At 44.5% G+C, this 57,671-nt stretch carries 54 protein-coding genes, 1 tRNA gene and 3 rRNA genes (2 of these 58 cut by a window edge); 47 read left to right on the top strand and 11 right to left on the bottom strand.

Going from position 1 to position 57,671, the window contains the following annotated elements; genetic code table 11:
- From rpsG to oxyR, 5 genes are all read left to right on the top strand, one after another.
- Positions 1-425 carry the 3' portion of a 30S ribosomal protein S7 gene (gene rpsG, locus OAG1_RS18705; RefSeq protein ID WP_016404064.1) on the top strand. 46 nt of this gene lie to the left of the window's left edge, so 425 of the gene's 471 nt are visible here — the last part of the coding sequence; the start codon falls outside the window, past its left edge; it ends in the stop codon at positions 423-425.
- Positions 426-501: 76 nt separating this feature from the next.
- On the top strand, positions 502-2,595 hold the full coding sequence (gene fusA / locus OAG1_RS18700; protein WP_016404063.1) for an elongation factor G: 2,094 nt from the start codon (positions 502-504) through the stop codon (positions 2,593-2,595).
- A 66-nt stretch (positions 2,596-2,661) separates the two neighbouring features.
- The gene (gene tuf, locus OAG1_RS18695; protein WP_221077417.1) at positions 2,662-3,846 is read left to right on the top strand and encodes an elongation factor Tu; all 1,185 of its coding nucleotides are present in this window, start codon (positions 2,662-2,664) and stop codon (positions 3,844-3,846) included.
- 245 nt (positions 3,847-4,091) lie between these two features.
- Positions 4,092-4,940, top strand: coding sequence for a hypothetical protein (locus tag OAG1_RS18690; RefSeq protein ID WP_338622331.1), 849 nt, complete (start codon positions 4,092-4,094; stop codon positions 4,938-4,940).
- Positions 4,941-5,140: 200 nt separating this feature from the next.
- A complete protein-coding gene (gene oxyR / locus OAG1_RS18685; protein WP_338622330.1) occupies positions 5,141-6,031 on the top strand; it encodes a DNA-binding transcriptional regulator OxyR in 891 nt (296 codons plus the stop codon).
- Here oxyR and OAG1_RS18680 read toward each other — a convergent pair.
- Positions 6,028-8,604 (bottom strand): PBP1A family penicillin-binding protein, encoded by a 2,577-nt coding sequence (locus OAG1_RS18680; RefSeq protein WP_338622329.1) that lies wholly within the window; start codon positions 8,602-8,604, stop codon positions 6,028-6,030. The two genes, oxyR and OAG1_RS18680, sit on opposite strands and share 4 nt — an antisense overlap.
- A gap of 160 nt (positions 8,605-8,764) precedes the next feature.
- On the opposite strand from OAG1_RS18680, the gene pilM reads away from it, so the two are divergent.
- From pilM to OAG1_RS18635, 9 genes are all read left to right on the top strand, one after another.
- Positions 8,765-9,841, top strand: a complete 1,077-nt coding sequence (gene pilM, locus OAG1_RS18675) for a type IV pilus assembly protein PilM (protein WP_016403789.1) — start codon at positions 8,765-8,767, stop codon at positions 9,839-9,841.
- On the top strand, positions 9,834-10,409 hold the full coding sequence (locus tag OAG1_RS18670; protein WP_338622328.1) for a PilN domain-containing protein: 576 nt from the start codon (positions 9,834-9,836) through the stop codon (positions 10,407-10,409). The genes pilM and OAG1_RS18670 overlap by 8 nt, the downstream gene beginning before the upstream one ends.
- Positions 10,409-11,005, top strand: coding sequence for a type 4a pilus biogenesis protein PilO (locus OAG1_RS18665; RefSeq protein WP_016403787.1), 597 nt, complete (start codon positions 10,409-10,411; stop codon positions 11,003-11,005). Before OAG1_RS18670 ends, OAG1_RS18665 begins: the two co-directional genes overlap by 1 nt.
- Positions 11,005-11,529, top strand: coding sequence for a pilus assembly protein PilP (locus OAG1_RS18660; RefSeq protein WP_338622327.1), 525 nt, complete (start codon positions 11,005-11,007; stop codon positions 11,527-11,529). The genes OAG1_RS18665 and OAG1_RS18660 overlap by 1 nt, the downstream gene beginning before the upstream one ends.
- A gap of 10 nt (positions 11,530-11,539) precedes the next feature.
- Positions 11,540-13,612, top strand: a complete 2,073-nt coding sequence (locus tag OAG1_RS18655) for a type IV pilus secretin PilQ family protein (RefSeq protein WP_016403785.1) — start codon at positions 11,540-11,542, stop codon at positions 13,610-13,612.
- A gap of 170 nt (positions 13,613-13,782) precedes the next feature.
- Positions 13,783-14,298, top strand: coding sequence for a shikimate kinase AroK (gene aroK / locus OAG1_RS18650; RefSeq protein WP_040307650.1), 516 nt, complete (start codon positions 13,783-13,785; stop codon positions 14,296-14,298).
- A 7-nt stretch (positions 14,299-14,305) separates the two neighbouring features.
- Positions 14,306-15,382: a 3-dehydroquinate synthase gene (gene aroB / locus OAG1_RS18645; RefSeq protein WP_338622326.1), complete on the top strand. Its 1,077-nt coding sequence runs from the start codon at positions 14,306-14,308 to the stop codon at positions 15,380-15,382.
- Positions 15,383-15,393: 11 nt separating this feature from the next.
- Positions 15,394-16,872, top strand: coding sequence for an AAA family ATPase (locus OAG1_RS18640; protein ID WP_338622325.1), 1,479 nt, complete (start codon positions 15,394-15,396; stop codon positions 16,870-16,872).
- A 2-nt stretch (positions 16,873-16,874) separates the two neighbouring features.
- The gene (locus OAG1_RS18635) at positions 16,875-17,690 is read left to right on the top strand and encodes a Dam family site-specific DNA-(adenine-N6)-methyltransferase (protein ID WP_016403781.1); all 816 of its coding nucleotides are present in this window, start codon (positions 16,875-16,877) and stop codon (positions 17,688-17,690) included.
- 6 nt (positions 17,691-17,696) lie between these two features.
- On the opposite strand, the gene OAG1_RS18630 is transcribed toward OAG1_RS18635, so the two are convergent.
- The gene (locus OAG1_RS18630) at positions 17,697-17,864 is read right to left on the bottom strand and encodes a DUF2970 domain-containing protein (RefSeq protein ID WP_016403780.1); all 168 of its coding nucleotides are present in this window, start codon (positions 17,862-17,864) and stop codon (positions 17,697-17,699) included.
- Positions 17,865-17,996: 132 nt separating this feature from the next.
- On the opposite strand from OAG1_RS18630, the gene rpe reads away from it, so the two are divergent.
- From rpe to OAG1_RS18585, 9 genes are all read left to right on the top strand, one after another.
- Positions 17,997-18,674: a ribulose-phosphate 3-epimerase gene (rpe, locus tag OAG1_RS18625; protein ID WP_338622324.1), complete on the top strand. Its 678-nt coding sequence runs from the start codon at positions 17,997-17,999 to the stop codon at positions 18,672-18,674.
- 10 nt (positions 18,675-18,684) lie between these two features.
- Positions 18,685-19,380, top strand: a complete 696-nt coding sequence (locus OAG1_RS18620) for a phosphoglycolate phosphatase (protein WP_152783470.1) — start codon at positions 18,685-18,687, stop codon at positions 19,378-19,380.
- Between the two features lie 30 nt (positions 19,381-19,410).
- A complete protein-coding gene (gene trpS, locus OAG1_RS18615; RefSeq protein ID WP_152783472.1) occupies positions 19,411-20,415 on the top strand; it encodes a tryptophan--tRNA ligase in 1,005 nt (334 codons plus the stop codon).
- 134 nt (positions 20,416-20,549) lie between these two features.
- Complete coding sequence (locus OAG1_RS18610; RefSeq protein ID WP_338622323.1) at positions 20,550-21,458, top strand: cation transporter; 909 nt, start codon at positions 20,550-20,552, stop codon at positions 21,456-21,458.
- A gap of 101 nt (positions 21,459-21,559) precedes the next feature.
- Entirely contained in the window at positions 21,560-22,144 is a 585-nt protein-coding gene (locus tag OAG1_RS18605; RefSeq protein ID WP_338626447.1) for an aminodeoxychorismate/anthranilate synthase component II, read from the top strand.
- Positions 22,145-22,434: 290 nt separating this feature from the next.
- A complete protein-coding gene (locus OAG1_RS18600) occupies positions 22,435-23,646 on the top strand; it encodes an aspartate aminotransferase family protein (protein ID WP_338622322.1) in 1,212 nt (403 codons plus the stop codon).
- Between the two features lie 115 nt (positions 23,647-23,761).
- Positions 23,762-24,793 (top strand): arginine N-succinyltransferase, encoded by a 1,032-nt coding sequence (gene astA, locus OAG1_RS18595; protein ID WP_338622321.1) that lies wholly within the window; start codon positions 23,762-23,764, stop codon positions 24,791-24,793.
- Between the two features lie 39 nt (positions 24,794-24,832).
- Entirely contained in the window at positions 24,833-26,302 is a 1,470-nt protein-coding gene (astD, locus tag OAG1_RS18590) for a succinylglutamate-semialdehyde dehydrogenase (protein ID WP_338622320.1), read from the top strand.
- Between the two features lie 10 nt (positions 26,303-26,312).
- Entirely contained in the window at positions 26,313-27,107 is a 795-nt protein-coding gene (locus OAG1_RS18585) for a DUF1338 domain-containing protein (protein ID WP_338622319.1), read from the top strand.
- 52 nt (positions 27,108-27,159) lie between these two features.
- Here the strand turns inward: OAG1_RS18585 and crp are convergent, their stop codons facing one another.
- The gene (gene crp, locus OAG1_RS18580; protein WP_016403770.1) at positions 27,160-27,798 is read right to left on the bottom strand and encodes a cAMP-activated global transcriptional regulator CRP; all 639 of its coding nucleotides are present in this window, start codon (positions 27,796-27,798) and stop codon (positions 27,160-27,162) included.
- Between the two features lie 211 nt (positions 27,799-28,009).
- On the opposite strand from crp, the gene OAG1_RS18575 reads away from it, so the two are divergent.
- Complete coding sequence (locus tag OAG1_RS18575) at positions 28,010-28,414, top strand: OsmC family protein (RefSeq protein ID WP_152783484.1); 405 nt, start codon at positions 28,010-28,012, stop codon at positions 28,412-28,414.
- Position 28,415: 1 nt separating this feature from the next.
- Here the strand turns inward: OAG1_RS18575 and OAG1_RS18570 are convergent, their stop codons facing one another.
- Genes OAG1_RS18570 through OAG1_RS18560 form a run of 3 tightly spaced genes read right to left on the bottom strand, consistent with a single transcriptional unit; the run spans position 28,416 to position 30,572 of the window.
- Positions 28,416-29,285 carry a phosphoribulokinase gene (locus OAG1_RS18570; protein WP_016403768.1) on the bottom strand — a complete coding sequence of 290 codons (870 nt, stop codon included), beginning with the start codon at positions 29,283-29,285 and terminating at the stop codon, positions 28,416-28,418.
- Positions 29,286-29,322: 37 nt separating this feature from the next.
- Positions 29,323-29,571 (bottom strand): YheU family protein, encoded by a 249-nt coding sequence (locus OAG1_RS18565; RefSeq protein WP_221074932.1) that lies wholly within the window; start codon positions 29,569-29,571, stop codon positions 29,323-29,325.
- Positions 29,568-30,572, bottom strand: coding sequence for a hydrolase (locus tag OAG1_RS18560; protein WP_338622318.1), 1,005 nt, complete (start codon positions 30,570-30,572; stop codon positions 29,568-29,570). The genes OAG1_RS18565 and OAG1_RS18560 overlap by 4 nt, the downstream gene beginning before the upstream one ends.
- Positions 30,573-30,688: 116 nt before the next feature.
- On the opposite strand from OAG1_RS18560, the gene OAG1_RS18555 reads away from it, so the two are divergent.
- Positions 30,689-32,083, top strand: coding sequence for a coniferyl aldehyde dehydrogenase (locus OAG1_RS18555; RefSeq protein WP_338622317.1), 1,395 nt, complete (start codon positions 30,689-30,691; stop codon positions 32,081-32,083).
- Positions 32,084-32,115: 32 nt separating this feature from the next.
- Positions 32,116-32,361 carry a DUF3624 family protein gene (locus OAG1_RS18550; RefSeq protein ID WP_338622316.1) on the top strand — a complete coding sequence of 82 codons (246 nt, stop codon included), beginning with the start codon at positions 32,116-32,118 and terminating at the stop codon, positions 32,359-32,361.
- A 5-nt stretch (positions 32,362-32,366) separates the two neighbouring features.
- Here OAG1_RS18550 and miaA read toward each other — a convergent pair whose 3' ends face one another.
- Positions 32,367-33,305, bottom strand: a complete 939-nt coding sequence (miaA, locus tag OAG1_RS18545) for a tRNA (adenosine(37)-N6)-dimethylallyltransferase MiaA (protein ID WP_338622315.1) — start codon at positions 33,303-33,305, stop codon at positions 32,367-32,369.
- A gap of 125 nt (positions 33,306-33,430) precedes the next feature.
- Positions 33,431-33,640: a DUF1127 domain-containing protein gene (locus OAG1_RS18540; protein WP_016403762.1), complete on the bottom strand. Its 210-nt coding sequence runs from the start codon at positions 33,638-33,640 to the stop codon at positions 33,431-33,433.
- Positions 33,641-34,404: 764 nt separating this feature from the next.
- Between OAG1_RS18540 and OAG1_RS18535 the strand changes: the two genes are divergently transcribed.
- The 7 genes from OAG1_RS18535 (at position 34,405) to rrf (ending at position 42,242) form a co-directional block, all read left to right on the top strand.
- Positions 34,405-35,529, top strand: a complete 1,125-nt coding sequence (locus OAG1_RS18535) for an alanine--glyoxylate aminotransferase family protein (protein WP_338622314.1) — start codon at positions 34,405-34,407, stop codon at positions 35,527-35,529.
- Positions 35,530-35,616: 87 nt separating this feature from the next.
- Complete coding sequence (locus OAG1_RS18530; protein ID WP_338622313.1) at positions 35,617-36,231, top strand: flavin reductase family protein; 615 nt, start codon at positions 35,617-35,619, stop codon at positions 36,229-36,231.
- A gap of 152 nt (positions 36,232-36,383) precedes the next feature.
- Positions 36,384-36,731 carry an NlpC/P60 family protein gene (locus OAG1_RS18525; RefSeq protein WP_338622312.1) on the top strand — a complete coding sequence of 116 codons (348 nt, stop codon included), beginning with the start codon at positions 36,384-36,386 and terminating at the stop codon, positions 36,729-36,731.
- A 428-nt stretch (positions 36,732-37,159) separates the two neighbouring features.
- Positions 37,160-38,702 (top strand): 16S ribosomal RNA (locus OAG1_RS18520).
- A gap of 105 nt (positions 38,703-38,807) precedes the next feature.
- Positions 38,808-38,883, top strand: a tRNA-Glu gene (locus OAG1_RS18515).
- Positions 38,884-39,125: 242 nt separating this feature from the next.
- Positions 39,126-42,015, top strand: a 23S ribosomal RNA gene (locus OAG1_RS18510).
- A gap of 111 nt (positions 42,016-42,126) precedes the next feature.
- A 5S ribosomal RNA gene (gene rrf, locus OAG1_RS18505) occupies positions 42,127-42,242 on the top strand.
- The 16S, 23S and 5S rRNA genes sit together here with 1 tRNA gene alongside, the layout of an rRNA operon.
- Before the next feature lie 239 nt (positions 42,243-42,481).
- Here rrf and OAG1_RS18500 read toward each other — a convergent pair.
- The gene (locus tag OAG1_RS18500; RefSeq protein WP_338622311.1) at positions 42,482-42,976 is read right to left on the bottom strand and encodes a hypothetical protein; all 495 of its coding nucleotides are present in this window, start codon (positions 42,974-42,976) and stop codon (positions 42,482-42,484) included.
- A gap of 222 nt (positions 42,977-43,198) precedes the next feature.
- Between OAG1_RS18500 and OAG1_RS18495 the strand changes: the two genes are divergently transcribed.
- Positions 43,199-44,584: a PhoH family protein gene (locus OAG1_RS18495; protein WP_338622310.1), complete on the top strand. Its 1,386-nt coding sequence runs from the start codon at positions 43,199-43,201 to the stop codon at positions 44,582-44,584.
- Positions 44,585-44,594: 10 nt separating this feature from the next.
- On the top strand, positions 44,595-44,873 hold the full coding sequence (locus OAG1_RS18490) for a PilZ domain-containing protein (RefSeq protein ID WP_152780694.1): 279 nt from the start codon (positions 44,595-44,597) through the stop codon (positions 44,871-44,873).
- Here the strand turns inward: OAG1_RS18490 and OAG1_RS18485 are convergent.
- Complete coding sequence (locus OAG1_RS18485) at positions 44,857-45,819, bottom strand: hypothetical protein (protein ID WP_338622309.1); 963 nt, start codon at positions 45,817-45,819, stop codon at positions 44,857-44,859. The genes OAG1_RS18490 and OAG1_RS18485 overlap by 17 nt on opposite strands.
- A gap of 22 nt (positions 45,820-45,841) precedes the next feature.
- The gene (gene leuA, locus OAG1_RS18480; protein ID WP_152780690.1) at positions 45,842-47,416 is read right to left on the bottom strand and encodes a 2-isopropylmalate synthase; all 1,575 of its coding nucleotides are present in this window, start codon (positions 47,414-47,416) and stop codon (positions 45,842-45,844) included.
- A 177-nt stretch (positions 47,417-47,593) separates the two neighbouring features.
- Here leuA and OAG1_RS18475 point away from each other — a divergent pair, with 177 nt between their 5' ends.
- From OAG1_RS18475 to mshL, 12 genes are all read left to right on the top strand, one after another.
- Complete coding sequence (locus OAG1_RS18475) at positions 47,594-48,250, top strand: NAD(P)H-binding protein (RefSeq protein ID WP_338622308.1); 657 nt, start codon at positions 47,594-47,596, stop codon at positions 48,248-48,250.
- Positions 48,251-48,437: 187 nt separating this feature from the next.
- Complete coding sequence (locus OAG1_RS18470; RefSeq protein WP_016400705.1) at positions 48,438-48,926, top strand: phosphatase PAP2 family protein; 489 nt, start codon at positions 48,438-48,440, stop codon at positions 48,924-48,926.
- Between the two features lie 12 nt (positions 48,927-48,938).
- On the top strand, positions 48,939-50,045 hold the full coding sequence (locus OAG1_RS18465; RefSeq protein ID WP_338622307.1) for an MJ1255/VC2487 family glycosyltransferase: 1,107 nt from the start codon (positions 48,939-48,941) through the stop codon (positions 50,043-50,045).
- A 16-nt stretch (positions 50,046-50,061) separates the two neighbouring features.
- Positions 50,062-50,217, top strand: a complete 156-nt coding sequence (locus OAG1_RS18460; protein WP_194164074.1) for a hypothetical protein — start codon at positions 50,062-50,064, stop codon at positions 50,215-50,217.
- Positions 50,218-50,500: 283 nt separating this feature from the next.
- Complete coding sequence (locus OAG1_RS18455) at positions 50,501-52,219, top strand: acetolactate synthase 3 large subunit (RefSeq protein WP_152780684.1); 1,719 nt, start codon at positions 50,501-50,503, stop codon at positions 52,217-52,219.
- Positions 52,219-52,713, top strand: coding sequence for an acetolactate synthase small subunit (ilvN, locus tag OAG1_RS18450; protein ID WP_016400709.1), 495 nt, complete (start codon positions 52,219-52,221; stop codon positions 52,711-52,713). Before OAG1_RS18455 ends, ilvN begins: the two co-directional genes overlap by 1 nt.
- 147 nt (positions 52,714-52,860) lie before the next feature.
- The gene (locus tag OAG1_RS18445) at positions 52,861-54,753 is read left to right on the top strand and encodes an EAL domain-containing protein (RefSeq protein ID WP_338622306.1); all 1,893 of its coding nucleotides are present in this window, start codon (positions 52,861-52,863) and stop codon (positions 54,751-54,753) included.
- Between the two features lie 191 nt (positions 54,754-54,944).
- Positions 54,945-55,826, top strand: a complete 882-nt coding sequence (locus OAG1_RS18440; protein WP_338622305.1) for a hypothetical protein — start codon at positions 54,945-54,947, stop codon at positions 55,824-55,826.
- Positions 55,823-56,434 carry a PilN domain-containing protein gene (locus OAG1_RS18435; protein ID WP_338622304.1) on the top strand — a complete coding sequence of 204 codons (612 nt, stop codon included), beginning with the start codon at positions 55,823-55,825 and terminating at the stop codon, positions 56,432-56,434. The genes OAG1_RS18440 and OAG1_RS18435 overlap by 4 nt, the downstream gene beginning before the upstream one ends.
- Positions 56,427-57,080, top strand: coding sequence for a type II secretion system protein GspM (gspM, locus tag OAG1_RS18430; protein ID WP_338622303.1), 654 nt, complete (start codon positions 56,427-56,429; stop codon positions 57,078-57,080). The genes OAG1_RS18435 and gspM overlap by 8 nt, the downstream gene beginning before the upstream one ends.
- A complete protein-coding gene (locus OAG1_RS18425; RefSeq protein ID WP_338622302.1) occupies positions 57,073-57,411 on the top strand; it encodes a hypothetical protein in 339 nt (112 codons plus the stop codon). Before gspM ends, OAG1_RS18425 begins: the two co-directional genes overlap by 8 nt.
- A 3-nt stretch (positions 57,412-57,414) precedes the next feature.
- A protein-coding gene (gene mshL / locus OAG1_RS18420; RefSeq protein ID WP_040306926.1) for a pilus (MSHA type) biogenesis protein MshL crosses the window boundary here: on the top strand, positions 57,415-57,671 show its 5' portion. Its footprint extends 1,459 nt past the window's final position; only the first 257 of its 1,716 coding nucleotides appear in the window; it begins with the start codon at positions 57,415-57,417; the stop codon falls past the right edge of the window.

Raw genomic sequence — 57,671 nt, 5'->3', positions numbered from 1 at the left:
CTAAGTTCGGATCAGAACTACTGGCTAAGTTCATCAACGTAGTAATGGTTGATGGTAAAAAATCAATTTCAGAAAAGATTGTATATGGTGCATTAGACGCTGCTGCTGATAAATCAGGCAAGTCTCACCAAGAAATTTTTGAAGTTGCTCTTGAAAACGTGCGCCCATCGGTAGAGGTTAAATCTCGCCGTGTAGGTGGTTCTACTTACCAAGTACCTGTTGAAGTACGTCCAGTACGTCGTAACACTCTAGGTATGCGTTGGATGGTAGATGCAGCACGTAAACGTGGTGAAAAATCTATGGCTTTACGTCTAGCGGGTGAAATCCTAGACGCAGCTGAAAACAAAGGTTCTGCGGTTAAGAAACGTGAAGACGTTCACCGTATGGCCGACGCAAACAAAGCGTTTGCACATTACCGCTGGTAATTGGTTGCGCAGCTGCTTAGCAGCTGCGCTACTTTCTATGTGAGACTAAGGATTACTCCTTAGCAAGAGGATAACAATGGCTCGTACAACTCCAATTGAGCGCTACCGTAACATTGGTATTGTTGCTCATGTTGACGCTGGCAAAACAACAACTACAGAACGTGTCCTTTTCTACACCGGTCTATCTCACAAAATAGGTGAGGTGCATGATGGCGCAGCCACCATGGACTGGATGGAGCAAGAACAAGAACGCGGTATTACCATCACCTCTGCGGCTACTACCACCTTTTGGCGTGGTATGAACGCCCAGTACGACGAACACCGTATTAATATCATCGATACCCCTGGACACGTTGACTTTACTATTGAAGTTGAACGTTCATTGCGTGTATTAGATGGTGCAGTTGTTGTATTTTGTGGTTCATCTGGTGTTGAACCTCAATCAGAAACAGTGTGGCGCCAAGCTGACAAATATTCTGTTCCGCGAATGGTATTCGTGAACAAAATGGATAGAGCTGGTGCAGACTTTGAACGAGTAATTGATCAAATCCGTGATCGCTTAGGTGCCAACTGTGTACCTATTCAGTTGAACATAGGGGCTGAGGACGAATTTGTTGGTGTTATTGACCTGATCAAGATGAAGGCCATTAACTGGAACGAAGCAGACCAAGGTACCACCTTCAATTACGAAGATATTCCTGCTCATTTGGTAGAGCGTGCAGAGGCTTTACACGAAGAACTCGTTGAAGCTGCTGCAGAAGCTACTGATGAGTTAATGGACAAATATCTTGAAGAAGGCGAGTTGACTGAAGCCGAGATTAAGTTTGGTTTGCGTAAGCGCACCCTAAACAATGAGATCGTGCTAGCGACTTGTGGTAGTGCATTTAAAAACAAAGGTGTTCAAGCAGTGCTTGACGCGGTTGTAGAATACTTGCCTGCTCCAAACCACGTTGAAGCAATTAAAGGTACAGACGAAAAGGACAACGAAGTTGCTTGTCCGGCAGATGACGACGCGCCGTTTGCGGCACTTGCGTTTAAAATTGCCACCGACCCATTTGTGGGTACACTTACCTTTATGCGTGTTTATTCGGGGACGGTTGAAACCGGCACTGCGGTGTATAACTCGGTTAAACAAAAACGTGAACGTTTAGGTCGTATGGTGCAAATGCACTCAAACGATCGTAAAGAGATCAAAGAAGTTCGTGCTGGTGATATCGCCGCTGCGATTGGTCTTAAAGACGTAACCACGGGTGACACTTTATGTGATATGAATCGTAAAGTGATTCTTGAGCGTATGGAATTCCCTGAGCCGGTAATTCAGATTGCCGTAGAGCCTCGAACCAAAGCTGACCAAGAAAAAATGGGCGTAGCTTTAGGTAAGTTGGCTGCTGAGGACCCATCGTTCCGCGTAGAAACTAACGAAGAATCTGGACAAACCCTTATCTCTGGTATGGGTGAGTTACACTTAGATATCATCGTAGATCGCATGAAGCGCGAATTTAGCGTTGATTGTAATGTAGGTAAACCTCAAGTTGCTTATCGCGAAGCAATTCGCAAGCAAGTTGAAGTGGAAGGAAAGTTTGTACGTCAATCGGGTGGTCGTGGTCAATACGGTCATGTTTGGTTGCGTATGGAACCTCTAGAGCCAGGTGCTGGTTACGAATTTGTCAACGAAATCGTTGGTGGTGTTGTTCCAAAAGAATACATCCCAGCTGTTGATAAAGGCTGTAAAGAGCAGATGGATCAGGGTGTATTGGCTGGCTATCCGCTACTTGATGTTAAGGTCACCTTATTCGATGGATCATTCCACGATGTTGACTCTAACGAAATGGCGTTTAAAATTGCCGGTGCAATGGGCTTTAAGAAAGGTGCATTGGACGCTGATCCAGTACTGCTCGAGCCGATGATGAAAGTAGAAGTTACAACCCCTGAAGATTGGATGGGTGATGTAGTGGGTGACTTGAATCGTCGTCGTGGCATAATTGAAGGCATGGACGATGGGGCTGCGGGCTTAAAGATTGTTAAGTCTAAAGTGCCGCTGTCTGCAATGTTCGGCTATGCTACAGATCTACGTTCGGCAACTCAGGGGCGAGCCTCTTACTCTATGGAATTCCTAGAGTACAACGAAGCGCCGAAAAATGTTGCTGATGCTATTGTTGAAGCAAAGTAAACTAATTCAACTATGATTGGTCTGTCTCGGGTGAGGCAGATTGGAATGGAAAAGAAGGTACATATCGTGTCTAAAGAAAAATTTGAACGTTCAAAACCGCACGTAAACGTTGGTACAATTGGCCACGTTGACCACGGTAAAACAACTCTAACAGCAGCTATTACCAACGTACTTGCAAAAGTATACGGTGGTGAAGCTAAAGATTTCGCGGCAATCGATAACGCTCCAGAAGAGCGCGAGCGCGGTATCACTATTTCTACTTCACACGTAGAGTACGACACTCCAACTCGTCACTACGCACACGTAGACTGTCCTGGACACGCTGATTACGTTAAAAACATGATCACTGGTGCAGCACAAATGGACGGCGCTATCCTAGTAGTAGCATCTACAGATGGCCCAATGCCACAAACACGTGAGCACATCCTACTTTCTCGTCAGGTTGGTGTACCTTACATCATCGTATTCATGAACAAATGTGACATGGTAGACGACGAAGAGCTTCTAGAATTAGTAGAAATGGAAGTACGTGAACTTCTATCTGAATACGAATTCCCAGGTGATGACATTCCAGTAATCCAAGGTTCAGCGCTTAAAGCCCTAGAAGGCGAAGAAGCGTGGGAAGCAAAAATTGTAGAACTAGCAGAAGCGCTAGATACTTACATCCCAGAGCCAGAGCGTGACATCGACAAGCCATTCCTACTACCAATTGAAGATGTATTCTCAATTTCAGGTCGTGGTACGGTAGTAACAGGTCGTGTAGAGCGCGGTATCATCAAGGTTTCAGAAGAAATTGAAATCGTAGGTGTTAAAGAGACTACTAAGACAACTTGTACTGGTGTAGAAATGTTCCGCAAGCTTCTAGACGAAGGTCGTGCTGGTGAGAACTGTGGTATTCTTCTACGTGGTACTAAGCGTGACGAAGTACAGCGTGGTCAAGTATTGGCAGCGCCTGGTTCAATCACTCCACACACCAAGTTCGAAGCTGAAGTATACGTACTAAGCAAAGACGAAGGTGGTCGTCACACGCCATTCTTCAAAGGCTACCGTCCACAGTTCTACTTCCGTACAACTGACGTAACTGGTTCTGTAGAGTTACCAGAAGGCGTAGAAATGGTAATGCCAGGCGACAACTTGAAATTTGTTGTAGAGCTAATTTGCCCAATCGCGATGGACGAAGGTTTACGCTTCGCAATCCGTGAAGGTGGCCGTACAGTAGGTGCGGGTGTTGTAGCTAAAATCTTCGAATAAGAAGAGTAGCACAGCAAGAAAAAGGTCGCGTAAGCGGCCTTTTTTGTTTTAGTGCACCAAGCCTTACCGTTGACTCCGCGTATATTAGCGATTCAAGCTAGAAAAATTGACCACCTTCAACATTAACAAAAATAATCTCTCTATAACTAATGACTTTCTACTTAAAAGTATTAAGGTCACTTAATTAAATGATATTATTGGTGAATATGTCATTTTTATTGAATTTTTGCTGACAAGGAAGCGGTATGTTTAAAGGACGTAAGATAAAACTTGCTATGGCATTTTTAGTGTCATTTAGTTTATTTGGGTGTGGAGGTGATGGTAGCGTTGCTTTAGATGGAAGTAATACAACAGCAGATGAAAACAATGTATCGACGATACCTACTAGTGCGGCATTTCTGAATCTATACATTAACCCTTATGATGCAGAGTACTCTCTTCCTCTTGACCTTTATTATAGTTACGTTAACACCCCCAGTAATTTAATTGGTGAAGGCGTTGCCTACGCAAATCATAATGGTGAGTTTGTTAATTTTGATAGCTGGGAAGAAGATATATCCTCTAAAAGTGTTGTGTTTACTGCTTATGACTCAAACGCTGGGACGATTGTTGGTCAAGCTGGTTCAACTTTTACGATTAGCTCAAATAGTCGAAACTGGATATACGCATACGGTTATATAGGTAGTAATAAAGGTCTCCGTTTAGCGAAGGTACCTTTTCAAGGCTCTAGACCTTCTAACGTGAGCGTTAATGTACGTCTACTTAACGTTTATAGTTATGCTGATTATGAAGGCCCTCTCGACTTCTATATGACCAAAGAAGATGGTGGGGAACTGGTTTTGGTAGCTAGCAGTGTGGCTGTTGGGGAATATAGTAGTGCTATCAATGTACCTGCTCACCCTTATAGCAACCAATTTGCTGTAGTGCCGGCAGGAGACAGCTTACCAGCAGACCCAGAAACAGCTTTATTTTATACAGACTTTAATGATGGTGTTGGCTTAAATGGTGGCAATAACTACATAATGCTGCCAGTGTTGCAGCCAACAGGTAAGCAACTGCTTCCTCAATTAGAGTTTGTTATCGAAAAAACCTAAGTTTTATTTCTCTAAAGCTCTAAAGCTCTAAAGCTCTAAAGCTCTAAAGCTCTAGGGCATTAGAGCTTTCTATTTTTCTCCTGAAGCTGTCCTCGACATTTCCACGTTTAATTAATCTCTTTTCAATAATTGTTACACTAGTGAAGTTATTGATTTAGGATCTATAAATAGAGAGTTTAATAAAACCCTGGGGATATCTTTTGAATTTAAGAGATTTGGAGTATTTAGTCGCTTTGCAAGAGCAGAAGCATTTTCGCAAAGCGGCTGAAAAATGTTTTGTTAGTCAACCTACCTTGAGTGGGCAAATAGCTAAGTTAGAAGAAGAGCTTGGTTTATTGCTTATTGAACGTACTTCGCGCAAAGTGATATTCACTCATGCTGGTGATGAGTTAGCAGCCAAAGCTAGAGTCATCTTGCTCGAAGTAAAGGGCCTCAAAGACATGGCTAAGAGCTTCCAGGCTCCGATGGCTGGGCCACTTCATGTTGGCCTAATTCCTACCGTAGCTCCTTATCTGTTACCCAAGATTGTTCCGCATATTCGTTCAGAGTTTAGCGAAATGGAACTTTTTCTTTATGAAGAACAGACCAATGTATTGTTGCAGAGGTTAGAAGAAGGAGAGCTAGACTGCCTTCTGCTTGCTTATCTTCCAGAAATGGATCGCTTTGGAGCCATCGATCTGTTTGATGAGCCGCTAATGCTTGCTATGCCCTCAAACCATAAGTGGCAGCAGCAAAAAGAGGTGGAGCTTTCAGAGCTCAGTGGTGAGCAGGTACTAATGCTAGAGGATGGTCACTGTTTACGCGACCAAGCAATGGGCTACTGTTTTGCTGCTGGCGCAAAAGAAGATACTAGCTTTAAGGCGACCAGTTTGGAGACTTTGCGTCATATGGTGGCTGCGGGTATGGGAATTACCTTGCTACCGCAGTTAGCTATTCCTGATACTGAAGAACAAAGCGGTATCTGCTATCGAAGATTTAGTTCGCCTGAGCCGAGCCGCCGAATAAGTTTGCTATATCGCAATAACTCTGTTCGGCGCCCCTGCTTTAACCAGTTAGCTAAGTTGATTCAACAGCATTCTGCGCTGTCTTAAAATAGCTCTTCTTCACTATCGAACACTGAGTTAACAGATTGTTTTACATATTCCGTTGGCTCGGTGCCTTCCTCAAAAAATTCAAAGCGGGTGGTGTGATCACTAGATTTAGTGAGTAGGCCCGTTGTGCGATCAATACGCACCGTCGAGACATTTCGTGGAGCTTGCCAAGTTTGTTCTGGCACCCCTGCTAAACCTACTTCCATAAAATCTATCCAAGCAGGTAGAGCTGTTCGTGCGCCGAATTCCTTTCCAGTAACTTGGTTTTTGTCTAAATTGGCATTATAAGACGCTTCACCAAGCTCACGGTTAAAGTCATCAAAGCCTATCCAAGACGTAACCACCAAGTCGGGACCAAAGCCAGAGAACCAAGCATCCTTAGCATCATTGGTGGTACCGGTTTTGCCGGCAATATCTCGGCGTTTTAAAGCTCTTGCTGCACGCCAACCGGTGCCGTTCCAACCGGTTTTATGTGCCCAACTTCCGCCGCCCCAAACCGCGCTATTCATAGCTTGAGACACCAAAAAGGCGTTTTCGGCACTGATGATTCTTGGTGCTAAATCGCTTTCATCAGCAAAAGAGATATCACATTGCTTCAACGGGTCGCCGGCTTGGTTCAATAGCTCTTCAAGATTTGGCGCTTTATCAATGATCTCAAAACAACTATCACAGGCTACCTTAGGTACCTGTTGAAATATTATGTTGCCTTCACCGTCTTCAATTCGGTCAATAAAGTAAGGGCTTACTAGATAGCCCCCATTAGCAAATGAACCATAGGCGCTAGCCACTTGCATCGGAGTTAGCGATGCTGAACCTAGCGATAGTGATTCGTTTCGCGGTAATTCGTTTTTTGGAAACCCAAACTTTGCTAGATGCTCAATAATGGTATCCACACCTAGGTCTCGCATTAAGCGCACTGATACCACGTTTTTAGATTGGGCCAACGCAACTCTTAGGCGAATTGGTCCGTCGTATACAGGCGGCGAGTTTTTGGGTCTCCATGCTACTCCCATTGCCTTATCCCAGCGGTTAATAGGGGCATCATTCTCTAAACTCGCTAAGGTCATGCCTTGCTCAAATGCTGCAGAATAAAGAAACGGCTTTATATTTGAGCCCACTTGGCGGCTAGCCTGAGTAACCCGGTTAAATTTACTTTGGTTAAAGCTAAAGCCGCCCACTAATGCTTCAATCGCGCCATCTAAAGGTGATATGGCAACTAATGCCGCGCCAGCGTCGGGCAATTGAGAGAGTGAGTAGTTACTAATGTTTTGTTGTTCTGCATCGTCATTAAAGGCTACATCGCTTACTTCAACAGTACTATTTACTTGAGTTGCTAGTGGTTCAACCCAAATCACGTCACCTACGTTAAGAATTTCTTGAGCAGACTTTGGTGCCGGACCTTGGCGAGTATCAGTTATAAAACGCCGAGCCCATTTCATATCATCCCAAGCAATTACGCCAAAAGAACCACCTTTTACAATCACCTTTGCTTGTTTATCTTCAATACTGGTCACTGCAGCAGCCCGCAGCTCTCCATAGTTCGGTAGAGAGCTAAGCTGCTTAACTATCTCGTCAGCACTTAATTGGGCTTGTTCGACGGTCCATAACTGTTTAACAGCTCCTCGAAAACCGTGGCGTTGGTCATAACTTTTTAAGTTAGCTCTTAGTGCTAGAGTCGCTGCATTTTGACGTTTGGCACTGATTGTGGTGTAAACATCCATCCCAGTGGTATAAGCGTCTTCGCCAAATTGCTGCAGTATTTGCTGACGAACCATTTCTGCTAAGTAAGGGGCTGCTAGAGTAATCTCAGCCCCATGGTAAGTCGCTGTCATTGGCGCTTGGCTGGCTTCATCAAACGTTGCCTGATCAATGTAACCTGTCTCTAACATGCGCCCTAATACAACGCGGCGGCGGTCTTTGGCCCGTTCTGGTGAGCGAATAGGGTTCAATGCTGAAGGGGCTTTAGGTAAGCCTGCAATTACCGCAATTTGTGGCAGGGTAAGCTGGTCTACGGTTTTTCCATAGTAAACCTGTGCTGCTGCGCCAACACCAAAAGAGCGATAACCTAAGGGGATTTTGTTCAAATAAAGCGCCAAGATTTCATCTTTTGATAGTTCTTGTTCGATTTTTATTGCTAGAAAGATCTCTTTGATCTTTCGGATGTAGGTTTTTTCTCGGGTTAAAAAGAAATTTCGCGCGACCTGTTGAGTAATGGTACTCGCACCTTGGCTTTTCTCTCCCGTAGCAATTAGGTTAACCGCTGCGCGAGTAATACCGATCGGATCGATACCTGGATGAGAATAGAATCGAGCATCTTCGGTAGCGAGAAATGCTTGTAACATTTGTTCAGGCACTTCTTCAATTTGTAGAGGGATCCGTCTTTTTTCACCAAATTGGGAAATTAATTCTCCGTCAGCGCTAAACACTCGCATTGGAGTTTGCAATTGCACGTCGCGCAAGGTTGAGACGTCTGGTAGTTGTGGCGCAAAATAAAAATATAGTGCGGTGATGGCTGCTAAGCCTAAGCTTGTTCCCAAGAAAACTAAAAATAACAGTCTTTTAAGCCATTTCATTCCGAATTTTGCACTCTGTATCTAAAGAATCGCCGATTATATCGTCAAATTGTGACCTGTTTCGACAACTTTCTTAATAACTATTAGCACCTAAATCAATAACCCGTTATTCTGCAACAACAGGTAACTGTTTAAATTTAAAAAAGATAGTTGGCGAGTCATGGTACTAGGGATAGGTAAAAAAACATCGACTGCTCTACTAGGGATCGACTTTGGTTCTTCCACCATTAAAGGACTTTTACTTTCTAAATCCTCAAAAGGTTTAAAAGTTGAGTCTGTGGCCGAAGTCGAAACACCGGTAGGCGCATTAGTTGATAACCAAGTTGTTTCTCCGGAAGAGATTACTGAATCTTTGCGTGAATTAAGGCGAAAGCTCCCTTCACGCAACCGTCAGGTTGCGACCGCAGTCGCAGGTAGTCATGTAATTACTAAAGTAATTTACATGGACAGTAGTTTGTCTGAATTAGAGTTAGAGACTCAAGTTGAACTTGAAGCTGAAAACTCAATTCCATTTCCTATTGATGAAATTAGTCTTGATTTTGAAGTGTTAGGTATAAACGAAAGTGAGCCTAACCGTAATAATGTATTGCTTAGTGCTGCGCGCACTGAGGCAGTAAGTATTCGTGCCGAAGTATTGGCAAATGCAGATTTTGACGCAAAAATTGTCGACGTAGAGTCGCATGCTCTAGGGCGAGCTTGGAATTTTGTATTAAACCAACAAGACGAAGAACTCGATGAAAACAAAATCATTGGTCTGGTCGACATTGGTGAAACCACACTAAACTTCGCTATTTTAGATAAGGGTGAGGTGGTATATAACCGAGCGCAAAACTTTGGTGGGGCGCAATATACCCAACAAATTGCTAGCTTCTATAGTTTGAGTATAGAAGAAGCCAAAGAAATGAAGGTGAGTGGCCGCTTACCTGAAAACTATGAGATAGATGTTTTCGCTCAGTTTGTTAGCGGTGTTATTCAGAATGTACGCCGTCAGGTGTCATTGTTTTTAAGTTCAAGTGGTTATAAGTCGTTGGATGCGATTGCGGTAAGTGGAGGTAGTGCCTTATCGGATGAGCTAGTGTTTCAAATGCAAACTGACTTAGAAATGCCGGTCATAAAGGCGCAGCCATTTAACGATTGCTTATTTGATCGTTCTGTTGATCGAGAACGGCTTCGCCAGGAAGGCGGAAAATATATGGTAGCCTTAGGCTTAGCGTTAAGGAGTTTTGATAATGTCTAACATTAACTTACTGCCTTGGCGTGAAGAGGTTAAAAGCAAACAAAAACGCGATTTTTGGGTAGCTCTAGCTTCATCTGCGGGTATCACAGTATTAGCACTGTTGTTGGTGCAAAACTATTACACAGGCTTGCAAGATAAACAAAGCGCTCGAAATCAGTTCTTAGAAAAAGAAATCGCTATTTTGGATCATCAGATTGGCGAAATTCGTAAAATTAAAGAGCAGAAAAAGAGCCTTAAAGAACGTATTGCTCTTATTCAAACGCTTCAAGAAAGTCGAAATATTCCAACTAAGATTTTCAATAACCTGCCCTTGATTGCACCCACTGGCGTATATCTAGATAGTTTAGCCTTTAAGGACTCTGCAATTAATTTAGATGGTAAAAGTGAAGCGAATTACCGCGTAGCAAGCCTAATGCGTAATATTGAACAGCGCGTGTGGTTAGGAACGCCAAGTATCCGTTCTATTGTTGCTTTACCGGGTAAACAAGCGGATATGGAACTAAGTAAGTTCCAACTAAACTTTGCGGTTAATCTCGGCCTTCCTAATGATAAAAAGGAGGCTAAGTAATGGATTTACAAGAGCTTAACGAACTCGACTTAGAAAGCATTGGCACTTGGCCGAAACTCGCTAAAATCGTTTTTGTTGTCGTAGTCTGTGGTTTAATCACCGCCGGGTACTATTACTATCAAATCGCCGATGAAAAAACCAAGCTGGTTCAGCTTGAGGCGAAAGAGCAAGAGTTGCGACAAAAATTTGAAGTTAAAGCAGCTTTAGCGGGCAACCTACCCGAGTACCAGAAGCAAGTAGAGGAAATGAAAAAGGCCTTTGCTTCTTTGCTTAAACAGCTTCCTGAAAAGCACGAAATTCCAGGTTTGTTAGACGAGCTTAGCTTTATTGGCATTGATAATGGTCTAGAGTTCCGCCGGATTAACTGGGAGCCAGAAGTAGAGCATGAATTTTCCACGGAACTGCCAATTAAGTTGGAAGTGAGTGGTAGCTATCACCAGCTAGGCGCTTTTGTTAGTGCTGTGGCAGCATTACCACGGATCGTGATTTTGGATAACATCACCATGAAAAAACAAGGTGATGGCGGGACATTAAGTATGGCCATGTTAGCCAAAACCTACCGCTATAAAGAAAAACCGGCGGCGAAGGGGAAATGATGAGAGCACTAGCAATTGGATTAACCATGCTTGCATTGTTTGGCTGTGAAGGTTCGAAAGACGATCTACAGCAATACGTAATGGAAGTGAAGGCGCGTAAAGTTCCGGTCAAAGAAGATGTACCTGAAATTAAACCTTTTGAGCATCTTGCTTATCAGGCGAGTGAACGGAGAAATCCATTTACTAGCCCTGCTCCTGAAGCGGCTAATACCGCTTTAAGCACTGAGAAAGAATGTTCCTTAGCGCCAAACGCCGAGCGCACTAAGCAAGCTTTAGAACAGTTTTCGCTGTCTAGTTTGACCATGCGAGGCATATTAGGTGATGGGCCCAGTCTTTGGGCGCTTGTTGAAGCGCCAGGTGGCGAGCTGTATCGCGTGAAGGAAGGCTACTACTTAGGGTTACATCATGGCGTAATCACTAAAGTAAGTGACTTAGGTTTAGATATTCAAGAAGTTGTTTCAGATGGCGAAGGCTGCTGGAACGAAAGAACTACTCAGCTTTCGCTCTCGAAAGCTGATCAATAGGGAAATAGGCATGAAGGGAAAGATGCTGCAAGGAGTATACAAAAGCGGCTTGGTGTTGGCTGGTGTGTTTTGTTGCATAACGCAGGCTTGGGCAAATGCTCAACTTATTCAATTAAATACCAACCCGATGGTTAAGGGGGCGGTGGAAATCGAACTGTTGTTTGATGGACCCGTGGAAAATGTCAGTGACCATCTCGAGTACTCTCCAAATCAACTTGTGATAGATGTGGCCAACGCAAGCTCGGCACTAAAAATTAACCCGTTACCCATTGATGGTGGCGGCGTTAAGCAAGTGCAGAGTTTACAAACTGAGTCTGGCTTACAGTTGGTACTGGCACTAGAGCGCTTGGTTCCATACCAAGTAAGCAAAGAGTCACAGCGCATTTTAGTTAAGCTTGGCGCTTTGCCTGTGGCCGCGGCTGCAGCACAAAGCACAGTTGATGATGCTTTCGAAAATGCTAGTCGCGTAGAGCATGCGACTATCAATACGGTGCAAGGCATAGACTTTAGACGCGGTAAAGGCGGTTCTGGTCAGATTATGGTGGATCTCAACAATAGCTCTATAGCGGCTGATATTAAACGCCGGGATAACAGCTTAATTGTTGATTTTTATAATACTGATATCGCAGAAGAAAACGTTTATGTCATGGACGTAAATGACTTTGCTACTCCAGTCGAGAGTGTTGAAGTATTTAAGCATGATGCGAAGGTTCAGCTTAAAATTGCTATCGACGGCGAATTTGATTATCGCTATGACCAATCGGGCGAATTGTTCCTAGTTGAAGTTAAAAAGCTTGAAGCAGAAGAAGGCAGCATAGTTGAGTATCAAGGAAAACCTATTTCCCTGAACTTCCAAGATATTCCAGTGCGTACGGTATTGCAGTTAATCGCCGACTTTAACAAACTGAACTTGGTTACTACCGATTCTGTGCGCGGCAACATTACCCTACGTATGGATGATGTGCCTTGGGAGCAGGCGCTTGATATTATTCTTAAAGTCAAAGGCCTAGATAAACGCTTAGATAACAACGTATTGCTAATTGCCCCTGCTGCGGAGCTAGCAGAGCAAGAGCGACAGCAACTAGAAAGTGCCCAGCAAGTGGCTGACTTAGCGCCACTCTACTCTGAATACATTGAGGTAAATTATGCTAAAGCATCAGACTTGTCTGCACTGCTTAAGAGTGAGCAAACCTCTATGTTGTCTGAGAGAGGCTCTGTAGCGGTTGATGAGCGTACCAATACTTTGCTTATTAAAGACACTGAAGAGTCACTGGCCAATATTAAAACCATGGTTAAGAAACTCGATATTGCGGTTAAGCAAGTTGTTATCGAAGCGCGTATGGTTACCGTAACAGATGATGTAAGTGAAGAATTAGGTATTCGTTGGGGCGTGACTAACTCGGGTTCAGTAGGCAGTAGCACTGGTATTACATCGGGTACACTTGAGGGCGCGGATGATGTACTAGCAGGCAATATTCCTGATTTAGATGACCGCTTAAACGTTAACTTACCAGTGGCTGATCCAGCCGGTTCGATTGCGTTCCAGGTTGCTAAACTAGCCAATGGTCAGATTCTGGACTTAGAGCTCTCAGCACTAGAGCAAGAGAACAAAGGTGAAGTGATCGCCAGTCCGCGCATCACAACGGCCAACCAAAAAGCAGCATACATTGAGCAAGGTCGTGAGATCCCTTATGTAGAAAATGCCTCAAGTGGTGCTACGTCGGTTACCTTCAAAAAAGCGGTGCTAAGTTTACGGGTGACCCCGCAAATTACCCCCGACGGCAATGTGATTCTTGATTTAGTTATTACCCAAGATTCTGAAGGTGAAGCGGTGCTTACACCTACGGGCCCTGCGGTTGCGATTAACAAACAAGAAATTGGTACTCAGGTATTAGTTAAGAACGGTGAAACCATTGTGCTTGGTGGTATTTACCAACAGCAAAATGTTGACCGTGTGAAGAAGGTGCCAATTTTAGGTGACGTACCTGGCTTGGGTTACTTCTTTAGAACAACCTCTGAAAGTGTTAAAAAGAACGAGTTGTTAATCTTTGTAACGCCTCGAATCTTACTCGACGCACTATAAACACCCACCTCTTATCACTCCTATGCCGAGTCATTCGGTATAGGAGTGATTTTGCTGTTGCCAAACTCCCGCTCAAACGAGATAATCGCGCCCTGATCTTTTTACTAAGGTTGGTACATCAGGTGCCCGCATTGCGGGGAGAAAATAGACAAAGACAAATTTGAAGAAGCATGGCTGAGAAACGAAATATCTTCCTTGTAGGACCAATGGGTGCTGGGAAAAGCACAATTGGTCGTCATTTAGCACAGCAGTTACATTTGCAATTTTACGATACCGATCAAGAGATTGAGCGCCGCACTGGTGCCGATATCGCTTGGGTATTTGACGTAGAAGGTGAAGCCGGATTTAGGGTTCGTGAAGAAGGTGTCATTGATGACCTTTCACAACTTCAGGGCATTGTATTAGCAACAGGTGGTGGCTCTGTAATTAGTAAAGAGAACCGCAATCATCTTTCTGCTCGTGGTATTGTTGTGTACCTTGAAACCACAATCGACAAACAGTTTGCTCGCACGCAACGCGATAAGCGTCGCCCACTGCTACAAACCGATGAGCCTCGCGAAGTATTAGAGAACTTGGCAGAAGAGCGTAATCCAATGTACTCAGACGTCGCTGACTACACAGTGAAAACTGATGACCAAAGCGCAAAAGCAGTGGCAAACCAAATCATCGAATTATTAGGATTCTAAAATAACAATGGAATGTTTGACCGTTGCTCTAGGCGAGCGCAGCTACCCAATTAGTATTGGCCAAGGGTTACTAAACCAAGTTGACTTATTTAGTTCTGCGATTACTAGTAAAAAGGTAATGGTGGTTACAAATACTAAGGTTGCGCCGTTATATTTGGAGCAATTGTTGGCTTGTTTAAGTCAGTACCAAGTGGATGTAGTAACCTTACCTGATGGTGAGCAATACAAAAACTTAGATACCTTAAACCAAATATTTTCTGAGTTATTAGCCCAGCAACATAGCCGTGATACCACTATTGTTGCCCTGGGCGGCGGCGTTATAGGTGACATGGCCGGCTTTGCTGCTGCTTGTTATCAACGTGCAGTGCCTTTTGTGCAAGTGCCTACTACATTGTTATCGCAGGTTGATTCATCGGTGGGCGGTAAAACAGCAGTTAATCATCCTTTAGGTAAAAACATGATAGGCGCGTTCTATCAGCCTAAAGCGGTGGTGATAGACATAAACTGTTTAGCTACATTGGACAAGCGAGAACTTGCTGCAGGCATGGCGGAAGTGATTAAGTATGGCATTATCTACGATGCAGAGTTTTTTGCATGGTTAGAGACCCATCTTGATCAACTTATGGCGCTCGACCCAGAGTTAATGACACGAGCAATTGCGCGTTGTTGTGAAATTAAGGCTGAAGTGGTGGCTAAAGACGAAACCGAGCAAGGTATTCGTGCTTTACTAAACCTTGGTCATACTTTTGGCCACGCTATTGAAGCTGAGCAAGGTTATGGCGTTTGGTTACACGGTGAAGCCGTTGGCGCGGGTATGGTTATGGCCGCTGAAACTGCTGAGCTAGCGGGTATGATCGGTCAAAGTGAAGTAACACGTATGCGGACTTTGATTGAACGTGCTGGGCTACCCATTGTTCCACCACAAGGTATGGGCTTAGCTGAATTTATTCCGCACATGATGCGTGATAAGAAAGTATTGGATGGAAAACTCCGTTTAGTTCTACCTAGCTCTATTGGTACAGCAGAAGTAGTTGATACAATTACTGAAAGTGATATAAAAACAGTTATCAATCGATTTCAATAAGGCAAATTTGAATGGTGGGAGTGCGGCGTGATGCCGAGTTTGCACAATTGCAAAGTCAATTGCGCTTACGCGATAGGCTGATCACTCAAATTCGCTTTAGCGCAAAGCTCATTTGCGTTAACGGAGAGGCGGGGTCTGGCAAGTCGTCAATGGCCAACTTCGTACTTGAAAGTGCTGCTTTTGCTAATCATGCCTTGGTAAGCGCTGCCAATGAGCAAGACGGTCGCTTACGCCGAGATTTATTGCAGCAATTATTGAAAGACCCGCTGTTTAATCAAGACGACCCATTATTCGACAGCTTTCAACGCAATGTAAAAGAAACTTCAGCGCCGCTCATAATCATCATAGATGCAGCGCATAATGTGAGTGTAGAGCTGCTAAACGAGTTGGTGGAGTTTTACCAGCATTACAATCAGTTGTATCAGCATGATTTATCATTAATACTGTTTGCCGAATCTAGCAGTAGTTTTAATGCGCAACTGGATGCGCTAAGCAACCAGGTTCTCTATTTTGATGTCCCGCCTTTAAATAATACTGAATCTTTCGAATTGGCTTCACTACTATTTAATCGTGCTGAGTACGTGGCGGAATTTGAGAACCAACAAGCAATTGAGCAACACATCGCCTCGGCGAAAGGAAATCCTCGTTTAATTTATCAGTTTGTCGATCAAATCGTTACCGGAGATATTCCCATGGCGGAAGCAAGTGCCCCAAATAGAAGTAAGTTATATATCGTTATTGCGGTGGTGTTATGTGCAGCGGTAGCCGGTTTACTGGTGCAAGTTATCAACGACTGGGGCGGTAATGAACAAAGCGATGACAGCCGGATTGCCTTAGCCTTAATGGAAGAACCTACCTTAGCCAATGGTAGCTCTCCAAGCCAAAGTGCTGCTAATGAATCACAACAGAATAATTCAGAGTTCGCTGGTTCAAATAGTGAAGCAGACACGGCAGAGCTGCCGTCTCAAGATCTACCTAAAGAGTTAGATTTAACCAGCCAAAGCTCAGAGTCAGAGTTGCGGGTAGTGGTTGAAGATGACGTGGTTAATAAGCTCCTGGCTGAACAAAGCCAGCCCAATGAAGACGCTGAGCTAGTCGCTCAAATTCAGGATAGTGGTAATCTGTTGGCAGAGTCAGCAGAAGAGCTAGCTGTTGAGCAAGTGCCTAGCGAAGTAACTCAAGAAGAAGTACCTATCAAGGTTACTAACGTAAAAGCGCTGTTGGATGCTAAGCCAAGCAAGCGTTATACCCTGCAGTTAATGGCGCTAAATAATCGCGAAAAAGCGCAACAGTTTGTGTCGGCTCGACAGTGGGCACATGAGGTGTGGGTATATCGTTCAAGCGCCAATCCAAATGTTCCTTATAAAATTATTTATGGTGACTTTGCCACACGCGAAGAAGCCCAAGCCGCTCGTAATAGTTTAAAACAGCAAAATCTTGATTCTTTGATTAAGCAATTTAAACAGGTTCAGTTTGAATTGACTCAATAGTAATGAAGAAAACACGTGCTTTTTTAAAATGGGCTGGCGGAAAATACGGCTTAATTGAAGACATCCAGCAACAACTACCTGAAGGTGATTTGCTGGTAGAGCCCTTTGTGGGTGCCGCTTCGGTGTTTTTAAATACCGATTATCCGCGCTACTTATTGAGTGACATCAATCCCGATTTGATCAACATGTATCAAATATTGCAGCAACGCCCGCAGCAGTTCATTGATGATGCTAAGCACTATTTCACGCAAGAATGTAATCAAAGCGAATATTACTACCAGGTGCGTAAACGTTTTAATGCCACCAAAGACAGCTACCAACGCTCCTTAATGTTTTTATATATGAATCGTCACGGTTATAACGGCTTATGTCGCTATAACCGTGGTGGTGGCTTTAATGTGCCCTTTGGTTCTTATAAGCGCCCTTACTTCCCTGAACAAGAGCTGGAGTTTTTTGCAGAGAAGTCACAAAAGGCCGAATTTCGTTGCTGCTCTTACGTGGAAACCTTTGCCGAGGTAAAGGCGGGCGATATAGTTTATTGCGATCCGCCTTATGCTCCGCTTAGCCCAACAGCCAGTTTTACCAACTACGCAAGTAAAGGCTTTAATCGAAGTGACCAAGAACGTTTAGGCGATTTAGCCATAGAGGCCCAGCAGCGGGGCGCTTCTGTATTGATTAGCAATCATGATTTACCGCTCACTCGCAGCATTTATCAGCATAGTGAATTGAGCCAACTAAGTGTGCGCCGAACCATTAGTCGTAAAGGGCAGCAACGAATGAAAGTTGCTGAGCTATTGGCTTATTATCAGGCCAATTAATCACCCTTAGGTAATTGCCGACACTAGCGCTGCTATCGCTAATACAAAAAGCGTAACCATAATGATGCCAACTAGGATGAATTTCCACGCTTTGCCTTGGCTAAAGTCATGTTGGCGTTGCTTATCCGATTGAACACCAAACAATGCACCCAGAACACTTTTCAACACAGACATGATATTTCTGCCATTTGTTGCCCCTTTTTCTGAATAACTTCAGCATGACATAAAAACAATCTTTGTACAGAGATTGGATCACAGCACAAGCTGCGCTAAAATTGCGCACTTTCAAATCCAATGGTTAACCCAATGAGCAAACCTTTTTTAATTGCCCCTTCAATTTTAGCCGCAGATTTTGCCCGTTTGGGTGAAGAAGTGGATAATGTACTGGCTGCTGGTGCAGATGTAGTCCACTTTGATGTAATGGACAATCACTACGTACCTAATCTAACCGTTGGTCCAATGGTGTGTAAGGCACTGCGAGACTACGGTATAACTGCACCAATTGATGTGCATTTAATGGTTAAGCCGGTAGATGCCATCATTCCTGAGTTTGCTAAAGCCGGGGCCAGCATGATTACATTTCATGCTGAAGCTTCAGAGCACATCGACCGCAGTTTACAGCTAATTAAAGAACATGGCTGTAAAGCAGGTTTAGTATTAAACCCTGCTACACCTCTGCACTGTCTTGATTACGTAATGGATAAGCTGGACATGATATTGTTAATGTCGGTAAACCCAGGTTTTGGCGGTCAAAAGTTTATTCCAAATACCCTAGATAAACTGCGAGCTGTGCGTAAAAAGATTGACGAGAGTGGCTACGACATTCGTTTAGAAATTGATGGTGGTGTGACGCCAGACAATATTGCTGAAGTAGCAGAAGCTGGTGCCGATATGTTTGTGGCGGGTTCTGCCATCTTCAATCAACCTGATTACAAAGCGGTAATCGATAAAATGCGTGCCGAACTGGCGAAAGTTGCAAATTAAGGTTAAACAAATGAGCCAATTACAAGCGGTAAAGTTAATTGCTTTTGATTTAGACGGTACCTTAGTAGACAGCGCGCCTGATTTAGCCTTGGCTATTAATGCGATGCTGCTGGACTTGGGGCGCGAGCAATTTCCAGAACAAACCGTTCGCCACTGGGTAGGCAATGGTGCCGAAGTGTTAATAAAACGCGCTTTATCTGGTTCATCTACTATTTCTAGCGATATTGATGAGAGCCTGTACTTAAAAGCGAAAGATTTGTTCGTTCAGCATTATTCAGAAAAACTGTGTGTCGCCAGCAAGCTGTATGATGGCGTTGCAGAGAGTTTAGAACAGCTTTCTAAGTTAAATGTGCCAATGGCTATTGTCACCAATAAACCTGGCGTATTCACTCAACCGTTATTAGAAGCTTTAAATTTGGCACAATACTTTGACGTAGTATTATCGGGTGATTCTCTGCTACGTAAAAAGCCCGATCCACTGCCGCTGCAGCACTTAGTTGAGCGCTGCCAAGTTGAGATGGCAGATTTATTGATGGTGGGTGACTCAAAAAATGATATTCAAGCTGCAAAAGCAGCGGGTTGTCGCTCGCTAGGCTTGACCTATGGTTATAACTACGGTGAAGATATCGCTCTTAGTGGCCCCGATTTTGTGGCAGACAGCCTAGTAACGTTGCTTGAGTTAATTAAAGGCTCGGTAACGGCTTAAGCCCATAGTATTAGTTTTTATAGGAAGAACATGAGTAAACCGATTGTATTAAGTGGCATTCAGCCTTCTGGTTCATTAACCATTGGTAACTATGTTGGGGCGATAAATCAGTGGATTGACATGCAAAATGACTATGACTGTTATTTTATGTTGGTTGATCTTCACGCCATTACAGTACGCCAAAAGCCCGAAGAACTTAAAGCGCGAGTATTAGATGGTTTAGCCACTTACTTAGCGTGTGGCTTAGATCCAGATAAAAGTACCATTTTTGTTCAGTCGCAAGTACCAGAGCATGCTCAGCTAGCCTGGGTATTAAACTGTTACACGCAAATGGGCGAGCTGAGCCGTATGACTCAGTTTAAGGATAAATCAGCCTCGCATGCCAATAACATCAACGCTGGCTTATTTACTTACCCAGCTTTAATGGCTGCAGATATATTGTTGTATCAGGCTAATGCTGTACCTGTAGGCGATGACCAAAAGCAGCACCTTGAATTAACGCGAGATGTGGCAAATCGCTTTAACGCACTATATGGCGACATATTCAAAGTGCCTGAGCCGTATATTCCTGAGTTTGGTGCGCGGGTAATGTCTCTTCAAGAGCCAACCAAAAAAATGTCGAAGTCAGATGCTAACCCTAAGGCTTTCATTTTACTAAACGATACGCCTAAGCAAATCGCCAAAAAGATTAAAGCTTCGGTGACTGACTCTGATGAGCAGGCGCGTATCTACTTTGATCGTAATGAAAAGCCAGGTGTATCTAACCTACTAACTTTGCAGTCGGTGGCAACTGGTAAGTCAATTGATGACTTAGTAGCAAGCTATGAAGGTAAAATGTACGGACACCTGAAAGTAGACACCGCTGACGCTGTGGTTGCGATGATGGAGCCTATTCAAGCGCGCTATCAAGCGCTACGAGAAGATGAGGCCGCTCTGCAGGCTATTATGGCTAAAGGCGCAGAACGTGCCAGTGAGCAAGCCAGTAAAACTCTACGCGCAGTTTATGATGTACTAGGTTTTATTAGTTTGAAGTAACAGCGACTTAATAACGCTAAGCCCAGCTAATAGCTGGGCTTTTTTATGTCTAGTTAATACTAGTGGCATAGCTAAGTGCTTGCTAGTATCTATTTGTATATCAATGTGTTGATAACTGGCTCTGTGAGGAATAGATGGATCTTGAACGTAAAACCTTAGTTGTGTCGGCAATAATTGCTTTGCTGCTCTCTATGTGGGGCATAGCCATGGGGGTCTACACCGAATCTGGCGCAATTATGCTAGATGGCGTATTCAATCTATTATCCTCAGTTATGGCATTCATAGGTATCCGTATCGCCTACCTAACCAGTCAAAACTATAATGAACGTTTTCCCATGGGTTATTTTGCCTTCGAGCCCTTAATGGTCATGGTGAAAGGCATCTCGATTTTAGTTTTGGTAGCATTTGCCTTATCAGCCAATTTGCAAACCATGCTAGCTGGTGGGCGAGAACCACAAATAGGCATGATGTTAGTGTATGTGGTGCCGGCCGTAGCAGGATGTTTACTTGCATGGTATGTATGTTTGCGCAGCAATCAAAAACAAGCATCTAATTTGCTTCTAGCGGAGCAGCAGGGTTGGTTAATCAACTCTGTGATCTCTGGTGCTATTGGCGTTGCGCTTATCATTGTATTGTTGATCCAAGATAGCAGCATCGGCTGGATAGCCCGCTACGTAGACCAAATATTGGTAATTGTGTTCTCCTTGGTGTTTTTAAAAGATCCGTATTTATTGGTTAAAAACGGTTTTAAAGAGTTACTGCTTAGTGCCCCTGATGATGCCCACACTAAGCCATTTTTAGCGGCACTTAATGAGCAACCTTTAGTTGATGGTTTTAGTATTGCTGATGCCATGGTAATGAAAACCGGCCGCAGATTTTGGGTAACTCTAGAATTAGAATGCCAACAATCTCAACTTGCCCTTAGCGATTTGGTGCAGCAGCGTAAACAGCTGAGAGCTTTAGCCAATGAGTTTTATGAGAATAACTACACTGAGATAGTATTTGTTGAGCCTAAAGCTTCGAGCGAAGACGCAGCAAGTTGAATTAAACTAAACTGCACTGAATAGTCGCTGTGTCGCCGTTTAAAATCGGCTACTATAGCGACTTTCTTGGTTTTGACTTATACACGGTTTGCTCAAGCTACATGTTACTTATCATCGACAATTACGACTCATTTACCTACAACCTATATCAATACTTTTCGCAGTTAGGTATTCAGGTTGAAGTGTGTCGTAACGATCAAATTACTCTAGAGCAAATTGAAGAGTTAGCCCCTAGCCATTTGGTCATATCGCCTGGGCCCTGCTCGCCTAATGAGGCTGGCATATCTTTAGATGTGATTGCCAGGTTTGCTCAGCGCTTGCCTATTTTGGGGGTGTGTTTGGGTCATCAATGCATTGCGCAGCATTTTGGCGCACAGGTGGTGCGTGCAGCACAAGCTATGCACGGCAAAGTGCGGCCCATTTATCATCAGCAGCAATCAGTGTTTAAGGGCTTGGCTAATCCACAAATGGTAACGCGTTACCATTCTTTAGTGGTGGCGAAAGACAGCTTGCCAGAGTGCTTAGAAGTAACTGCATGGAGCCAAGATAATGAGGGCGAAACGCATGAAATTATGGGGTTAAAACACCGGGATTTACCGATCCATGCAGTGCAGTTTCATCCAGAAAGTATACTTACACAACAAGGTTTACAGTTATTAGCTAACTTTGTTGATTCTACAAAGTAGAACGTTTTAGATTCTATAGATGCTTATCTAGTGATTATATAGAATGAATAGATTGTGCATATTTATGCTGTAGTGGCTAAGTCTTTGGCTGTTTTCTGTCAGCTTAGCAATAATTGATTTAGAACTATGCACTGAATATGCGTAAAAATGGCCATATTTTGTATGGCTCAAAGGCACTATGCTCAGACAAGGCTCTTGAGATTTGCCATAATCGCCAAACTGTTTACAAACTATTAACCTTTCTGGCCCTGTATAACGGAATAGCCAGAAAGCTAAAAGGAGAACACTACATGTCACACGCTGTTACTCGCGCGCTATTCGATGAAGTTATGGTTCCAAACTATGCACCAGCTGCCATTATTCCGGTGAAGGGTGAAGGTTCGCGTTTATGGGATCAAAACGGTCGTGAGTATATCGACTTTGCTGGTGGTATTGCTGTTAACTGCTTAGGCCATTGTCATCCCGCGTTGGTGAAGAGCTTAACCGACCAAGGCAACTCACTGTGGCACTTAAGTAATGTACTTACTAATGAGCCAGCATTGCGTTTAGCCAAAAAATTGGTAGACAGTACCTTTTCTGAGAAAGTGTTCTTTTGTAATTCTGGCGCAGAAGCCAACGAAGCCGCACTAAAACTAGCGCGCCGTTATGCTATTGAGCATGGTTCTGCCGATAAAACCAAAATCATCGCTTTTGAACAAGGCTTCCATGGTCGTACTTTCTTTACCGTAACCGTGGGCGGTCAAGCAACTTATTCAGACGGCTTTGGACCAAAACCCGGCGATGTAGAACACATTCCTTACAATGACCTTGCAGCCTTAGAAGCCATTATTGATGATCAAACCTGCGCAGTAATGATGGAGCCTTTGCAAGGTGAGGGCGGCATTATTAGTCCTGACTTAGAGTTTGCCCAAAAAGTACGTGAGCTATGTGATAAACACCAAGCTTTGCTTATTTTTGATGAAGTACAAACCGGTGTCGGCCGTACAGGTGAACTATACGCATACATGGGCTTAGGTGTAACGCCAGATATTTTAACCTCGGCTAAAGCATTAGGCGGCGGTTTTCCAATTGGCGCGATGTTAACCACTACGGCTATTGCTGCTTCAATGAAAGTCGGCACCCACGGTAGCACCTATGGTGGTAACCCACTGGCGTGTGCAGTAGCCGAAACGGCTTTTGATATTGTTAATTCTGAAGAAGTGCTAAGTGGCGTTAAGCAACGTGAACAATGGTTTAGAGAAGCACTTAATCGCATCAACGAGAAGTATCAGGTATTTGCAGAAGTGCGTGGAAAAGGGTTGCTGTTAGGTGCGGTATTAAATGAGCAATACCAGGGCCGAGCTAGAGACTTCTTAGTAGCTGCAGCAGCAGAAGGCTTAATGGTTCTGGTTGCTGGTGCTAATGTTGTGCGTTTTACTCCTTCTCTTATTGTTCCTCAGGCAGACGTTGAATCAGGCATGCAGCGTTTTGAGCAAGCTGTTGCCAACGTGGTAAACGGCTAAATCAGTTGGGCTGAGGCCGTTAAAGGTTTCAGCCCAAGCAATACTTTTAATAAACACAAATAGTGGCTAATACTTAGCTACGGCTTCATGCTATTTAATAAAGGGAGAAATAGCCATGTTAGTTATCCGTCCTATTAAGGAAACGGATTACCCTGCCTTGTTACAAATGGCAGTGGGTTCGGGGATAGGCTTTACTTCTTTACCGGTAGACGAACCTTTATTGCGCGAAAAGCTCGCGCATTCTATTCGTTCGTTTGCCAGTGATATAGACCACCCTGGCGACCTGCATTATTTAATGGTGGCCGAAGATACCGAAACTGGCGAAGTAGTGGGAACCAGCGCCATAGATGCCGCAGTAGGCATGGCCAGCCCATTTTATACTTATCATCTCGGCAAAGTTGTACATGCTTCTCGTAGCCTAAATGTATACAACGTGGTTGAAACCCTCACCTTAACCAATGATTACACCGGTGTGACCGAGCTATGCACTTTGTTTTTGCAAGAGTCTCACCGACAAGGCCAAAATGGTCGTTTATTGTCGAAGTGTCGCTTTTTGTTGATGGCCGAGCACCCGCAACGCTTTAACGACTCGGTTATTGCCGAAATGCGCGGCGTATCCGATGAGCAAGGCCGTTCACCGTTCTGGCAATGGCTGCAAGATAACTTCTTTAGTGTTGATTTCCCTACCGCCGATTACCTAACGGGTGTAGGTAAGAAAGAGTTTATTGCTGAACTCATGCCCAAGTACCCCATTTACGTCAATTTGCTTAGCAAAGAAGCGCAAGCCGTAATTGGTGAAGTACATGAAAAAACTCGACCGGCGCTGCGATTATTGGAGGCCGAGGGTTTCTGCAAACACGGTTATGTAGACATCTTTGATGCTGGCCCTACCGTTGAGTGTCCACTTAAGCTGATTGAGAGCGTGAAGCATTCCTTCAAAGTAACCGTACATATTGGACAACCTAGCGATGCAGCCGAAGAAATGCTGCTTACCAATGCGCGTTTACAAGAGTTTAGAGCATGTGTTTCTCAGATAGAGTTAGATAGCAAAAAATGCCACGCAGTGATTTCTAAAGAAGCTGCCAAGGCCTTAGAAGTGACCGATGGTGAGCAAATTCGCATTGGCGCACTGCGTTTCGAACAATAATTTTGCCCGCGGGCAGCAATAAAGGATTTGAGGTTGTAGATGGAACATTTAAATCAGTTTATTAACGGTCAATGGTTGGCTGGTGAGGGCGAGGCTTTTAACTCGATTGATCCGGCTAAAAATGTGTCGGTTTGGCAGGGCAAGTCAGCGCTTGCGAGCCAAGTAGATAACGCAGTAACAGCAGCGCGAGATAGCCAATTTGCTTGGTACATGAGCGGCGTTGAGGCGCGCCTTGCAATCATCAAAAAATTTGCTGGCTTGCTTGAAGAAAACAAAGAAGCCTTAGCCTTGGTCATAGCTCAAGAAACGGGGAAACCTTTATGGGAAACTCGCACTGAAATTGCAGCAATGATCGGCAAGGCAGGCATTTCAGAGAAAGCCTATTTTGAGCGTACTGGCGAGTCAAGCTCTGAGCTGCCCATTGCAACTGCAGTATTGCGTCATAAGCCTCATGGAGTGGTTGCAGTTTTTGGTCCATACAACTTCCCGGGGCATTTACCTAATGGCCATATCATCCCAGCGTTGATCGCAGGCAATACAGTGGTGCTTAAACCTTCGGAGCTAACGCCTAAGACATCTGAGCACGTTGTGAAGCTATGGCAACAAGCAGGTGTTCCCAATGGCGTAATTAATTTGGTGCAGGGTGAAGTGCTCACTGGTAAAGCTTTAGCGTCGCATTCAGGCATTGATGGCTTGTTCTTTACGGGCAGTTCTAATACTGGCCACGTTCTGCATCAGCAGTTTGCTAGCCAGCCGGATAAAATCTTGGCCTTAGAGATGGGGGGAAATAATCCCTTAGTTGTGGCTGAGGTTGATGATGTGGATGCCGCGGTTCACGATATTGTGCAATCAGCCTTTATCTCTGCAGGCCAGCGCTGCACCTGTGCACGCCGTCTGTATTTGCCAAAAACCGAGCAAGCCGAGCAAATCCTTGAGCGTTTAGTATCTGTGACTAAGGCGATTGAAGTAGGTGACTACGATGCCGAGCAACAACCATTCATTGGTGCCATGATCAGTGCAAAAGCCGCTGCAGGAATGGTTAGCGCTCAAGATAAGTTAACAGCATTGGGTGGTGAGTCTTTAGTAGAGCTAGAACAAACAGATGCAGATAAGGGCTTTGTTAGCCCTGGCATTATTGAGGTAAGTGAAATCGCCGATTTACCCGATGAAGAATACTTTGGCCCTTTGCTGCAGGTTGTTCGTTATGACGATTGGGACAGTGCAATTGCTCAAGCCAATAACACTCGATACGGCTTATCTGCGGGTTTGTTAAGTAACGATGCCACTCTGTGGGAAAACTTCCGCCACCGCATTCGTGCAGGTATTGTAAATTGGAATCGCTCAATTACTGGCGCTTCTAGCGCAGCGCCTTTTGGCGGAGTAGGGGCTTCGGGTAATCATCGCGCTAGCGCGAAGTATGCAGCCGATTATTGTGCTTACCCAGTGGCGTCAATGGAAGGTAAAGCCAGTGTAATGCCAGTTACCTTAAGTCCAGGCTTACACTTCTAAGGAGTTAGCGATGACTATCGATTTATTCTTTGAGCGTTTATGGCAACAGTATTTGGCGGTAACACCTAGCGCAGAGTCTATTCATACCTTGCTGGGTGGCGGCGCTCCAATCATTAATGATCATATTGCGGTGCGCACTTTTAATCTGCCTAATACCGGTGTAGAAGCGTTTGCCAAGCACTTGTTAGCAATGGGTTACGTTCAAGGTGGTACTTATCACTTTGCTAACAAGCACCTCGATGCGGCTCACTTTGAACATAGTGACCCAACCGTACCCAAGGTGTTTATTAGTGAGTTACAAGTCGAAAGCCTTTCTCCTCAAGCGCAAGATATTGTTCAGCGTTTGGCGAGCCAAGTGAATGACGAGTTATATCAACGCCCAGAAGTATTCTTTTCTGGTCGACCTTGGCAGTTAAGCTATAGCGATTACCAAGCATTACTCGCTGAAAGCGAATATGCTGCATGGTTAGCAGCCTATGGCTACCGCGCTAATCACTTTACCGTGTCGGTAAACCAGCTGGCGGGCTACCAAAGCCTACAAGCGGTTAATCAAAAATTGTTGGAAGCTGGCTTCAACTTAAATACGGTGGGTGGTGAGATTAAAGGTTCACCAGAAGTATTGCTTGAGCAATCTTCAACAATGGCCGATCAAACGGAGGTGGTGTTTAGTGACAGTAAACACAGCATACCCAGTTGTTTTTATGAGTTTGCGCTGCGTTATGCAAAGGCTGATGGCGAGTTGTACTCAGGCTTTGTAGAAGCGTCGGCAGATAAAATATTTAGTAGTACCGACAACCGTTCTTAAAAAACAAAAAAGCCGCATTAAGCGGCTTTTTATTTGAGCAATGGTGGTTTTATTAGCGTGTGCCGTAAACCACTATAGTTTTACCGTGTGCGGTAATTAACTCTTGCTCTTCTAGCATCTTAAGAATACGACCTACCGTTTCGCGAGAACAACCTACAATTTGGCCGATCTCTTGGCGAGTGATCTTAATCTGCATGCCATCTGGATGCGTCATAGCATCTGGCTGCTTAGCTAGGTTTAATAGCGTTTGAGCGATTCGACCAGTAACGTCTAAGAATGCTAAGTCACCTACTTTTTGGCTGGTGATTTGCAAGCGGTTAGCCATTTGGCCTGAAAGGCGCATTAAGATTTCAGGGTTAACTTGAATTAGCTGACGGAATTTCTTGTAAGAAATCTCCGCTACCTCACAAGGACTTTTTGCGCGGATCCAAGCAGTACGAATTGGATTTTCAGTGTCTTCGAAAAGACCCAATTCACCCATGAAATCACCTTGATTCAAGTAAGACAAGATCATTTCCTTGCCTTCTTCATCTTTAATCAATACTGCCACTGAACCTTTTACAATGTAGTAAAGTGTTTCAGCTTTTTCGCCAGCATGAATCAAAGTACTTTTTGATGGGTACTTATGAATGTGACAGTGAGAAAGAAACCACTCCATCACCGGATCAGCTTGAGGTTTGCCAATTACCATATTAAAGAAATCCTCTGTCTTTATAATTGTTTGCTAGCTTTATAACACGCAAACTGTATTTATTTTAATAGTCGTCCATTCCGCCTCTAGCATAAAAGGCTTCGGGCTTTGCTGCAAGGCATTTATACGCCTTTAGTATGAGTCAAACGCTGGCCTTGAACCTTGACCTAGATTAAGCTGGTCGACGAAATATTCCCTAGGAGAATCTAACATGAAAGCGACCGTTTCGTGGTCTAAAGAACTGCAATTTATTGGAAAAAGTAGCTCAGGTCACCAAATTGAGATGGATGGTGACGGTGCAAAGGCTGCGGCAAGCCCTATGGAGTACGTACTAATGGCGGCTGGTGGCTGTAGTTCGGTAGATATTATTTCTATTTTGAGCAAAGCTAGACAGCAAGTTACTGATTGTACAGTTAATCTCGATTCTGAACGGGCAGACGGTACGCCGCGAGTATTTACTAAAATTCATCTCGAATTTGTAGTTACCGGGGTTGATTTAAGTGAAAAGCATGTGGCACGTGCAGTGCAATTAAGCATGGAGAAGTACTGTTCTGTGTCGCTAATGTTGAGTAAAAGCTGTGAAGTAAGCCACAGCTATCGTATTGAATCTGCTTAACTTAGCGAATTTTTCCTGTCTCTAATAGTTGTTGAATCATTGGCGACAGGATTAACTCCATGGCAAAACCCATTTTCCCGCCAGGTACTACAATGGTGTTTTGCCGTGACATATAAGCACCATCGATCATTTGCAATAAAAATGGAAAATCGACATTTTTTAGGCCGCGAAAACGAATAACCAACATGCTTTCATCTAAGGTTGGAATGCTTTTAGCGCTAAATGGGTTAGAGGTATCTACCGTGGGGACTCGCTGAAAGTTGATATGAGTGCGAGAGAATTGAGGGGTGATGTAGTTAATATAATCATCCATCGAACGAACGATTGATTCTTGCACTGCTTCGCGAGAATGGCCTCGCTCGGTGGTATCTCGCACCAGTTTTTGAATCCACTCTAAGTTTACAATAGGCACCATACCGATGAGCAAGTCAACTTTAGAGGCTACGTTTTTATCATCGTAGGCCACACCGCCGTGTAAGCCTTCATAAAACAGTACATCGGTGTCTTCGGGTAAATCTTGCCAAGGCGTAAAGGTACCGGGCATTTGGTTGTAAGGTACTGCTTCATCAAAGGTATGCAGATAACGACGATATTGGCCGGTGCCAGTTTCGCCATATTGTTTGAAGAAGTCGTACAGCAAATTAAAGTCGTTAGCTTCGGGGCCAAAATAGCTAATATGTTTACCATGTTCGCGAGCTTTACGAATAGCTACATCCATTTCTGGGCGAGTGTAACGGTGAAAGCTGTCCCCTTCGATAAAGGCGGCGTTTAGCTTGTGCTGCCTAAACAGATGAGCAAATACTTCGCTGGTGGTTGATGTTCCAGCGCCTGATGAACCGGTAACCGCAATAACGGGATGCTTAGCTGACATAGTGGCCTTATTTGTTGGTGATGATTATAAACAGGGTTTACCCATCATCCTGCTGCCCTTCCATGGCAGAGGCATCAAATTGCTCTTTGGCAATTAAGTTTACTGTTTCATGAAGTTCAGAGTATACGATTAAAACCGAGCCGTTAATAACTTGTTGTTTAATTTGTTCTAGTTTGTCATTAAGACTCAACTCTTGATCACCATAGTCGGTGCCTTCGCGCAGTACATAGCTTTCTAGTAATGCATCTAAGGTGGCGGGTTCTAATTGTTGCCAAGGAATGATCATTTTGATGTTTGCTCAAGTTGTTGTTTAAACCAAGCTGGAATAGTTGATTCAAGCCAAAATTGCGGGCGCAGCAGGCTACCACCAACAAATCCTACATGTCCACCGGTATTGCTAAGGCGATATTCTACAGCTTGGCTTAATTGGTCTGCTTTGGGAATAACCCGTTGGTCCATGAAAGGATCATCAGCTGCATGGATTAATAAGGTTGGCTGCGTAATTTCTTTTAATAAAGGCAAGCCGCTGCATCGGTGGTAATAGTCGGCAGCGCCCTTAAAGCCATGTGCTTTTGCAGTGTAGTGTTCGTCAAACTGCACGAAGTTACGCCAAGTTTGTACTTGTTGAGTATTAAGAGGAGCCTGCTGGGTGCGCTCAATTTTTTTACATAGATTACGTTTCATACGTGATAGCAGGTGATGTTGATAAACTTTAGAGAAGCCACGCTGCAAGCGCTCTGAACAAGCCCCCAAGTTTAAAGGAGGCGATACTACAGCGGCAGCAGCCAGTGGAGAGCTGGGTGTTTTGGCTAAATAGTTGACTAACATATTACCACCTAAGGAATAACCTAAAGCCAGTAATGGAGCCTCGGGGTATTGCTGGTGTAAGTAATTGATGCAGCTTGTGGCATCTTTAATTTCGCCACTGTGATAACCACGCCACAAATTATTCGGTTTGCCGCTGCAGCCGCGAAAGTGCATAACTACTGCGCGCCAACCTTGTTGCTGGCAAGCCTGTAGTATCCCTTTTGCATAGGGAGATTCAACACTGCCTTCTAAGCCATGAAACACGACCACAATGGGCTGGTTTGATGAACGAGCTTCAACACTCTCTATCCAAGCCAGGTCTACAAAGTCTCCATCAGCTAAATCCAGTTTTTGCCAAGCTAGCTTTAAGCGCTTATTCCGCCGTAAAAAAGTAGGTAATAAGGTTTGAATATGCTTGTTTCTGGCCCACCAAGGAGCGGTAAATTGGTTTGGATTAATGATTGCTCTCCCTTTGTTCAATGCGACTAAACTATGCTACCTGTCATAATTTTGTTCAAGTATCATCATTTATATTTTACAAGTTACCGTGGGTAACATAATCTGTTTGTGATTATAGAGTGTTTATGGTGACAGATGTGAATCAACAGCAATTTTCTAGTGACTTAACCAGCCTAAAGCAAGCCTTTGTTCAGCAAAGCTACCCAAGTTTGCAGCAACGCAAATACAACCTACAGCAGTTGCTAAAGTTGTTGATGGAAAATCAAAGCGCCATTATTGAGGCGATTAGCCAAGATTTTGGTCACCGTAGCTCACATGAAACCCAGCTGATCGAGTTATTTCCTTCTATAGAGGGAATACGCTACGCCTTAAAGCACCTTAAAAAATGGCTAAAGCCACAGCGACGAGGTATTAGCATTTGGCACTTGGGTGCGAGTAATCAAGTTATTGCAAAACCACTAGGAGTGATAGGGGTAATCGTGCCCTGGAATTACCCTCTGTATTTAGCCATAGGGCCGCTCACTGATGCTTTAGCCGCTGGCAACAAAGTGATGATTAAGATGTCGGAACTTAGCCCAGCATTAACCCAACTGCTTATCGAGCTAATGCCGCAGTATCTTCCAGAGGATTTGGTAAGGCTATATGCTGATGAGGATGGCAACCGCGGCGCCCAATTCTCAAGCCTCGCCTTTGATCATCTGGTGTTTACAGGCTCAACCAATACTGGCCGCAAAGTTATGCAAGCTGCAGCTGCTAACCTTACCCCAGTTACCCTAGAGCTTGGCGGTAAATCTCCGGTCATTATTGCAAAAGACTATCCAGTTGAACTGGCCGCTGAGCGCATCATGATGGGTAAGCTGTTTAATGCTGGGCAAACCTGCGTAGCACCCGACTACGTTTTACTGCATCACTCACAACGCCAAGCCTTTGTTGATGCTTGTGTGACTTATTGTAAGAAGCATTATCGAGAACTGAGCGATCAGGCATTTTCCAGCATCATTTCTGACGCCTTTTTAGATAGACTCAATAAGTTAAGCCAGCAGGCAAAAGAGCAGGGTGCAGAGAGCATTACTTTACTTCCTGGGGAGAGTAAGCAAAAACTAGCGCCGAGTTTATTGTTAAATGTGGCTGAAGATGCCGATGTTATGCAGCAAGAGATCTTTGGCCCAATCTTGCCGGTAGTTGAATATCAGCAGTTAGACGAAGCCATTGCTTATGTGCGGCAACATGCTCATCCGCTCGCTTTATATGTGTTTTCTAATCAGGCTGCTACCCAGCAACAAGTTATTCAACAAACTCAAGCTGGTGGCTTATGTATCAATGATGTGCTTTTGCACGTAGCCCAACATGAATTGCCTTTTGGTGGTGTTGGACCGAGTGGAATGGGGCACTATCACGGTTATGACGGTTTTGTGCAGTTTTCTAAAATGCTACCCGTGTTTAAGCAAGGGCGTTTTCCGGCAATAAAACTGATGCGTCCACCTTATACAAAATTCAGTGAGTTATTGATCAAACTGATGACTCGTGGATAATTTGCTTAGATTGTTGCCAATAGGGTTTAGCCGTGAGTTGTCAGTTTTGCCAAAAGACATGGTTTTTAGAAAAGCTAGGCCGTTGCCAACAGTGTATGTGGCAAGCCAACCTAGGCAGTTTGCTGCTATTGGTGTGCTGTTTGGGCTACAGCGGTGAAGTGGCTGTTTACTCTGTCGCGCTATGGCTAGCTTTTGCAGCATTTTCCGGCTTAAGTTTGGCCCATTGGCTAATGTTTTTTTATTATCGGTGGTCGACGAAGCAACCACCAAGTAAGTAGTTGGTTTAAGGCAGCTCTGCACTTAAGCTTTCTAGTTGTGGCTCTACTAACTTTGCTGCTTGTTCTACCAGGCTTTGCTGAGGATCCAACCAATGAATAGTATCTCCACGGCGCTCCATTTTCCTAAACCAAGTATCCTGGCGTTTAGCAAACTGATGGATTTGAGAATTAAGCTTTTGAAACATATCGTTGTAGCTGAGCTGCTCTTGTAAATACTGAGCGACCAAGCGGTACTCCAAACCATAAAACTCTAGTTTGCTGTAACTCACGCCATCTCTATGAAGATTTTGTACCTCTTCAATTAAGCCCTCTTCTAAACGCTGCTTTAAGCGCAGGGTAATGCGTTTTCTTAGTACTGAGCGTTCCCAGCGAATGCCCATATAAAGTGGATTGATCCTAGGGTGCTTGGGCTGGCTTTGAGGTTCAACTGTTTTATCCGATTCGGCTATCTCTATCGCTCTTACTAAACGAGGCCGCACTGTTAAATCGGTACTATTGTGCTGTTCTGGCTTGAGCGCCAATAAACGTTGCTGCAGCTGCTCTAGGTTTAGTGCAGTCAGCTCATCCCTAAGGGCTTTATTTACTGGCGCTTCGTGTAGTTGATAGTTTTGGGTTACTGCGTCGATATATAAGCCGGTACCGCCTACCATAATCGGTAGTTTGTTAGCTTGTTTTATTTGCTGATAAGCCGCGAAGAAGTCTCGCTGAAAGTGAAATACACTGTACTCGGTGTCGGGCTCTACAATATCAATAAGATGGTAGGGGATCTCTTGGTACTCATCTAAGTCTTTGCCCGAGCCTATATCCAAACCCTTATATACTTGGCGTGAATCTGCCGATAGCACTTCACCCTTATAACGGCGTGCTAGTTCTACACCTAGATGGGTTTTACCTGAAGCAGTAGGGCCTAATACAACAATAAGGTTAGCGGCTTGAGTTTGCATAGTGGTTTTAATTGCGTGGAAATTGAAAAGCGAATGGTAGCAAGAAAAAACAAAAACGGCATGTGCAAAGCAGCATGCCGTTTGTAATGAGCCTGAGGTCCTTGGCGAAAAGCGTTAAAGGAGCTTTAGTTTTCCCAGAAGTGTTTGCGTGATTCTTGGTAGCGGTCTGCTTCGCTTAAACCAATGTCACGTAATAAGTAAGCTGGTAGTTGGGCTAACTGACGGCGTGTTTTTTGACGCAAAATCCATGTATTGCAAAGGTGGTAAACCTCAACAAGCTGTTGGAAGAAAGAAGTATTTTTGTTGTTGCCAATTGAATTAACGTTAGTGCTCATAGTGTAAGACCTCATCTCAGTTGATGAGGCAATAATAGATCTGAAAATTCGCCTTCTCAAACAAGTAAAACTGCAATTTAATCATTAGAAAAACTAATGTTTATTCTGGTTTTTGAGGGCGAGGTTTTCGTGTGAATAAATCATGAATAATTATTCTTTTTTTATGCTTTGTTAATATGGGGAACTTTAAGTATTTAACCTTTTTTGTGTGTTTATTAAGCTGCTAAGCCAGAATCGGCGCGATTCTGCAGTTTGTGTTTTTTGTAGCTCTATTAGCATTGCCTTTGAGTAATTATTCTACAGCGAATTTTGTAGTGATTAAGTGGCTTAATGCCTTTTATTTAAAAGCTCTTAGGGTGGTTTGTGATTTCGGTGTGTTTATTGTTTTAGATCAATTTGCCGATGGTGGTTTTTGATCTTCCATGAAGATTATAATGTTGCTTTTATGTAAATTTTGTTGTGTTTGGGTGTTGTTTGGGTTGCGTTAAAGATCTTATTCATATTTTGCTTGGTTTATAGAACGGTTAGTTTAATAAATGCTCGTTTTTTTCAGCTTGTTTATATTAGTTGTATTTGTCTTTATAGATGTTTTTTTAAATGCCAAATGAGAGGTGTATGGGGTTTATGCGCTCAGTGAAAAGATCACTCAAAGGCTGATGCTTCTGGCTGTTTTGTGTTCAATTGTTGTCACCTGAATGTTAGAGTAATTACGCAACACTCATAATTACAATAAATAATTAGATTAAATATAAGGACATGCTTTCATGGATATTAGCTCTTTTAACCCTCCTCGTAGAATTTTGATGGGGCCAGGGCCCTCAGATATTTCTCCACAAGTATTGCAGGCACAAAGCCGCCCTATCATTGGTCATTTAGATCCTTTGTTCGTGAACATGATGGACGAAATTAAAGCTTTGTTGCAGTACGCATTTCAAACCCAAAATGCTCACACCTTCGCCGTATCCGCGCCTGGCTCTGCAGGCATGGAAACCTGTTTTGTTAACTTGGTTGAGCCAGGTGATAAAGTTGTTGTGTGTATTAATGGCGTATTTGGTCAACGCATGCTGGAAAATGTAGAACGCTGTGGTGGTGTTCCAGTGGTGGTAGAAGACAGCTGGGGAGAAGCCGTTTCTATAGAGAAAGTGAGTCAAACACTTGAACAGCATCCCGACGCTAAAATTCTGGCCTTTGTTCACGCAGAAACATCTACTGGCGTAGCTTCTGATGCTCAAGCCTTATGTGCCTTAGCGAAACAACACAACTGTCTAACCATTGTTGATGCCGTTACCTCTCTTGCGGGTATCCCCGTGAAAGTGGACGAATGGGGCATAGATGCTATCTACTCTGGTAGTCAAAAATGTCTATCTTGTGTACCCGGTTTATCACCGGTAAGTTTTAGCCAAGCGGCAGTTAGTAAGTTAACTAGCCGAAACAGCAAAGTACAAAGTTGGTTTTTAGATCAAAGCTTAGTCATGGGCTACTGGTCTGGGGAGCAAAAGCGTTCTTACCATCATACTGCGCCAGTTACTGCATTGTATGCATTACATGAGTCATTGCTGGCCTTATATAAAGAAGGCTTAGAACAATCTTGGCAGCGACACGCCGATATGCACAGCCAGTTGGCCGATGGTCTAGCTGAGTTAGGCCTAGATTTGATGGTGGATCAAAGCTGTCGTTTACCCCAGCTAAATTTAGTGGCAATCCCCAACGGCGTAGACGAAGCAGCAATTCGTGCTAAGTTGCTTAATAACTATAACTTAGAGATTGGTGCGGGTTTAGGTCAGTTTGCTGGTAAAGCATGGCGAATAGGTTTAATGGGTTATGCTGCCCGCAAAGAGAACGTGAGTTTATGTTTAGCGGCATTGGCTGAAGTTCTTGGCGAAAGCTGATATTTTCTTTCTATACTAGTGCTTGAAGCCCGCAGTTGCGGGTTTCTTTTTATTCAAACCTATTATCGGCATATAGGAAGAGCTTAGATGTACATCGATTTTTCAAGTTTAAGTACTAATCAGATATACCACTGCATGACTCAAACAGTAGTGCCTCGCCCTATAGCTTGGGTGCTTAGCGACAACGGAGAGCCTAGATCTTATAACTTAGCGCCTTTTTCATATTTTACAGCCGTTAGTTCTAACCCTCCTCTGATGATGCTTTCGGTGGGCAAAAAACCAGATGGCAGCGATAAAGATACCAAAGTTAATATTGAACAACGTAAACATTGTGTAGTGCATATCGCAAGCGCAGCCCAGGCCGAGCAAGTTACCGAGTCGGCAAAAACGTTGCCGCATGGTGAGTCAGAAATAGAGCTCCAACAACTTGGTTTAACCCAGTTTGATAGCTTTTCTCTACCAAGGCTCACTAACGCCCCTATTGCTATGGCTTGCGAGCTATATGAAATGCATAAAGTGGGGAATACACCTCAAGCAATGATACTGCTTAAAGTATTGCACCTATATATAGAAGAGCAGTTTGTCACTGAAGCGCAAGGGCGTATCACTTTAGATACCAATAAACTTAATCCACTAGGGCGATTGGGTGGTGGCGAGTATTGGGCAAATGGCAATAGCTTTTCTATTCAACGCCCTAAGTAAAGGTCGCGAGTTTAATGCTTAGAATCGCCACTACATCTAATTGCTTAGCGGTTTTACTCGTTTGTTATTTGCTCACGGCCTGTAGCGCTAAGCAAGGGAGCGAATCTTCAAATGTTGGTCTAGCTAAAAGTGTAACGACAACACAAAAACTAATGTTGCAAGTTCATAAACAATGGCAAGGAACACCTTATCAACTTGGTGGAACAACCAAGGCAGGTATAGATTGTTCCGCTTTTGTTCAGCACCTATATATAGACGTTTATAATCAAGTTTTGCCGCGAACAACAGAAGTGCAACTAAAACAAGGAAAGGCTGTATCTCTAAACAACATTCAAACTGGCGATCTAATCTTCTTTAAAACCAGTCATAAAGTGCGGCATGTGGGCGTGGTATACGACAAAGATCACTTTCTTCATGCCTCCACATCTAAAGGTGTGATCTTTTCGCGCATCGATAATGTTTACTGGGCGCCAAAGATCATTGCGATAAAACGCCTATAAACGTAGATAAAATCGCCAATAAATACAGCGCCTGCCTACTATCTGAACATTTAAACGTGTTTCTGTGATTTTCTTCAAAAAACGCTTGCGCCGCGGGAATCGATCCCTATAATGCACCTCCACTGACACGGCACGCAGCGCACTAAAGCGAAGCAAGGCTACGTCAGGGTTAGCAAGGCCTAGGGCTGAGTTAGCCGGTTGAAAAACTTCTTTTTAAAATGTTTTAAAAAGCGGTTGACAGCCACAGAGGAAAGCGTAGAATGCGCACCTCGCTTCGGCAAGAAGCAACGCTCTTTAACAATTTATCAAGCAATCTGTGTGAGCACTCACAGGGCCTTAAGCGAAAAAATTAAGCTTAAGTGAACTGGAGTCTTGCACTGTAAAACACAGTAATAATTTCAGTTTTTAACTTTGAGCGAAAAAACTTTTGATTGAAGAGTTTGATCATGGCTCAGATTGAACGCTGGCGGCAGGCTTAACACATGCAAGTCGAGCGGTAACATTTCTAGCTTGCTAGAAGATGACGAGCGGCGGACGGGTGAGTAATGCTTGGGAATATGCCTTTACGTGGGGGACAACAGTTGGAAACGACTGCTAATACCGCATAATGTCTTCGGACCAAAGGAGGGGACTCTTCGGAGCCTTTCGCGTAAAGATTAGCCCAAGTGGGATTAGCTAGTTGGTAAGGTAATGGCTTACCAAGGCGACGATCCCTAGCTGGTTTGAGAGGATGATCAGCCACACTGGGACTGAGACACGGCCCAGACTCCTACGGGAGGCAGCAGTGGGGAATATTGCACAATGGGCGAAAGCCTGATGCAGCCATGCCGCGTGTGTGAAGAAGGCCTTCGGGTTGTAAAGCACTTTCAGTCGTGAGGAAGGGGTATAGCTTAATACGTTATATCTTTGACGTTAGCGACAGAAGAAGGACCGGCTAACTCCGTGCCAGCAGCCGCGGTAATACGGAGGGTCCGAGCGTTAATCGGAATTACTGGGCGTAAAGCGTACGCAGGCGGCTTGTTAAGCCAGATGTGAAATCCCCGGGCTCAACCTGGGAATGGCATTTGGAACTGGCAAGCTAGAGTTTTGTAGAGGGTGGTAGAATTTCAGGTGTAGCGGTGAAATGCGTAGAGATCTGAAGGAATACCAGTGGCGAAGGCGGCCACCTGGACAAAAACTGACGCTCATGTACGAAAGCGTGGGGAGCAAACAGGATTAGATACCCTGGTAGTCCACGCCGTAAACGATGTCTACTAGTTGTCTGTGAGTTTAACTCGTGGGTAACGCAGCTAACGCATTAAGTAGACCGCCTGGGGAGTACGGCCGCAAGGTTAAAACTCAAATGAATTGACGGGGGCCCGCACAAGCGGTGGAGCATGTGGTTTAATTCGATGCAACGCGAAGAACCTTACCTGCCCTTGACATACTGAGAATTTACCAGAGATGGTTTAGTGCCTTCGGGAACTCAGATACAGGTGCTGCATGGCTGTCGTCAGCTCGTGTCGTGAGATGTTGGGTTAAGTCCCGCAACGAGCGCAACCCCTATCCTTATTTGCCAGCACGTAATGGTGGGAACTCTAGGGAGACTGCCGGTGATAAACCGGAGGAAGGTGGGGACGACGTCAAGTCATCATGGCCCTTACGGGCAGGGCTACACACGTGCTACAATGGCATGTACAGAGGGATGCGAACTCGCGAGAGCAAGCGGACCCCAAAAAGCATGTCGTAGTCCGGATCGGAGTCTGCAACTCGACTCCGTGAAGTCGGAATCGCTAGTAATCGTAGATCAGAATGCTACGGTGAATACGTTCCCGGGCCTTGTACACACCGCCCGTCACACCATGGGAGTGGGCTGCAAAAGAAGTGGGTAGTTTAACCTTCGGGAGGACGCTCACCACTTTGTGGTTCATGACTGGGGTGAAGTCGTAACAAGGTAGCCCTAGGGGAACCTGGGGCTGGATCACCTCCTTATTATGATGCTTAGGTTTTGTGACGTGTTCACACAGATTGCTTGATGAAAAAGAAAAGAGAGAAGTTCTAGTGTGGTGTAGAACCAACGAGAACAGCTACTGCAGTGTCCCGTTCGTCTAGAGGCCTAGGACACCGCCCTTTCACGGCGGTAACAGGGGTTCAAATCCCCTACGGGATACCATTTTCTCTCACTGGTTTGAGAATACAAAGCTAAGCATTTGTTTATATAGTGCTTAGCTTTGGTTTCTAAGGAACCAATTGCTCTTTAACAATTTGGAAAAGCTGATAAAAAAATATCTCAAGAATATGAGTTTAATAACAAGTGTTCTTGGTATTCAAAAATAAGGTGATCGTACTCGAATGGCAGGAATTATACAGCCTGACCATTCAAGTGATTTAAGCGACAACATTTAGGTGTTGTATGGTTAAGTGACTAAGCGTATACGGTGGATGCCTTGGCAGTCAGAGGCGATGAAGGACGTGTTAATCTGCGATAAGCCATGTTAAGTCGATAAAAGACGTTATAGACATGGATTTCCGAATGGGGAAACCCACTGCATTTTATGCAGTATCGTAACGTGAATACATAGCGTTGCGAGGCGAACCCGGGGAACTGAAACATCTAAGTACCCGGAGGAAAAGAAATCAACCGAGATTCTGGTAGTAGCGGCGAGCGAACCCGGATTAGCCCTTAAGCTTTTAGGTGATTAGTGGAACATTCTGGAAAGGATGGCGATACAGGGTGATAGCCCCGTACATGAAAATCTACTTTAAGTGAAATCGAGTAGGACGGCACACGTGATATGTTGTCTGAATATGGGGGGACCATCCTCCAAGGCTAAATACTCCTGACTGACCGATAGTGAACCAGTACCGTGAGGGAAAGGCGAAAAGAACCCCTGTGAGGGGAGTGAAATAGAACCTGAAACCGTATACGTACAAGCAGTGGGAGCCCCTTCGTGGGGTGACTGCGTACCTTTTGTATAATGGGTCAACGACTTAATTTCAGTAGCAAGGTTAAGCGAATAGCGGAGCCGTAGGGAAACCGAGTGTTAACTGCGCGCATAGTTGCTGGGATTAGACCCGAAACCCGGTGATCTAGCCATGGGCAGGTTGAAGATTGGGTAACACCAATTGGAGGACCGAACCGACTAATGTTGAAAAATTAGCGGATGACTTGTGGCTGGGGGTGAAAGGCCAATCAAACCGGGAGATAGCTGGTTCTCCTCGAAAGCTATTTAGGTAGCGCCTCGAGCGAATACTGATGGGGGTAGAGCACTGTTAAGGCTAGGGGGTCATCCCGACTTACCAACCCTTTGCAAACTCCGAATACCATCAAGTACTACTCGGGAGACACACGGCGGGTGCTAACGTCCGTCGTGGAAAGGGAAACAACCCAGACCGTCAGCTAAGGTCCCAAAGTGTATGTTAAGTGGGAAACGATGTGGGAAGGCTTAGACAGCCAGGATGTTGGCTTAGAAGCAGCCATCATTTAAAGAAAGCGTAATAGCTCACTGGTCGAGTCGGCCTGCGCGGAAGATGTAACGGGGCTAAACATACCACCGAAGCTACGGGAGCATGCTTGCATGCTCGGTAGAGGAGCGTTCTGTAAGCCGTTGAAGGTGAATCGTAAGGTTTGCTGGAGGTATCAGAAGTGCGAATGTTGACATGAGTAACGATAAAGGGGGTGAAAAGCCCCCTCGCCGAAAGACCAAGGTTTCCTGTCCAATGTTAATCAGGGCAGGGTGAGTCGGCCCCTAAGGCGAGACTGAAAAGTGTAGTCGATGGGAAACAGGTTAATATTCCTGTACTTCGTATAATTGCGATGGGAGGACGGAGAAGGCTAGGCCAGCGTGGCGATGGTTGTCCACGTGAAAGGCAGTAGGCGGTAAACTTAGGCAAATCCGGGTTTACATTACGCTGAGAGTTGATGACGAGTGTCTACGGACACGAAGTGGTTGATGCCCTGCTTCCAGGAAAAGTCTCTAAGCTTCAGATTATACGAAACCGTACCCCAAACCGACACAGGTGGTTGGGTAGAGAATACCAAGGCGCTTGAGAGAACTCGGGTGAAGGAACTAGGCAAAATGGTACCGTAACTTCGGGAGAAGGTACGCTCTTGATGGTGATGGGACTTGCTCCCTAAGCTGCTGAGAGTCGCAGATACCAGTTGGCTGCAACTGTTTATTAAAAACACAGCACTGTGCTAAATCGAAAGATGACGTATACGGTGTGACGCCTGCCCGGTGCCGGAAGGTTAATTGATGTGGTTAGCGTTCGCGCGAAGCTATTGATCGAAGCCCCGGTAAACGGCGGCCGTAACTATAACGGTCCTAAGGTAGCGAAATTCCTTGTCGGGTAAGTTCCGACCTGCACGAATGGCGTAATGATGGCCAAGCTGTCTCCACCCGAGACTCAGTGAAATTGAAATTGCCGTGAAGATGCGGTGTACCCGCGGCTAGACGGAAAGACCCCGTGAACCTTTACTACAGCTTGACACTGAACATTGACCCTACATGTGTAGGATAGGTGGGAGGCTTTGAAGCGTTGTCGCTAGATGACGTGGAGCCGACCTTGAAATACCACCCTTGTAGTGTTGATGTTCTAACGTTGGTCCCTTATCGGGATTGCGGACAGTGTCTGGTGGGTAGTTTGACTGGGGCGGTCTCCTCCCAAAGAGTAACGGAGGAGCACGAAGGTTGGCTAAGTATGGTCGGACATCATACGGTTAGTGCAATGGCATAAGCCAGCTTAACTGCGAGACAGACACGTCGAGCAGGTACGAAAGTAGGTCATAGTGATCCGGTGGTTCTGTATGGAAGGGCCATCGCTCAACGGATAAAAGGTACTCCGGGGATAACAGGCTGATACCGCCCAAGAGTTCATATCGACGGCGGTGTTTGGCACCTCGATGTCGGCTCATCACATCCTGGGGCTGAAGTCGGTCCCAAGGGTATGGCTGTTCGCCATTTAAAGTGGTACGCGAGCTGGGTTTAGAACGTCGTGAGACAGTTCGGTCCCTATCTGCCGTGGGCGTTTGAGAATTGAGGGGAGCTGCTCCTAGTACGAGAGGACCGGAGTGGACGAACCGCTGGTGTTTGGGTTGTTATGCCAATAGCATTGCCCAGTAGCTACGTTCGGAACTGATAACCGCTGAAAGCATCTAAGCGGGAAGCAGGCCTCGAGATTAATTCTCACTAGGACTTTAAGTCCTCTGAAGGGCCGTTGGAGACTACAACGTTGATAGGCAAGGTGTGTAAGTGCTGTGAGGCATTGAGCTAACTTGTACTAATTACCCGTGAGGCTTAACCATACAACACCTAAAGGGTGTTGCTTATAGATACTTTATTTTAGAAACCATGAATACTTGTTAGTGCTCATGAGATGTTTCAGCTTTTTCGAATGTTAAAGACAACAGTTTTTGCCTGGTGGCAATAGCGTTGTGGACCCACCTGACTCCATGCCGAACTCAGAAGTGAAACGCAACTGCGCCGATGATAGTGTGGGGCTTCCCCATGTGAAAGTAGGTCACCGCCAGGCTCTCAATTAAATGACCCCATCGTCGTAAGACGTTGGGGTTTTTTATTATCTGTGATTTTGTACTTTTCCATATTTATTGAGCATTGCTAGCGTGCGGGTTTAGCTGCAGGGTGCACTGCATCTTATGTGTAAGACGTTACGGCTATGGTTAAGCCTTATTGGTAAACTAGTTGAACGCATATTAGCCTGTTGATTCTAAGAAAAGCGTAAAACCAAAATTGCGGTAAAGACAAAAAAGCTTAACTTTTCTGGTACTGCCGGAGGTCAGATTCCCGTTTAATCTTTAATTGGATGAGTGAATATTTAAAGAAGAGGTATCCACTAGTCACAATCCCTAGAAGACTAAATAGAAATATGTAAACATTTCCCTGATTTTGACTATGAGCAGTGACTTCTTCGTTAAATGTTGGAAACCACTTAGAGTATACGATACTCAATTCATCACCTTGGGAATATGAATAGGTACCGGATTTTAGGATTTTGCTCTCCCCTTTCATTTCATCGCCGCTAGTTGTTGCGAAAATATAACTTACTTTGATATCGACACCCTGCTTGTGGCTAGCTAAGTTGCCTATCTTTCCGGTTGCGCTTTCAAGATCAGATTCTATTACTAAATAGCTTATTGCTTCATCTTTAGACATAAGCATTACTATGCCTATGATGATACAAAATAGAACTGATAGCATTTTCCCCGTCGTTAAGGAATCGTGTTGTGCTTGTTGAGCCTGATCCAAATTATATAGTCCATGAGGTAATGTGCTTTGAATATACCATTACCGATTAAACGAAGATTCGTCGTTATAGCCAAATCGTGACAAAAGGCTCAGTTGTTTGAAATGTGAGCAGTCAACATTTCTATTTGATGAAATGTTTGTAATGGCGATCTGGATGAATTAGCCTGAGATTGAACGTTTGCAATACTTCTCACATCGCCTGTTGGCCTATGGAGGGCAAATATGGAAAATAACGCTCCAAGTAAACTGTTCATTCTCGACACTAACGTGCTGCTGCACGAACCCCTCGCAATATACTCTTTCCAAGAACATGACGTCGTTATTCCAATGACTGTCCTAGAAGAATTAGACCGAATTAAAGATAGGCAAAAAGACGTTAGCAGAGATGCGCGAGTGGCTATTCGTTCATTAGAAGACGTATTTGCATCAGCCTCACCAGAGCAAATTGTAAATGGTGTAGAGCTGAAGAATGATGCTGATAACCAAGTGAGTGGTAAGTTATCGATTTTTGCAGATCATACACTTGAAAAGAACCAGCAAAACTTTACTGCCGATGAGCCGGATAATCGTATCATCAACGCAGCTATTTATTTGCAAGACAAACACGCTCCTCGTCAGGTGGTGTTGGTAACTAAAGACATTAATATGCGCCTGAAAGCAAAAGGTGCAGGCTTAGAGCGTGTAGAAGACTATCGGACCGACCAGCTAATCGATGATATTCGTTTGCTAGCAAAAGGCTTCACTGAGTTAGAAGGTAGCTTTTGGGGGCGAGTTAAAGATTGTGAAAGTAGTTCAGAAGGGCGAGATACCCACCATGTGATTGACGCCGAAATTCTTGGCCCTTGTTATGTAAACCAATACATCATCGATGACACCGAAAGCTTTGCGGCGCGAGTCGTTAAAAAAGACGAGCAAAATGTCGAATTGCTCGACTTGGGTTATGAGCGCTTGATGGCCAAACATGCTTGGGGAGTTCATCCCAAAAACATCTACCAAGGTATGGCGTTTGATGCCTTGCTCGATCCTAATATCGACTTGGTGATTCTTACTGGCCCAGCGGGTTGTGGTAAAACCTTATTAGCGATGGCTGCTGCGCTTGAAATGGTGGTGGAAAAAGGTATCTACGACAAAATTATAGTTACCCGAAATACCCCTGAAATTGCGGAATCTATTGGTTTTTTGCCGGGTACTGAAGAGGAGAAAATGGCTCCGTGGTTAGCCGCAATTACCGATACTTTAGAAGTGTTGCATAAACACGATGAATCTATGTCTGGCTCTATGAATTACATTATGGAGAAGGCTAACATTCAGTTTAAATCGGTAAACTTTATGCGTGGACGCAGTATTCAGAACGCATTTGTGTTTTTAGATGAATGTCAAAATTTAACAGCTTCCCAGCTTAAAACTATTATTACCCGCTGCGGCGAAGGAACCAAATTGGTATGCTGTGGTAACTTAGCGCAAATCGACAGCAACTATTTGTCGGCTGTTACCTCTGGATTAACCTACATTGTAGAGCGTTTTAAAGATTTTGATGGTAGTGCAAATGTGTATTTAAATGGGGTGGTAAGGAGCCGTTTAGCCTCGTTTGCAGAAGAAAAACTATAGAAGGTAGAACATGATTGGAGAAGCAAACAAGCGTGCATTTCACCGTATGCTAATTAACGCAGAGTTGCGAATTGTGGTTGGTCAACAGCGTTATGCTGGTTTATGTAAAGACCTAAGTGCAACCGGTATGGGCATTAGTGTTAAAGACGTAAAGCTCGCTATTGGCGACGAAGTTGAAGTGGCTTTGAGTGGTGAAGGTGTTGCGCCTTTCAGCGCCAAAGGTAAAGTGGTTCGTTGCGCCGGAGATGGTGATATTGACTACGCGGTAGAGTTTACTTCTCTCTCTTAAATTCTGGTGGAACCCAGTCCATTTGTTGATAGGTATACAAACCTGAATGAATGTACTGGGCACTTTCTTTTGCCACCTTTCCTAGCTCGAACAAGGCCGGCCCGGTTGGTTCTAGCAATACATACTGCTTCCCTTCTATTCTTACAGTTTCATCATCAGCTTGCGGTGCCATGTTTAATGCAAGTAGAGCATGATTAGGCACATAGATAATGGCAACATCTAAGCGTGGATAGAGGATCTTCAAAGCGCTGGCTAGCAGGGTTGTTTTGCTGTCACAGTCGCCAACATTATTTCTAATTACCTGAATAGGTGTGAGAAAGCCTGCTCCACGTAAACGATCCTTTGAACGCAGTTCGCTATAAGGAATGGACTGAACAAAACTTAGTAAGTAATTGCTTACTTCCCGTTGCTTGGCTTGGTCTTCGAGTTGATTCAAACTGTTATTGAGCCAGCTAAATAAATACTCTGCACTTTCTTGGGCAAGCCTATTATGGTCGGGCATTATTCCCATCGCGCCATCGGCAGTTTGTTTTTCTACAAAATAGTGCTTAGTTAAGTAGTCTTGATAATGCTGCTGCACTTCTTTACCGAGTTTTTCTGATAGCTCTTGAATAAACTCTTGGTCATTTCCTTGCAGTTGATAACTCAGCTGACCGTGCTGAGTATTAAAGCTTACTTTAGCTTGTTTGGGATCTATTTTACGCAAATTAGGCTTGAGCTTGGTTAACACATATTGCTGAGCTTGCTCGGGACGATATTGGGTAAATTTGGTGAGTTTATGTGGATAGTTTAATAGGCTAAAATTAAGCGTCTGAGTATTGTTTTGGGAGTCTTTCCAAAGGTAGCTGTAGTGTCCGGCATTCCTTTCAAAGCGAAGCTGTTCTGCTTGAGCGGACAACGAAAGGCAACCGGAGATCATGATAAAGCACAGTAATAATCTTTTCATGACGACTCCGGTTGTTTACATGCTAGCCCAATTTAGACTGCTTTTGTTTTGCCACTTGCTCGGCGCGATGAATATGATTAAGCACGTGAACAAAAGCTTTGGCCGATGCTTCAACAATGTCAGTAGCTAAACCCATACCATGGTATTTTCGCCCTTGGTAATTGGCTACGATATCCGCTTTACCTAAGGCGTCTTTAATATCGGTTTTCTCGGCGGTTGCCGTTCCGCCGCCAGCTGCTTCGATGGTGTAATCGTCTATCTTAATGTCGTAACCAGTGATTTTACGTAAACAGCGGTAAGCCGCATCGATAGGACCATTACCTGTAGACGCTTCTAGTATGGTTTCTTCACCAGCTATCAGCTTAACCGTGGCTGTGGAAACAACGTCCGAGCCACTTTGCGCGCTTAAATACTCTAAACGGTAGTGTTCTGATTCATCTTGTAGATTATTGAAGAAGACTAAGGCTTCAAGGTCGTAGTCGAATACTTGTCCTTTACGATCAGCCAGTTCAAGAAAGCTGTCGTACAACTCATCTAGCTTGTAGTCTTCTTCGCTGTAACCTAGTTCTTGCATGCGATGTTTAATTACGTGGCGACCAGAGCGAGAGGTAAGGTTTAAGCTATTTTTATTTAAGCCTATGCTCTCTGGCGTCATAATCTCGTAGGTATTTTCGTTCTTCAGCATGCCATCTTGGTGGATACCTGAAGAATGAGAAAAGGCGTTACTGCCCACAATGGCTTTGTTGGCTTGCACCGGCATATTACACAAATGGCTTACCAATTGGCTGGCGCGGTAAATTTCTTGAGATTTGATGTTAGTACCTAGACCGCCTAACTGATCTTTACGGGTATTGATGATCATGGCTACTTCTTCTAGCGAACAATTACCCGCACGCTCGCCAATACCGTTTAAGGTACATTCAATTTGGCGTGCGCCCTGTTGTACAGCTGAAATAGAGTTTGCTACCGATAAACCTAGGTCATCGTGACAGTGAACGGATATTACCGCTTGGTCGATATTAGGCACTCGGTTAAATAAGGTAGAAATAATACCGCCAAATTCGCTAGGTACGGTATAACCCACGGTATCAGGAATGTTTACCGTAGTTGCACCAGCTTTAATAGCCGCTTCTACCATGCGGCATAGGTTATCGATAGGAGTTCGTCCTGCGTCTTCACAAGAAAACTCAACATCATTGGTATAGTTACGCGCGTGTTTTACTGCGTTTACTGCCATCTCAAGCACATCATCAAAACTGCGTTTTAGTTTGCTTTCAACGTGTACAGTTGAGGTTGAAATAAAGGTATGAATTCGAAAAGCATCTGCCACTTTCAAGGCTTCGGCAGCTACATCAATATCTTTGGGTAAGGCGCGCGATAGCGCACAAACCGTTGAGTCTTTGATTTCACGCGCAATGGTTTGCACTGAGTCAAAATCACCAGGTGACGAAATAGGAAAACCTACTTCCATAATGTCTACACCTAAGCGCTCTAAGGCAAAGGCAATTTGCAGCTTTTCTTTTACTGTTAAGCTGGCAGCCAGCGCTTGCTCACCGTCTCGTAGGGTGGTATCAAAAATTTTGACTAGGTCAGACATTCATTAATCCTTGTCTATTGTTATTTGTGTTTGCTTCACTGCACAAGTTTACGATTAGGCTTATTATTGTTTTAGGCCTTTCTGTGCACAAGTTTTCGGCTAGTTTAACAAGCTCTCGGCAAACTGGCTAACAGCAAATGTAGTGGCATGAATTTAGCGTGAATCAGGAGAGATAAATTGACTAAAACTGCAATTGTAATTGGTGCTACAGGCCTAGTCGGAAGTGCCTTACTAGAGCAACTATTAGCGGATGAAAGTTGGGATAAAGTGCGGGTATTTGGCCGCAAAAGCACGGGTGTGAATGCGGATAAACTGGAGGAGCATGTTGTAGATTTTGCCAAGATAGACAGTTGGCAGCAGCTTATTCAAGGCCGCAGCCTGTTTATTTGCATTGGCACTACGCTTAGCCAAGCCGGCAGCAAAGCCGCAATGCGAGCCATTGATTTAGAACTTCCTTTAGCTTTTGCCACAGCGGCAAAGCGCAATCATGTTGAAGACTGTTTGCTTATCTCGTCTTTGTTCGCAAACGCCAAGTCTCCTTCTCATTACTTGCGCATAAAAGGAGAGTTAGAGAATCAGTTAGCTTGCTTTGGTTTTAAACACTTAATGCTGTTTCGCCCTGGGCCATTGCTAGGCGAGCGCACACAGGTGCGTTTTTCTGAGCAAGTAGTGGCTGCGTTGCAACCGGTATTCTCCGCTAATTTGTCACCTTTGCGGCGCTGGCGTGGTATCGAAGCAGTTCAATTAGCCACAACCATGCTTAGCTACGCGAACAAGCCGCCAGCTGAAGCGAGGGTAGTTATTCAAGGAGAGGCGCTTTTTACCCCGCGCTGAGTCAATAAACCTCACGCTCTAGTTCTATTATTAGGCTCCGTTCTATTTTCTTCTACAGCAAAAGCACCTAGCTCTACTTGTGTAATTTGTCACCAAGTGGGTCTTTGTCATGGATTTGTAAAATTAGTTTCATTTCTCGGTAAAGCATTTTATCCAGTCTGTGGAAAAGCACGAGAAGGAGCTTGGTATGTTACAACGATTGAGCCAGTGGGATTATGCAATCTCCGCAACCTGTTTGGGGCACCGCTTTAATGCACAGGTGGCCCGCCTAGCCAGAGTAGTATCGCATTCTGGTGATGGTTATTACTATGCCTTGTTTGGTGGCATTATAGCCTTCACTTCATATGCCGGCGCCTTTTGGAGTCTCGCCTTACCAGCATTTGTTATTGAACTAATGTGCTATCTGCTGCTTAAGCAAATTTTCCGACGAGACCGACCACAAGCTTTACCGGTGTTTATTCGCCCTTCCGATCGATTTAGTTTTCCCTCCGGCCATAGTGCTGGGGCCTTTGTTATGGCTGGCAGCGTGGCTCAGATATTTCCGTCTTGGGCGGGTGTCGCTTTTACCTGGGCGAGTTTGGTTGCTTGCTCTCGAGTATTGCTTGGGGTGCACTTTATTAGCGACGTTATCGCAGGTGCCAGTTTAGGTTTGTTAATTGTTTACGGTATTAATTAGGTAAGCCAAATAATGCGAATTCTTTATGGTGTACAAGGAACAGGAAACGGCCACATTACGCGAGCTCGTTTGCTATGTAGCGCTTTAAAAAAGCAAGGCATCGAGGTAGATGTATTGATGTCGGGGCGGGTTGGTAAAGCGCCTGAAGTGGAAGAATTTGGTGAATACAAAAGCCTTAAGGGAATAAGTTTTCATCATAAGGGCGGTAAAGTAGATAAATGGGCTACCTTCAAGGATCTTTCTTTAAAACAATTTCGCAATGACCTTGCCGAACTCGATTTGTCTGGTTATGACTTACTGATTAATGACTTTGAACCGGTGAGTGCTTGGGCGGCCAAAAAGCAAGGTTTAACCAGTATCTCTATCTCTCACCAAGCAGCGTTTTTACATGACATTCCCACTAAAGAAATGGGCTTATGGAATCGATTATTAGTACGTAATTTTGCGCCATGTGAATATAACCTCGGTGTTCACTGGTGCGACTTTAAGCAAACTATTGCGCCGCCCTTAGTGGAAAAGCTGGATGAACTAACAAACAATGGCAAAATTCTGGTGTATTTGCCATTTGAGTCTCTAGAGCAAATCCGCCCCTTGTTAACCCGTTTCACGGGCCATCAATTTGTCTGTTTTCACCCAGAAATTAAGCAAGCTGAAAATGACGGGAACTTAGAGTTACAACCCATTCATCGGGACAACTTTCTTGAGCATTTGCGCAGCTGTGCCGGGGTGTTTTGTAACGCTGGTTTTGAACTACCCTCAGAAGCCATGGCGGCAGGTAAAAAATTGTTGGTTAAGCCATTATTTGGCCAGTTTGAACAAGTTACCAATGCCTATACTTTGCAAAGCTTGGGCCTGGCACATATAGCCGAAAGCCTAGAACCTTACATACTAGATTCATGGCTTCAGCTAGATCAAAGTGAGCCGGTATATTATCCCGATGTGGCCAACATTCTGGCAGAGCACATTAGAAACAATACCTGGCAAGATTTAGATGCTATGGCACGTGAAATGTGGCAGCAAGTAAGTTATCCGGCGGCGAGTCAATTATTGATGGCCAATATCATGAGCGACAGCACGGTAACTGCAGAATCCTTGACTAAAATAAAAGTGTCTGGGTAAACGATTTGGAGGGAACATGCGTTTTACTAATGAAGACGGTGAGGTCATGGAGTTAGCTAACAATATGACCATCCAAGAGCTATACGACATGGGGGTGAGTATTTCCCTGAGTGAAGATTCTGATCCTGAACAGCAAATTTGGCTAACAGAAGAGCATGATACTATTAAGTAGTTAAGTGCTTTAAGGTAGTGCTGAATCACCGGGTGTTAACTTGCTTATCATCCGGTTTTTTGTGCCTTGCTTAGAAGATAACTCTTAGGTGGCTACAAGAAGCTTGAGCTGTTTTATATGATTAGCTGCTTAAAAGAATAGAAAGAGCAGACAAAAGCGTAGACGCTGGGGGTAAAGAAACGTTAAAGTGCTAGCCTTGGAAGACAGGATATTAAGTCCCATTTCCCGCAACACAATAGAGTTATCCCCACAATTACAATAAATAAAGCCTGGAGGCTTGAACATGGAGAAGTTATCCGGCGCCGAAATGGTCGTCCGCTGTTTGCAAGATCAGGGTGTTAAACACATTTTTGGCTACCCTGGTGGCTCAGTATTAGATGTATATGATGCACTGTTTGATAGTAGCGATATTGAACATGTATTGGTAAGGCACGAGCAAGCTGCTGTGCACATGGCCGATGGTTATGCACGAGCAACTGGTGAAGTAGGTACGGTATTGGTTACCTCTGGACCTGGCGCTACAAATACCATTACCGGTATTGCTACCGCTTATATGGATTCGGTTCCAATGGTGGTGTTATCTGGTCAGGTACCAACAGGCTTGATTGGCCAAGATGCCTTCCAAGAAACCGACATGATCGGCGTTTCGCGCCCCGTAGTAAAACACAGCTTTTTAGTTAAAAAGGCCGAGGAAATCCCAGCGGCTATCAAAAAAGCTTATTACATAGCATCTACTGGTCGTCCTGGTCCGGTAGTTATCGACTTGCCTAAAGATGTTCAAAACCCTCTACTTAAGTTCCCTTATGAATATCCTAAGTCAGTTAGCATGCGTTCTTACAACCCAACGCTAACTGGTCACAAAGGGCAGATTAAGAAAGCGGTTAAAGCCTTAGCCGAAGCCGAAAAACCAGTGTTATACATTGGTGGTGGCGCAATTATGGCTGAAGCTGGCGAGCAAATTAGCAAGCTAGTTGAAATATTCAACATGCCGGTTACCTCAACCTTAATGGGTTTAGGTGCCTTCCCTTCTACAGACTCACGTTTTGTGGGCATGTTGGGTATGCATGGTACTTACGAAGCCAACATGTCGATGCATAATGCAGACGTTATTTTTGCCGTAGGTGCACGCTTTGATGACCGTGTAACTAACAACGTGAAGAAGTTCTGCCCTAATGCCACTATTTTGCATATTGATATAGACCCCACCTCTATTTCGAAAACGATCCGTGCAGACATTCCCATTGTTGGCTCGGTTGATTCGGTTATCGATCAAATGCTGGAATGCATTAAAGAAACTGACGCTAAAAACGATGCTGACAGTCTTAAAGATTGGTGGGCACAAGTTGAAGAATGGCGCAGCCGTAAGTGCTTAAACTATGCCAAAAGCGATACGTTAATTAAGCCGCAACAAGTGATCGAATCAATGTATCGCGCTACTAAGGGCGATGCATACGTAACCTCTGATGTGGGTCAGCATCAAATGTTTGCTGCCTTGTATTATCCGTTTGATAAGCCGCGTCGTTGGATTAACTCTGGTGGTTTAGGCACCATGGGCTTTGGTTTCCCGGCAGCTATGGGGGTTAAGTTTGCCTTCCCTGATGCCACTGTTGCTTGTGTAACCGGTGACGGCTCGATTCAAATGAATATTCAAGAGCTTTCAACTTGTTTGCAATACAACGTACCGGTAGTAATTGTTTCACTAAACAACCGCTCGCTGGGTATGGTTAAGCAGTGGCAAAAAATGTTCTACGATGGTCGTCAATCGCACTCTTACATGGATTCGGTACCTGATTTTGTGAAACTAGCAGAGGCCTATGGCCATGTTGGTATGCAAGTTAATCATCCTGATGAGTTAGATGAAGCCATGGAGAAAGCCTTCTCGATGAAAGATCGCGTGGTATTTATGGATATCATGGTTGATCCTGAAGAGCATGTTTACCCAATGCAGATTAAAACCGAGTCAATGAAAGATATGTGGTTAAGCAAAACGGAGAGAACATAATGCGCCGAATTATTTCAGTATTATTAGAAAACGAAGCCGGCGCTTTGTCTCGCGTAACCGGATTGTTTTCACAGCGTGGTTTCAACATTGATTCACTAACTGTATCAACCACGGAAGACCCAACCTTGTCACGTATGACTATTTGTACCTTTGGTGATGAAAACACCATCGAGCAAATTACTAAGCAGCTGAACAAGCTAGTCGACGTGCTAAAAGTATCTGAACTCACCGAAGCTGAGCATGTAGAACGTGAGATCATGTTGGTTAAAGTGCGTGCAGCGGGTTCAACCCGTGAAGAAGTGATGCGAACTTGTGACATTTTCCGCGGTCAAATCGTCGACGTTACACCAAGCATGTATGTGATGCAGTTAAGTGGTGACAGCGCGAAGTTAGATGCCTGCTTAAAGACACTATCTCAATCAACTGAAATTTTAGAAGTTGTACGTAGTGGTGTATGTGGCATGAGCCGTGGCGAGAGAATGCTACGACCCTAATATCTGGTCACTTTTGAGCTAAAGACCAGCCTCGGCTGGTCTTTTTGTTTGTGATTACCAAGCTATTTGCAATTTACTGATATACTCAAGCAATGGTCATACCAAAGGATGGTGCGACTAAGAGCTTGAAGGTGAGGAACACCCTTAATGAAATTTTCCAGTCGGATCATAGTATTTACCATTAGCTGCGTAGTGGTGGCAGTGCTATTGGTATTGCTTGGGGGTGCGCTTACCTTCCGTCAGTTAGCATTTAATCAGCAACAACATCAGTTGCGCTCAGTCGTTGAAGTGATTGATGGTCAGCTGAGTGTTCAGCCGGAAACGCCAGAATTTGCTCAATGGTTACCAAATTGGCTGCGTGCACATAATATTCAAGTGCTTGAGGTAGCTAATCGCGGCGGGGTTATTTATACCTTTCGTGAGCTTAATTACACTGGCAACAGCAATAACTTAATTCCTTATCGTTATCCCTTAGCGGCTCATCCTGACTTTTTTATTCAAATTTGGGTCGAACAACCCTTTAAACAGCTCACCTATGAACCTGAAGCAATGTTAGGTATTGGTGCTGGTGTGCTGATTGTTGCCTTGGGATTAATCGCTGTATTTCGCTGGCTAAAAAGCATTATGTACGGTGCTGAATTGCTGCAAACTCGCGGCAATCAAATTCTCGCAGGTCGCCTGCGCGATGTGCAGCAAGGCAGTGGCAAAGAGTGGCCCAATGCTGCAAGTAAGGCGATTGAGCAGTTGATCACCCAACTTATTGAAGCTCGCCAAGAACGCAGTCGCTTTGATTGTATCATTCGCAATAATGCCTTTGTTGATGAGCTTACTCAGTTATCTAATCGCACTCACTTTTTAAATCAGCTGGAAGCGGAGATTGGCGATGCCGATGCGCACACCGGCGCGGTGTTGTTAGTGTATCTGCGTGGCATGGACGATGTTAACTACCAATATGCACGTAACGAAGGCGATGCAATTTTGCAGCAAAGCTCTGAGGCTTTAAAGCAGTACACTCGCCGTAATATTGATGTGAACCTAGCACGCTATAGCGGCGATGCCTTTGCCTTGTTAATGCCGCTATCTACCTTGGATGAAGCGGAAGACACTGCCGCAGGTATCTTAAAATTACTCGAGCGTATTCCCTTGCCTGAAGTGGCCGAGGCCGATGACTTCTTCTACATCGGTATTGCGGGTTATGAGTATGGTGATAACGCGCAGTTGGTTATTGAGCAAGCTGAGGATGCCTTAAGAGTGGCGCAGATGCAGCGACATAATGGTTGGTATGCCATCCCTCGCGAGTTGAGTTCTACCCAAACCGGCAAGGGCTCGGTGCGCTGGCGTACCTTACTGCAGCATGTGCTAAGTAACGAGGCGCTGCACTATTATCAACAAGAAGTTTTTGATGAGGATGGACGCGTTTGTTACAAAGAGCTGCTAGCGCGTGTTACCGACTACCAAGGTGAAGTGATTAACGCGGGTGTATTTTTACCTTGGGCTGAAAAAAGTGGCCTGCAGGCAGACTTTGATCAGCATGCCCTAAAATTTGCGATGCAACAGGTTAAGTACTCTCGCCAGCCTATTAGCATTAACTTAAACATAGCGACAGTGATTAAGCAGTCGGTAATGCGTGATTTACTACAATGGGTATTTTCTGTTCCATTTAAAGAATGCCAAAAGCTAGTGCTGGAGTTTCCTGAAACCCAGCTATCGCAACTCAACGATACTGAAATGCTACGCTTAAAAGCCTTAAATAAAAAAGGTATTAAGCTGGCTGTAGAGCGCGCAGGTCAGCGCGTTGTTAGCACTCAATACATTAGCGAGCTTAAGTTGGAATACTTAAAGCTGCACACTAGTTTGGTTCGAGATATCCAAGTGCGGCAAGTTAATCAGTTAGCCGTGAGCTCATTGGTAGCCAGTTGTGCAGGTCGGGTGCAAGTGATGGCAGTAGGTGTTGAACGTAATGAAGAGTGGCGAGTTTTGCAGCGTTTAGGCGTTCATCATGCTCAAGGCTTTTTGTTTAGTAAACCTGAGCCTATTTAACTCACACTTAGCTTAGATTTATTTGATGAATAAGTGTGGTATTTGTATAGCTAATCTACAGTTACTAGATATACCGCTTTTAATCTTGAGAATTAGCACATATTTGTCGGCCAATGCTTTAAAAAATAAAAGAAAAGTTTAGACTAGATGACTAGTGTTTGACATGGATATCATCAAAGGACAATGACTCGATGGGCTTAGCGTTTTGGCGAAGAAACACCGCAAAAACTCGTTGTAGTGCTTATTTGCGCCCTGACTTTTTGGTTCTGGCTAACCAAAATGAACAAACCTTTGAGCAAGCTATTGATTCTATTGAGCAATGGCCCGCAGCCTTTGCGAGCTTATGTAAGGAAGCTCAGTTATCTAGCGACCATCAAATTGTGTTTGTATTGGGTAGCCAGCACTACCAACAGTTTCAGGTTGAAAAGCCTAGCGTTCCCGATGAAGAGTTGGCTGGCGCAGTGCCTTGGACCATCAAAGATATGGTCGCCGAACAAATCCCCGATTTAGCTATCGATTACTATCAAGCTCCTACCACTCCCATGGCTAGCGAAAAGCTGAATGTTGTTTGTGTGCGTAAACAGATTATCCAGCAGCTAGTGCAAATAGCTCAGCAGCAAGATATTCAGCTTGAAGGTATTACAATTGAAACGTTGGCTGCAGTTAACTTGTTGGAAAACAACGACCGTTGCCAAATGCTGCTGTGGCAACCAAAAGCCGGAGATTTAGAGCTGATAGTGGTGCGCCAAGGGCAAGTGTGTTTTTCTCGGCAACTGCGGGCATTTTCTGGTTTAGGCAAAATGCAGGAGATTGAATTTACTCAAACTTTCTTCGACAGTTTAAGTTTAGAGCTACAACGTTCTATCGACTACATTAGTGCCACTTTGAAACTGCCTGATGTAAGCCATATTCAATTAGCCATTCCTAGCCGCTTTAGCGATGAAATCGCCCAACAGTTACAGCAAAATCTTACCCCCAACGTCGCCTTGTTGGATATCTCGGCGATAGAGTCTAGTGACCAATACTATAAAATCCCTGCACTTGCTGGCTTACAAGAAGGGGTGCTGTCGTGAAAACACGGATTAACCTCTATACCGAAGAGTTCAGACCCAAACCAGAGCGAGGCTCGTTAAGGCAAGCCGTAGGACTATGGTTATTGGTTGGTATAATTGCTTTAGCGTGGGGTTTTTGGCAACAGCAACAAACAGGTTCCGCCGTGGTTGAGGCTGCCGCTCAACGTAAACTAGTTAACTCGCAAGAGCAGCAGCTTGCTCAGCTAAAAGCTGCGATAGAACAACGAGCTGTAGACCCAAGATTGCAACAGCAACTGAGCTTAGCTGAGCAAGAATTGAAACTAAAACGGCTGCTTGAGCAACGCTTGCAAGGTCAAAGTTATGCGAACAACGGCTTCTCTTCTTCTTTATCGGCCTTGGCCTCTATTCAAGACCAGCAGATTTGGCTAACCCAAATTAGCATCCAGCGAGGCAAAATGGCTTTGGCTGGTCAATCAACTAGTAGCGATGCGGTGCCCAAATGGCTGAAGCAATTTAAACATTATCCTGATTTGTCACAGCAGCAGTTTGCCGGTTTAAAAATTTATCGCGACGAGCAACAACAATTGCACTTCAGTTTAAGCGGCTCTAACCATGACGAGCGTATGCTAGGAGGTGCCAATGAGTGAGCAATGGCAACAATGGCAGTTACGTTTTGCCGCCTTAAGCCTTCGAGAACGGGTACTTATTTTCATAACCGGATTGGTTATTGTAGTGCTTCCCAGTTATTACCTGTGGATAGAGCCTGCGAGCTTAAAACAAACGCGCGCAGAAAAAGAGCTGGTACAAGCAAATGCAAAGTATAACGAAAACGCAAACCTGATCGAGTTTAGTAAAAATAAATTACGTGAAGATCCCAACCAGGATATTAGCCGACAGCTAAAACAGTTAAAAATACAACTGGCGCAAATCGATCAGTCGCTAGAGCAGCAGCAAGCTGGCTTGATTCCTGTTGAGCAAATGGCGGAAGTACTCGAGCAGTTATTGCAAAAAAGCCCAGGCTTAGTATTAGTGGCTATGGACTCTTTAGCACCAAAGCCAGTATTAAGTAGTGAAGAAAGCAATCCTGATAGTTTGAATTTCTATCGTCATGGGATCCGCTTAAAACTCAGTGGCGGGTATTTTCCATTACTTAAGTATTTACAGATTGTTGAAGAGCTTCCGCAGCGATTTTTGTGGCAACTAATTGATTATCAAGTAGACGAGTATCCCAAGGCAGATATCACTATCGACATATATACCTTAAGCACCAATAAGGACTTTATCAGTGGTTAAATCTCTTTGCTTGATATTGTTGGGGTGTTCGTTAATAGCTAGCAATGGCTACGCTAGCTCTTTGAGCGATCCTACCGCGCCACCAAACAGCAGCAAGCATACTAGCACCACCAAGCGAGCAGCTTTACCGAGTTTACAGGCAATTATTGTCGGTGGTGAGCAACCAGGCGCTATTCTTAATCAGCGCTTTGTGGCAATAAATCAGAATATTTCCGGCTTTACTTTAAGCCGACTTCACCAAGATTATGTGGTGTTAGCCCGAGCGGGTAAGCAATATAAAATCAAATTGGACAAGGTGTCGGTAAAACGCGTCACTGTGCAGGGGCAGTAATACATGTATATCAAACGGATTTTTATAGGTTGTATGGTGGTATTGGTGGGTGCTTGTCAAAGCACTAATCGCCCCGATCCTGTAGAAGCTAAGCAAGCAATTTCCGAGGCCCAAGTGCCAACGGATAACGCCATCAGTGCTCCTGAGCTTCCAGCGGAAGTTGAAGCTGAGCTAATGCCAGAGCTAGCCTTGCAGCCCGGTAATTTATTGCAAGTTGAACACCGCTTCGATGTGAATGCCCGTAATGTAGATGCTAAAGC

The sequence above is a fragment of the Agarivorans sp. OAG1 genome (assembly GCF_037076485.1).
GTDB classification, from domain to species: Bacteria; Pseudomonadota; Gammaproteobacteria; order Enterobacterales; family Celerinatantimonadaceae; genus Agarivorans; species Agarivorans albus.
The sequence above is the reverse complement of the archived record's forward strand: the minus strand, read 5'-3'. Positions and strand labels throughout refer to the sequence as shown.

What these genes read in the sequence shown, in the direction of transcription:
- fusA (WP_016404063.1), top strand. Translation starts at nt 502, where the DNA reads ATGGCTCGTACAACTCCAATTGAGCGCTACCGTAACATTGGTATTGTT.
- OAG1_RS18690 (WP_338622331.1), top strand. Translation starts at nt 4,092, where the DNA reads ATGTTTAAAGGACGTAAGATAAAACTTGCTATGGCATTTTTAGTGTCA.
- OAG1_RS18680 (WP_338622329.1), bottom strand. Translation starts at nt 8,604, where the DNA reads ATGAAATGGCTTAAAAGACTGTTATTTTTAGTTTTCTTGGGAACAAGC.
- pilM (WP_016403789.1), top strand. Translation starts at nt 8,765, where the DNA reads ATGGTACTAGGGATAGGTAAAAAAACATCGACTGCTCTACTAGGGATC.
- OAG1_RS18670 (WP_338622328.1), top strand. Translation starts at nt 9,834, where the DNA reads ATGTCTAACATTAACTTACTGCCTTGGCGTGAAGAGGTTAAAAGCAAA.
- OAG1_RS18665 (WP_016403787.1), top strand. Translation starts at nt 10,409, where the DNA reads ATGGATTTACAAGAGCTTAACGAACTCGACTTAGAAAGCATTGGCACT.
- OAG1_RS18660 (WP_338622327.1), top strand. Translation starts at nt 11,005, where the DNA reads ATGAGAGCACTAGCAATTGGATTAACCATGCTTGCATTGTTTGGCTGT.
- OAG1_RS18655 (WP_016403785.1), top strand. Translation starts at nt 11,540, where the DNA reads ATGAAGGGAAAGATGCTGCAAGGAGTATACAAAAGCGGCTTGGTGTTG.
- aroK (WP_040307650.1), top strand. Translation starts at nt 13,783, where the DNA reads ATGGCTGAGAAACGAAATATCTTCCTTGTAGGACCAATGGGTGCTGGG.
- aroB (WP_338622326.1), top strand. Translation starts at nt 14,306, where the DNA reads ATGGAATGTTTGACCGTTGCTCTAGGCGAGCGCAGCTACCCAATTAGT.
- OAG1_RS18640 (WP_338622325.1), top strand. Translation starts at nt 15,394, where the DNA reads ATGGTGGGAGTGCGGCGTGATGCCGAGTTTGCACAATTGCAAAGTCAA.
- OAG1_RS18635 (WP_016403781.1), top strand. Translation starts at nt 16,875, where the DNA reads ATGAAGAAAACACGTGCTTTTTTAAAATGGGCTGGCGGAAAATACGGC.
- OAG1_RS18630 (WP_016403780.1), bottom strand. Translation starts at nt 17,864, where the DNA reads ATGTCTGTGTTGAAAAGTGTTCTGGGTGCATTGTTTGGTGTTCAATCG.
- rpe (WP_338622324.1), top strand. Translation starts at nt 17,997, where the DNA reads ATGAGCAAACCTTTTTTAATTGCCCCTTCAATTTTAGCCGCAGATTTT.
- OAG1_RS18620 (WP_152783470.1), top strand. Translation starts at nt 18,685, where the DNA reads ATGAGCCAATTACAAGCGGTAAAGTTAATTGCTTTTGATTTAGACGGT.
- trpS (WP_152783472.1), top strand. Translation starts at nt 19,411, where the DNA reads ATGAGTAAACCGATTGTATTAAGTGGCATTCAGCCTTCTGGTTCATTA.
- OAG1_RS18610 (WP_338622323.1), top strand. Translation starts at nt 20,550, where the DNA reads ATGGATCTTGAACGTAAAACCTTAGTTGTGTCGGCAATAATTGCTTTG.
- OAG1_RS18605 (WP_338626447.1), top strand. Translation starts at nt 21,560, where the DNA reads ATGTTACTTATCATCGACAATTACGACTCATTTACCTACAACCTATAT.
- OAG1_RS18600 (WP_338622322.1), top strand. Translation starts at nt 22,435, where the DNA reads ATGTCACACGCTGTTACTCGCGCGCTATTCGATGAAGTTATGGTTCCA.
- astA (WP_338622321.1), top strand. Translation starts at nt 23,762, where the DNA reads ATGTTAGTTATCCGTCCTATTAAGGAAACGGATTACCCTGCCTTGTTA.
- astD (WP_338622320.1), top strand. Translation starts at nt 24,833, where the DNA reads ATGGAACATTTAAATCAGTTTATTAACGGTCAATGGTTGGCTGGTGAG.
- OAG1_RS18585 (WP_338622319.1), top strand. Translation starts at nt 26,313, where the DNA reads ATGACTATCGATTTATTCTTTGAGCGTTTATGGCAACAGTATTTGGCG.
- crp (WP_016403770.1), bottom strand. Translation starts at nt 27,798, where the DNA reads ATGGTAATTGGCAAACCTCAAGCTGATCCGGTGATGGAGTGGTTTCTT.
- OAG1_RS18575 (WP_152783484.1), top strand. Translation starts at nt 28,010, where the DNA reads ATGAAAGCGACCGTTTCGTGGTCTAAAGAACTGCAATTTATTGGAAAA.
- OAG1_RS18570 (WP_016403768.1), bottom strand. Translation starts at nt 29,285, where the DNA reads ATGTCAGCTAAGCATCCCGTTATTGCGGTTACCGGTTCATCAGGCGCT.
- OAG1_RS18565 (WP_221074932.1), bottom strand. Translation starts at nt 29,571, where the DNA reads ATGATCATTCCTTGGCAACAATTAGAACCCGCCACCTTAGATGCATTA.
- miaA (WP_338622315.1), bottom strand. Translation starts at nt 33,305, where the DNA reads ATGCAAACTCAAGCCGCTAACCTTATTGTTGTATTAGGCCCTACTGCT.
- OAG1_RS18540 (WP_016403762.1), bottom strand. Translation starts at nt 33,640, where the DNA reads ATGAGCACTAACGTTAATTCAATTGGCAACAACAAAAATACTTCTTTC.
- OAG1_RS18535 (WP_338622314.1), top strand. Translation starts at nt 34,405, where the DNA reads ATGGATATTAGCTCTTTTAACCCTCCTCGTAGAATTTTGATGGGGCCA.
- OAG1_RS18530 (WP_338622313.1), top strand. Translation starts at nt 35,617, where the DNA reads ATGTACATCGATTTTTCAAGTTTAAGTACTAATCAGATATACCACTGC.
- OAG1_RS18525 (WP_338622312.1), top strand. Translation starts at nt 36,384, where the DNA reads ATGTTGCAAGTTCATAAACAATGGCAAGGAACACCTTATCAACTTGGT.
- OAG1_RS18495 (WP_338622310.1), top strand. Translation starts at nt 43,199, where the DNA reads ATGGAAAATAACGCTCCAAGTAAACTGTTCATTCTCGACACTAACGTG.
- OAG1_RS18490 (WP_152780694.1), top strand. Translation starts at nt 44,595, where the DNA reads ATGATTGGAGAAGCAAACAAGCGTGCATTTCACCGTATGCTAATTAAC.
- OAG1_RS18485 (WP_338622309.1), bottom strand. Translation starts at nt 45,819, where the DNA reads ATGAAAAGATTATTACTGTGCTTTATCATGATCTCCGGTTGCCTTTCG.
- leuA (WP_152780690.1), bottom strand. Translation starts at nt 47,416, where the DNA reads ATGTCTGACCTAGTCAAAATTTTTGATACCACCCTACGAGACGGTGAG.
- OAG1_RS18470 (WP_016400705.1), top strand. Translation starts at nt 48,438, where the DNA reads ATGTTACAACGATTGAGCCAGTGGGATTATGCAATCTCCGCAACCTGT.
- OAG1_RS18465 (WP_338622307.1), top strand. Translation starts at nt 48,939, where the DNA reads ATGCGAATTCTTTATGGTGTACAAGGAACAGGAAACGGCCACATTACG.
- OAG1_RS18460 (WP_194164074.1), top strand. Translation starts at nt 50,062, where the DNA reads ATGCGTTTTACTAATGAAGACGGTGAGGTCATGGAGTTAGCTAACAAT.
- OAG1_RS18455 (WP_152780684.1), top strand. Translation starts at nt 50,501, where the DNA reads ATGGAGAAGTTATCCGGCGCCGAAATGGTCGTCCGCTGTTTGCAAGAT.
- ilvN (WP_016400709.1), top strand. Translation starts at nt 52,219, where the DNA reads ATGCGCCGAATTATTTCAGTATTATTAGAAAACGAAGCCGGCGCTTTG.
- OAG1_RS18445 (WP_338622306.1), top strand. Translation starts at nt 52,861, where the DNA reads ATGAAATTTTCCAGTCGGATCATAGTATTTACCATTAGCTGCGTAGTG.
- OAG1_RS18440 (WP_338622305.1), top strand. Translation starts at nt 54,945, where the DNA reads ATGGGCTTAGCGTTTTGGCGAAGAAACACCGCAAAAACTCGTTGTAGT.
- gspM (WP_338622303.1), top strand. Translation starts at nt 56,427, where the DNA reads ATGAGTGAGCAATGGCAACAATGGCAGTTACGTTTTGCCGCCTTAAGC.